Origin of the sequence: Nitrosomonas sp. (assembly GCF_021731985.1) — a bacterium.
In the GTDB taxonomy this organism is placed as follows: domain Bacteria; phylum Pseudomonadota; class Gammaproteobacteria; order Burkholderiales; family Nitrosomonadaceae; genus Nitrosomonas.
On record NZ_JAKFWH010000033.1, the window covers coordinates 1 to 57,671 of the forward strand.

Annotated in this window: 50 protein-coding genes and 1 tRNA gene; 16 read left to right on the forward strand and 35 right to left on the reverse strand. The window is 44.0% G+C overall.

Annotated features, from left to right (window positions below; translation table 11 throughout):
• Window positions 1-81 precede the first annotated feature (81 nt).
• Both QZ942_RS04155 and QZ942_RS04160 read right to left on the reverse strand, forming a co-directional pair.
• Window positions 82-657: a hypothetical protein gene (locus QZ942_RS04155; protein ID WP_292993432.1), complete on the reverse strand. Its 576-nt coding sequence runs from the start codon at window positions 655-657 to the stop codon at window positions 82-84.
• Window positions 658-691: 34 nt separating this feature from the next.
• Window positions 692-1,762, reverse strand: a complete 1,071-nt coding sequence (locus QZ942_RS04160) for an ATP-binding protein (protein WP_292993433.1) — start codon at window positions 1,760-1,762, stop codon at window positions 692-694.
• A 117-nt stretch (window positions 1,763-1,879) separates the two neighbouring features.
• Between QZ942_RS04160 and QZ942_RS04165 the strand changes: the two genes are divergently transcribed.
• From QZ942_RS04165 to QZ942_RS04185, 5 genes are all read left to right on the forward strand, one after another.
• Window positions 1,880-3,952 carry a carbon starvation CstA family protein gene (locus QZ942_RS04165; protein WP_292993434.1) on the forward strand — a complete coding sequence of 691 codons (2,073 nt, stop codon included), beginning with the start codon at window positions 1,880-1,882 and terminating at the stop codon, window positions 3,950-3,952.
• 18 nt (window positions 3,953-3,970) lie between these two features.
• Complete coding sequence (locus QZ942_RS04170) at window positions 3,971-4,171, forward strand: YbdD/YjiX family protein (RefSeq protein WP_292993435.1); 201 nt, start codon at window positions 3,971-3,973, stop codon at window positions 4,169-4,171.
• Between the two features lie 439 nt (window positions 4,172-4,610).
• Window positions 4,611-5,243 carry a DedA family protein gene (locus tag QZ942_RS04175; RefSeq protein WP_292993436.1) on the forward strand — a complete coding sequence of 211 codons (633 nt, stop codon included), beginning with the start codon at window positions 4,611-4,613 and terminating at the stop codon, window positions 5,241-5,243.
• 98 nt (window positions 5,244-5,341) lie between these two features.
• Complete coding sequence (locus QZ942_RS04180) at window positions 5,342-5,692, forward strand: hypothetical protein (RefSeq protein ID WP_292993437.1); 351 nt, start codon at window positions 5,342-5,344, stop codon at window positions 5,690-5,692.
• Between the two features lie 281 nt (window positions 5,693-5,973).
• Complete coding sequence (locus QZ942_RS04185; protein WP_292993438.1) at window positions 5,974-6,216, forward strand: hypothetical protein; 243 nt, start codon at window positions 5,974-5,976, stop codon at window positions 6,214-6,216.
• Window positions 6,217-6,349: 133 nt separating this feature from the next.
• Here the strand turns inward: QZ942_RS04185 and QZ942_RS04190 are convergent, their stop codons facing one another.
• The 8 genes from QZ942_RS04190 to QZ942_RS04225 form a co-directional block, all read right to left on the reverse strand.
• Window positions 6,350-6,898, reverse strand: a complete 549-nt coding sequence (locus QZ942_RS04190) for a phosphatidylglycerophosphatase A (protein ID WP_292993439.1) — start codon at window positions 6,896-6,898, stop codon at window positions 6,350-6,352.
• On the reverse strand, window positions 6,879-7,850 hold the full coding sequence (gene thiL / locus QZ942_RS04195) for a thiamine-phosphate kinase (protein WP_292993440.1): 972 nt from the start codon (window positions 7,848-7,850) through the stop codon (window positions 6,879-6,881). The genes QZ942_RS04190 and thiL overlap by 20 nt, the downstream gene beginning before the upstream one ends.
• Before the next feature lie 12 nt (window positions 7,851-7,862).
• Window positions 7,863-8,363 carry a transcription antitermination factor NusB gene (nusB, locus tag QZ942_RS04200; protein WP_292993441.1) on the reverse strand — a complete coding sequence of 167 codons (501 nt, stop codon included), beginning with the start codon at window positions 8,361-8,363 and terminating at the stop codon, window positions 7,863-7,865.
• A complete protein-coding gene (gene ribH / locus QZ942_RS04205) occupies window positions 8,360-8,842 on the reverse strand; it encodes a 6,7-dimethyl-8-ribityllumazine synthase (RefSeq protein WP_292993442.1) in 483 nt (160 codons plus the stop codon). Before ribH ends, nusB begins: the two co-directional genes overlap by 4 nt.
• Window positions 8,843-8,905: 63 nt before the next feature.
• Window positions 8,906-10,006 carry a bifunctional 3,4-dihydroxy-2-butanone-4-phosphate synthase/GTP cyclohydrolase II gene (gene ribBA / locus QZ942_RS04210; protein WP_292993443.1) on the reverse strand — a complete coding sequence of 367 codons (1,101 nt, stop codon included), beginning with the start codon at window positions 10,004-10,006 and terminating at the stop codon, window positions 8,906-8,908.
• A gap of 22 nt (window positions 10,007-10,028) precedes the next feature.
• Window positions 10,029-10,628, reverse strand: a complete 600-nt coding sequence (locus tag QZ942_RS04215) for a riboflavin synthase (RefSeq protein ID WP_292993444.1) — start codon at window positions 10,626-10,628, stop codon at window positions 10,029-10,031.
• 186 nt (window positions 10,629-10,814) lie between these two features.
• Window positions 10,815-10,891, reverse strand: a tRNA-Arg gene (locus QZ942_RS04220).
• Between the two features lie 140 nt (window positions 10,892-11,031).
• The gene (locus tag QZ942_RS04225; RefSeq protein WP_292993445.1) at window positions 11,032-12,324 is read right to left on the reverse strand and encodes an HlyC/CorC family transporter; all 1,293 of its coding nucleotides are present in this window, start codon (window positions 12,322-12,324) and stop codon (window positions 11,032-11,034) included.
• Between the two features lie 385 nt (window positions 12,325-12,709).
• On the opposite strand from QZ942_RS04225, the gene cphA (QZ942_RS04230) reads away from it, so the two are divergent.
• Together cphA (QZ942_RS04230) and cphA (QZ942_RS04235) are read left to right on the forward strand one after the other, a co-directional pair.
• Window positions 12,710-15,040, forward strand: coding sequence for a cyanophycin synthetase (cphA, locus tag QZ942_RS04230; RefSeq protein WP_292993446.1), 2,331 nt, complete (start codon window positions 12,710-12,712; stop codon window positions 15,038-15,040).
• Window positions 15,037-17,610 carry a cyanophycin synthetase gene (gene cphA, locus QZ942_RS04235; protein WP_292993447.1) on the forward strand — a complete coding sequence of 858 codons (2,574 nt, stop codon included), beginning with the start codon at window positions 15,037-15,039 and terminating at the stop codon, window positions 17,608-17,610. The genes cphA (QZ942_RS04230) and cphA (QZ942_RS04235) overlap by 4 nt, the downstream gene beginning before the upstream one ends.
• 43 nt (window positions 17,611-17,653) lie before the next feature.
• On the opposite strand, the gene zapD is transcribed toward cphA (QZ942_RS04235), so the two are convergent.
• The 5 genes from zapD to QZ942_RS04260 form a co-directional block, all read right to left on the reverse strand.
• On the reverse strand, window positions 17,654-18,409 hold the full coding sequence (gene zapD, locus QZ942_RS04240; protein WP_292993448.1) for a cell division protein ZapD: 756 nt from the start codon (window positions 18,407-18,409) through the stop codon (window positions 17,654-17,656).
• Window positions 18,410-18,510: 101 nt separating this feature from the next.
• Complete coding sequence (gene coaE, locus QZ942_RS04245; protein ID WP_292993449.1) at window positions 18,511-19,131, reverse strand: dephospho-CoA kinase; 621 nt, start codon at window positions 19,129-19,131, stop codon at window positions 18,511-18,513.
• Between the two features lie 3 nt (window positions 19,132-19,134).
• Window positions 19,135-19,995: an A24 family peptidase gene (locus QZ942_RS04250; RefSeq protein ID WP_292993450.1), complete on the reverse strand. Its 861-nt coding sequence runs from the start codon at window positions 19,993-19,995 to the stop codon at window positions 19,135-19,137.
• 38 nt (window positions 19,996-20,033) lie between these two features.
• The gene (locus QZ942_RS04255; protein ID WP_292993451.1) at window positions 20,034-21,257 is read right to left on the reverse strand and encodes a type II secretion system F family protein; all 1,224 of its coding nucleotides are present in this window, start codon (window positions 21,255-21,257) and stop codon (window positions 20,034-20,036) included.
• A gap of 145 nt (window positions 21,258-21,402) precedes the next feature.
• Complete coding sequence (locus QZ942_RS04260) at window positions 21,403-22,344, reverse strand: SDR family oxidoreductase (RefSeq protein WP_292993452.1); 942 nt, start codon at window positions 22,342-22,344, stop codon at window positions 21,403-21,405.
• Between the two features lie 49 nt (window positions 22,345-22,393).
• Between QZ942_RS04260 and QZ942_RS04265 the strand changes: the two genes are divergently transcribed.
• Window positions 22,394-23,449 carry a CDP-6-deoxy-delta-3,4-glucoseen reductase gene (locus QZ942_RS04265; RefSeq protein ID WP_292993453.1) on the forward strand — a complete coding sequence of 352 codons (1,056 nt, stop codon included), beginning with the start codon at window positions 22,394-22,396 and terminating at the stop codon, window positions 23,447-23,449.
• 5 nt (window positions 23,450-23,454) lie between these two features.
• On the opposite strand, the gene QZ942_RS04270 is transcribed toward QZ942_RS04265, so the two are convergent.
• From QZ942_RS04270 to hemC, 3 genes are all read right to left on the reverse strand, one after another.
• Window positions 23,455-24,630, reverse strand: coding sequence for a heme biosynthesis HemY N-terminal domain-containing protein (locus tag QZ942_RS04270; RefSeq protein WP_292993454.1), 1,176 nt, complete (start codon window positions 24,628-24,630; stop codon window positions 23,455-23,457).
• Between the two features lie 122 nt (window positions 24,631-24,752).
• Window positions 24,753-25,550, reverse strand: a complete 798-nt coding sequence (locus QZ942_RS04275; protein ID WP_292993455.1) for a uroporphyrinogen-III synthase — start codon at window positions 25,548-25,550, stop codon at window positions 24,753-24,755.
• Between the two features lie 2 nt (window positions 25,551-25,552).
• On the reverse strand, window positions 25,553-26,509 hold the full coding sequence (gene hemC, locus QZ942_RS04280) for a hydroxymethylbilane synthase (RefSeq protein WP_292993456.1): 957 nt from the start codon (window positions 26,507-26,509) through the stop codon (window positions 25,553-25,555).
• A 122-nt stretch (window positions 26,510-26,631) separates the two neighbouring features.
• Between hemC and ppc the strand changes: the two genes are divergently transcribed.
• From ppc to QZ942_RS04310, 6 genes are all read left to right on the forward strand, one after another.
• A complete protein-coding gene (gene ppc, locus QZ942_RS04285) occupies window positions 26,632-29,427 on the forward strand; it encodes a phosphoenolpyruvate carboxylase (RefSeq protein ID WP_292993457.1) in 2,796 nt (931 codons plus the stop codon).
• A 45-nt stretch (window positions 29,428-29,472) separates the two neighbouring features.
• Window positions 29,473-30,777 (forward strand): pitrilysin family protein, encoded by a 1,305-nt coding sequence (locus tag QZ942_RS04290; protein ID WP_292993458.1) that lies wholly within the window; start codon window positions 29,473-29,475, stop codon window positions 30,775-30,777.
• Between the two features lie 11 nt (window positions 30,778-30,788).
• Window positions 30,789-31,343: a 16S rRNA (guanine(966)-N(2))-methyltransferase RsmD gene (gene rsmD / locus QZ942_RS04295; protein WP_292993459.1), complete on the forward strand. Its 555-nt coding sequence runs from the start codon at window positions 30,789-30,791 to the stop codon at window positions 31,341-31,343.
• Window positions 31,336-31,815 (forward strand): pantetheine-phosphate adenylyltransferase, encoded by a 480-nt coding sequence (coaD, locus tag QZ942_RS04300; protein WP_292993460.1) that lies wholly within the window; start codon window positions 31,336-31,338, stop codon window positions 31,813-31,815. The genes rsmD and coaD overlap by 8 nt, the downstream gene beginning before the upstream one ends.
• 15 nt (window positions 31,816-31,830) lie before the next feature.
• Window positions 31,831-32,082, forward strand: coding sequence for a YfhL family 4Fe-4S dicluster ferredoxin (locus QZ942_RS04305; protein WP_292993461.1), 252 nt, complete (start codon window positions 31,831-31,833; stop codon window positions 32,080-32,082).
• 267 nt (window positions 32,083-32,349) lie between these two features.
• Window positions 32,350-33,192, forward strand: a complete 843-nt coding sequence (locus tag QZ942_RS04310; RefSeq protein WP_292993462.1) for an HDOD domain-containing protein — start codon at window positions 32,350-32,352, stop codon at window positions 33,190-33,192.
• A gap of 506 nt (window positions 33,193-33,698) precedes the next feature.
• Here QZ942_RS04310 and QZ942_RS04315 read toward each other — a convergent pair.
• The 6 genes from QZ942_RS04315 to ilvA all read right to left on the reverse strand — a co-directional run bounded on the left by QZ942_RS04315 (window position 33,699) and on the right by ilvA (window position 46,371).
• On the reverse strand, window positions 33,699-38,273 hold the full coding sequence (locus tag QZ942_RS04315; protein ID WP_292993463.1) for an Hpt domain-containing protein: 4,575 nt from the start codon (window positions 38,271-38,273) through the stop codon (window positions 33,699-33,701).
• 40 nt (window positions 38,274-38,313) lie between these two features.
• Window positions 38,314-40,422: a methyl-accepting chemotaxis protein gene (locus tag QZ942_RS04320; RefSeq protein WP_292993464.1), complete on the reverse strand. Its 2,109-nt coding sequence runs from the start codon at window positions 40,420-40,422 to the stop codon at window positions 38,314-38,316.
• Between the two features lie 300 nt (window positions 40,423-40,722).
• Window positions 40,723-41,898, reverse strand: coding sequence for a PEP-CTERM sorting domain-containing protein (locus QZ942_RS04325; protein WP_292993465.1), 1,176 nt, complete (start codon window positions 41,896-41,898; stop codon window positions 40,723-40,725).
• 83 nt (window positions 41,899-41,981) lie between these two features.
• Window positions 41,982-42,788: an FxDxF family PEP-CTERM protein gene (locus QZ942_RS04330; RefSeq protein ID WP_292993466.1), complete on the reverse strand. Its 807-nt coding sequence runs from the start codon at window positions 42,786-42,788 to the stop codon at window positions 41,982-41,984.
• 434 nt (window positions 42,789-43,222) lie between these two features.
• Window positions 43,223-44,122 (reverse strand): XrtB/PEP-CTERM-associated transcriptional regulator EpsA, encoded by a 900-nt coding sequence (gene epsA / locus QZ942_RS04335; RefSeq protein WP_292993467.1) that lies wholly within the window; start codon window positions 44,120-44,122, stop codon window positions 43,223-43,225.
• Window positions 44,123-44,859: 737 nt separating this feature from the next.
• Entirely contained in the window at window positions 44,860-46,371 is a 1,512-nt protein-coding gene (ilvA, locus tag QZ942_RS04340; protein WP_292993468.1) for a threonine ammonia-lyase, biosynthetic, read from the reverse strand.
• Between the two features lie 147 nt (window positions 46,372-46,518).
• On the opposite strand from ilvA, the gene QZ942_RS04345 reads away from it, so the two are divergent.
• Entirely contained in the window at window positions 46,519-46,716 is a 198-nt protein-coding gene (locus QZ942_RS04345; protein ID WP_292993469.1) for a hypothetical protein, read from the forward strand.
• A gap of 761 nt (window positions 46,717-47,477) precedes the next feature.
• Here QZ942_RS04345 and QZ942_RS04350 read toward each other — a convergent pair.
• Window positions 47,478-47,708 carry a hypothetical protein gene (locus tag QZ942_RS04350; protein ID WP_292993470.1) on the reverse strand — a complete coding sequence of 77 codons (231 nt, stop codon included), beginning with the start codon at window positions 47,706-47,708 and terminating at the stop codon, window positions 47,478-47,480.
• Window positions 47,709-48,189: 481 nt separating this feature from the next.
• On the opposite strand from QZ942_RS04350, the gene QZ942_RS04355 reads away from it, so the two are divergent.
• A complete protein-coding gene (locus tag QZ942_RS04355; RefSeq protein ID WP_292993471.1) occupies window positions 48,190-48,585 on the forward strand; it encodes a hypothetical protein in 396 nt (131 codons plus the stop codon).
• Between the two features lie 6 nt (window positions 48,586-48,591).
• Here QZ942_RS04355 and QZ942_RS04360 read toward each other — a convergent pair whose 3' ends face one another.
• The 10 genes from QZ942_RS04360 to QZ942_RS04405 form a co-directional block, all read right to left on the reverse strand.
• The gene (locus tag QZ942_RS04360) at window positions 48,592-49,029 is read right to left on the reverse strand and encodes a GNAT family N-acetyltransferase (protein WP_292993472.1); all 438 of its coding nucleotides are present in this window, start codon (window positions 49,027-49,029) and stop codon (window positions 48,592-48,594) included.
• 57 nt (window positions 49,030-49,086) lie between these two features.
• Complete coding sequence (locus QZ942_RS04365) at window positions 49,087-50,382, reverse strand: adenylosuccinate synthase (RefSeq protein WP_292993473.1); 1,296 nt, start codon at window positions 50,380-50,382, stop codon at window positions 49,087-49,089.
• A gap of 35 nt (window positions 50,383-50,417) precedes the next feature.
• Window positions 50,418-51,569 (reverse strand): ATP phosphoribosyltransferase regulatory subunit, encoded by a 1,152-nt coding sequence (locus QZ942_RS04370; protein WP_292993474.1) that lies wholly within the window; start codon window positions 51,567-51,569, stop codon window positions 50,418-50,420.
• A 44-nt stretch (window positions 51,570-51,613) separates the two neighbouring features.
• Window positions 51,614-51,799, reverse strand: a complete 186-nt coding sequence (locus tag QZ942_RS04375; protein WP_292993475.1) for a DUF2065 domain-containing protein — start codon at window positions 51,797-51,799, stop codon at window positions 51,614-51,616.
• Between the two features lie 244 nt (window positions 51,800-52,043).
• On the reverse strand, window positions 52,044-52,919 hold the full coding sequence (gene hflC / locus QZ942_RS04380; protein ID WP_292993476.1) for a protease modulator HflC: 876 nt from the start codon (window positions 52,917-52,919) through the stop codon (window positions 52,044-52,046).
• Entirely contained in the window at window positions 52,920-54,098 is a 1,179-nt protein-coding gene (hflK, locus tag QZ942_RS04385) for an FtsH protease activity modulator HflK (RefSeq protein WP_292993477.1), read from the reverse strand.
• 21 nt (window positions 54,099-54,119) lie between these two features.
• Window positions 54,120-55,307: a GTPase HflX gene (gene hflX, locus QZ942_RS04390; RefSeq protein ID WP_292993478.1), complete on the reverse strand. Its 1,188-nt coding sequence runs from the start codon at window positions 55,305-55,307 to the stop codon at window positions 54,120-54,122.
• Window positions 55,307-55,552, reverse strand: coding sequence for an RNA chaperone Hfq (hfq, locus tag QZ942_RS04395; protein ID WP_013964969.1), 246 nt, complete (start codon window positions 55,550-55,552; stop codon window positions 55,307-55,309). The genes hflX and hfq overlap by 1 nt, the downstream gene beginning before the upstream one ends.
• A 249-nt stretch (window positions 55,553-55,801) precedes the next feature.
• On the reverse strand, window positions 55,802-56,794 hold the full coding sequence (locus QZ942_RS04400) for a cytochrome-c peroxidase (RefSeq protein WP_292993479.1): 993 nt from the start codon (window positions 56,792-56,794) through the stop codon (window positions 55,802-55,804).
• Between the two features lie 177 nt (window positions 56,795-56,971).
• A complete protein-coding gene (locus QZ942_RS04405) occupies window positions 56,972-57,532 on the reverse strand; it encodes an RNA pyrophosphohydrolase (RefSeq protein WP_292993480.1) in 561 nt (186 codons plus the stop codon).
• Window positions 57,533-57,671 lie beyond the last annotated feature (139 nt).

The window sequence follows — 57,671 nt, forward strand, 5'->3', positions numbered from 1 at the left end:
ATGCAATCTCCTGACAAAAGTCAGAAGTTTGGCGCAAGTTGAAATCGATTACAGAAAAATATGTCATTTAGTAATGGTCGTTCAACGAGTTATCATGCGACAATTCTCGAATCTCCGGACACTACTGTGTATAATTCTGAAAAAGCTTCCAATCTTTTTTAATTGATCTCCTGAATGAAGAAAATTCCAGTCGTTTAAAAATTTCCATCGACTACTATGAATTTCTTTCCATTTGTAGACATCGCTTTCTAAAGTTCTTGCTGAGTTAAGATTTAGCTCGCTATCAATCCAATTCAGTAGATCTTTCCAATTTTCAGCTAACTTTGCATGGAAGAACTCAATCTCAATAATTCCATCTGGCTTAGGATTACTAGTAGTTCTGATTATTCTTGATAGTTTTTTAATCAGATCAGCATACTCACCAGATCTAACCGTGATGCTCCTAGGGATAATTTTTCCACTGGTTTTATCATAATGATGGATCATGCGAAGAAATAATTTTCTAGCCTTTTCTTTCGTATCCGTATCTTCCAGAGTGTTATAATTCGCTTTTGCCAAGGAATCTAATGCTTTATCTACACCCCCACTGTCGATATATTCACGCTTAGTAATTAATTTTAAACTATGATTTTTCTTTATATTCCATAGATTCTCCAAAGTAGCACCTAGCAGAACAAGATCATTCTTTTTATCACCTAATCTTTCCTACTACATATTCGTCAAATTCAACTTCTTCTTTGGAAGCTGGCTCTGTAATTAGCTTCTTTAAAATTTCTGGTTGTAAAGTTGGGATTTTTTTAACATCTTTTCCTATAATATTTTTGTAATCTTGATCATTGTTTCCATCTTTCTGGAAGAAAGACGAGTCGAAAGTTGCGATCAGCACTATTGAATCCGAATTTTCTTTCGGAAGGCTATTTTTTAATAGTGTTAGAAAATGAGTACGAACTTCTTGAGTACACTTGGTATAAAGTGAATCGAGTTGATCAGCAATTAATAGTATTCGCGTACCAGAATTTTTATTTTTAATATCCTGAAAATAATTTTTTAATTCCTTCTCATTTGCTTTAATGTCTAGAGATAATTGATCTATATCGTTGGGATTGGTAGTTATGGGATCGTTTATGTCTTTTTTTATTGCGACAAGACCTGCAGCGAGTTCCTGATAAGGATCCTCATTGAATTTAATGTAAATAAATTTCCAATTGCCTTCTTTAGCTAATCTGGGAACCAACCCAGCTAGTACTAACGATGATTTTCCACTTCCTGATTCACCTTCTAGTGTAATAAAATTAGACTCATGCTCATTAATCTTTACACAGATCGAGTCTACTGTATCGATAAAAATGCCACGGGTATTAAAAAGTTCTTCATCGTTGGGCTGGAATGTCTCTAGATGGTAGGGTTCTGATTTTTTATTGTTATTATTGCCCCATCTATAATTGTATATATGAATACGAGCAGGAGGAGGATTCTCCGGAGAGATTATGATTTTGATTCCGATAATCTTGTTAGCTACATCGTTTAACTCACTATCATTGAAGTCAATATCTGATTTCCTAAATGCTTCTATTAGCAATGCTATTAGATCTTTTTCATCCTTGGTTTCTCCGCCCTTAGCTTTCTTTTCAATATCCGAAAGTACATTTGGAAGATTTCCAGTAGTGTCTTTTTTGAATAAAAGCTTTTTCAACTTATCATAGAGGTCTTTCGTGGCAGCACTAGTAAGACCAGAAATTATTGCATTTATGATTAAATCCATGTGGTTATCCTAATTGTTGATAAAGAAAATAAAATTATTTCATGTAATCTTTTCATGTATTTTTATCGTAACCATTGATGATAAATAAACCGTCAAAACTATTCTATAAGGAATATTATGAGTCAACAAATTAGGGTTATAAGTTGGGTATTATTTTCCCTCACTGGAGCCTTCGCATTTGCCGTCATCGCACTGAATCAAGGCGAATCCATCGGTGCCATCTGGATTGTCATTGCAGCAGTCTGCGTTTATATCATTGCATATCGCTTTTACAGTCTGTTCATCGCGAATCGAGTGTTGAAATTAGATCCCGCGCGCATGACGCCGGCACATAAACTCAATGATGGCCTGGATCATGTGCCAACCCACAAGTATGTTTTATTTGGGCACCACTTTGCTGCGATTGCCGGGGCGGGGCCGTTGGTGGGGCCGATTCTGGCCGCTCAGATGGGGTATTTGCCGGGCATGTTGTGGTTGCTGGCTGGCGTGGTGTTTGCCGGGGCAGTGCAGGATTTTATTGTGTTGTTCGTGTCAACTCGTCGTGATGGCCGTTCGCTTGGCGATTTGATCAAATCCGAATTGGGGCATATTCCCGGCATGATCGCGATGTTTGGCGCATTTTTTATCATGCTGATCTTGCTTGCGGTGTTATCGCTGATTGTGGTCAAGGCGCTGGCCGAGTCACCGTGGGGTACGTTCACAGTCGCGGCAACGATTCCGATTGCGATGTTCATGGGGATTTATTCGCGTTATATCCGCCCTTGTGCGATTGGGGAAGTTTCGCTGATCGGTTTTGTGTTGTTGATGTTGTCGATTGTGGCCGGGCAGTATGTACAGGAAGATCCGGCTTGGGCGGCAATTTTTACGCTGACCGGCGAGCAGTTGACTTGGCTGCTGATTGGGTACGGCTTTATCGCTTCGGTGCTGCCAGTTTGGTTGTTACTGGCACCACGCGATTATTTGTCGACCTTTTTGAAGATTGGAACCATCGTCGGACTGGCGATCGGCGTGATCATCATTTCGCCCGAACTCAAAATGCCTGCGCTGACGCAATTTATTGACGGATCCGGACCGGTATGGTCAGGCAGTCTCTTCCCCTTTCTGTTTATCACCATCGCCTGCGGCGCGATTTCCGGTTTTCATTCGCTGATTGCTTCCGGTACCACGCCGAAAATGATTCAGAATGAAACCGATGCGCGCTTCATTGGTTACGGTGCCATGCTAATGGAATCGTTTGTTGCGATTATGGCGCTGGTGGCTGCATCCACGCTGGAACCCGGCATCTACTTTGCGATGAATAGTCCGGCGGCAATCATCGGCACGACGGCGGAATCGGCCGCGCAAACCATCTCGCAATGGGGTTTTTATGTCACGCCCGAGATGATTACCCAGACCGCGCATAATGTGGGCGAGCACAGCATCATTTCTCGAACCGGTGGCGCACCGACGCTGGCTGTTGGCATGGCACAGATTTTGTCGGAAGTTGTCGGCGGCACCGCGATGATGGCTTTTTGGTACCATTTCGCCATTTTATTTGAAGCACTGTTCATCCTGACGGCAGTGGATGCCGGAACTCGTGCCGGGCGTTTTATGCTGCAGGATTTGCTGGGTTCGTTCATCCCCACGATGAAACGCACCGATTCGTTGATTGCCAGCCTGATCGCCACTGGTATCTGCGTCGCTGGTTGGGGGTATTTTCTCTACCAGGGTGTGGTTGATCCATTAGGCGGCATCAATACGCTGTGGCCGTTGTTTGGCATTTCCAACCAGATGTTAGCGGGTATTGCGCTGATTTTGTGTACCTGTGTGCTGTTTAAAATGAAGCTTGATCGTTTTGCCTGGGTAACTATTATCCCTCTGACGTGGGTTTGCGTCTGCACACTTACCGCCGCGTGGCAAAAGATTTTTGATGCTAATCCGCGCATTGGTTTTCTGGCGCATGCCAATAAATACCGGGATGCCGTAGCGGATGGGATCGTGTTAGCACCCGCCAAATCAATCGAGCAAATGCAGCAGGTTATTTTCAATGATTATGTGAACGCATCACTGGCCAGTCTTTTCATGGCAGTGCTCATCAGCATGCTGTTTTTTGGAATTAAAACCGTGCTGCAAGCACGCGTTGTTCGTCACCCGACTACACAAGAAGCACCTTTTGAATTATTACCTGTCCACGCGACAATTGAAAAATAAGTACTGGAGAAATAAATCATGGTCAACAGAATGACGCAAGCAATGCGCCAGCTTTCACAAAGCTTACGGCTAATGGTTGGTGTTCCGGAATACGGCACGTATGTTGCTCACATGAGAAATGCACATCCTGATCGCCCTGTTATGTCTCATGAAGAATTTTTCCGCGAACGCCAGGAAGCGCGCTATGGCGGCAATGGAAAAATCACCCGTTGTTGTTAGAGAATTTCAAAATCTTTATGCCGTGAAATTTAGTTGCGTTTAAGAGCGGAGTTTTGGACATTGCACATGCTAAATCCGGCAACAGAAACGTGAACCAGCACGACCGATTTGCCTTACTGATGGAAACGGACGCTTGTCGACTGATTGCCGGCTTGATATCCGGTAGCTTATTGCGGCATTCTTATACAAGAAATTTCACGCACGTAACTTACGGGATATTTATTGTGTTTTAATTATCACAATAACTCTTTATAGCCTTTATAAAGTTCTCATTACGCTGTAAATTACAAATCTTTACGGAAACACATTACACAGATACCAGAAGATGGTCCTCTGTTCGGTCATCAATTAAATTGGCTTAAACTAAATTGCACGAATATGCATTGCCAACTAGATTGAGAGAAAATTTAATCTGCAGGATCTTCTTACTTTTATACGCATGTTTCTTATTGATTTTATTCTTCACATTGACAAGCATCTGCAGCAGCTTGCCTCAGAGTATGGGCTTTGGATTTATGGAATTCTTTTTCTGATCATATTCTGTGAAACCGGGCTTGTCGTGTTGCCCCTGTTGCCGGGAGATTCTCTATTATTTGCTGCAGGCTCGCTCGCATCGCTGGAAGATTCGCAACTCAATCCGCATGTCTTATTCGTAGGACTATGCGTTGCCGGAATTTTGGGGGATAGCGTGAATTATTGGATAGGAAAAAAGGCTGGCCCGAAGGTTTTTACTTCGCAGGAATCGCGCTTCTTCAAACGCGAATACCTCGACAAAACCCGTGATTTTTATCTCAAATATGGCGCCAAAACCATCATTATCGCGCGCTTTATTCCTATCATTCGCACCTTCGCACCGTTTGTCGCGGGCATTGGAACCATGCCTTATCGCACCTTTATTACTTATAACATCATCGGTGCTGTGCTATGGGTCGGGATATTTGTTTATGCTGGTTTCTATTTCGGACAGCTGCCAGTGGTCCAACAAAACTTCAAACTCATTATTTTGGCAATCATTATTCTATCGATAACGCCTCCCGTGATTGAATATCTTAAGCATCGCTATAAAAAATAGAAATGCATCTGAATTGACTTAATAAGCTTGCTCCGCGCGCCCTGCACCTATCCCCGCGGCAAGACCACGGGGAATTGCAAGTTAAAAGAGATAAAATAGTGGAAACTTCACATAGCCGTGTTCATGGTGCTTTCGCGTACTGGACCAGCATCTCCTATCGATATGCGCTCTGGGTACTGTTAGCGGCGCTACTGATCGCCGTAGCCAGCAGCATCTATATCTCGCGCAATCTGGGCATGAATAGTGCTCTAACTGCTTTGGTGGATTTTGCAAGTTTTAATGTTTTCATCGCATCAGGGCACTGCCAGCATGGGTATCCTGCTTACTGTGGGACTTGCTTTTACACTCATTTGTACGTTGATCATATTGCCTGCGTTGTTACGAACCCCGTCCGCGAAAGTCGCTTCCTAGGAAGAATCGCTTCTGAACAATGTTTAACAGGCCGTTGAAAAACTATCTGCATTGCCGCTGCTGTGTTAAAAACAGACTCAAAATGCTCATTTATTAAACATAAACTGCGCTTTTTCGCCTGTTTTTGCCTTGCATCGGCTTCCTCGAAAACGTTTTTCAACGGTCTGTTAATGCCTACCTTTGGGTGATGTGTTGTCGGCGGAGTAATCCACGAGCGGTCGAACTGGGACAATCACATCTTCACCACCGACCGGTTTATCGATACCTCGCGCAACATGCGCTTTTCCGATAACCGTACAGAAAATAAAAAATCAATCCGATGCCTGACCAGATTGGAAATACCAGCTTGGCATCTGCTGGCAGAAACAAAAATAGCGTGATGCAACCGGCCACGGCTAGTGGCCCAACCAGCCAGATTCCAGTCGCTTTGAAAGGCCGTTTGCGATGCTTATCTTTGATGCAAAGTATCATCACCGACAGTGCCACAATCATGAAAGCAAACAAGGTGCCGGAATTGGAAATTCCGCCAGCTTACCGACAGGGAGAAAAGAATCAGCGATAGTTGCCACCTGTCAACGCCAAATAGAAATGTCCGATTTTCTGCTGTAGCCAGAATGGCGTCTAGTGATTTTACGCGCCAGAAAATCCTAGGCTTTCCCTGGTAATGCAAATTGCAAATTCTGACTTTCCAATCACTAAAAATACCCTTCGGATAATACCCAGGCTTTCCATCCGGCCAAGCAAAGCAAGGTAAAAAACGCCGCCACCATATCATCAAACATAACACCAAAACCACCTTCCAGATTGCGATCGTAGTATCGAATAGGCTGGGGTTTGGCAATATCAAACAGACGAAACAAAATAAACGCGGCTAACTGCCATGCCCAACCAGCCGGTATAAAAAATAGAATCAAAAGAAATGCTACGGTTTCATCCCACACCATGCCGCCATGATCCGGATCACCCAAAGCCTTGCCGCTAAGACCGCATGCCCAGATGCCTACAATAAACATGATGTCTATCAATAGTAAAAGATAAACTGGGTTGAGATAATAATTAAGTAGCCAAAATAATGGAAACGCAACCAGTGTTCCCATCGTGCCGGGAGCGATGGGGCTTAATCCAACACCGCCTGTAAAGGCGATGAAATAGGCGGGATGACTGTAAATTAAAGCAAAATCCGGTTGAAATTGAGTAGACTGGTCACTCGACAAGTCATAAGCTTTAGGCACTGAAGTGGTCATATCCTTTGGTCTCCAATGTGATTACACTCCCCTTGGCATCTTTCACAATCAAACCCTCACCTGAGAAAATCTCACCAATGCGGGTAAGCGGAATAGCCAATCCAGCAGAAAGATTTTCAATTTTCTCGCGATTCATTGTCGGGGCTGTAAAGCACAGTTCATAATCATCTCCACCAGCCAATAAACAGCGCATTACCAGGGGTTGCTGCAAGTATTTTTTTATTACCGGTGAACAGGGGATATCGGTCATATTGATGGAGGCCGCCTTTTCAGAAGCGGTCAGGATATGTCCCAGATCCGCCATTAATCCATCGGATATATCAATAGCGCTATGCGCCAGACCGATCAAACGTTGTCCTAACTCGACCCTTGCGGTCGGCATCAGTAACGCAGGCAAACATTTCTCAATTTCATTGGGTTTTAGGACTATTTGCTGCAATTCATGATTAAGCGCCAAGGCAGCATCGCCTAATCGTCCGGAAATCCAAATATCATCATCCAATTTGGCGCCGCTGCGGCGCAATGCTTTGCCTACTTCAACTTCCCCTATGATTTGCACACCGATACTCAATGGCCCGGAAGTCGTGTCTCCACCGATTAACTCTACCTGATGGAAGTCGGCCAGTGCAAAAAAACCCGCACTAAATTCACTTAACCAGGCTTTATTAAGTTGCACCAAATTATCCGGCAACGTCAAGGCCAACAATGCCCAGCGAGGCTTTGCGCCCATTGCAGCCATATCCGAGAGATTAACTGCTAAGGATTTGTATCCTAGTTTGTAAGGATCAGTGTCTGCAAAGAAATGTTTACCACACACCAGAGTATCCGTTGAGATAGCTAATTCTGTATTGTCAGTGGCTTTAATCAGTGCAGCATCATCACCAATTCCCAGCACTGCTTGAGTTGCAGTTCGTTTGAAATAGCGGCGAATAATATCGAACTCTGAACACATGCCGTATTAATACTAAACTTGATTTCTTGACATTCTTGGTGCTGCTATCTCAACAGCGCGCAATTGAATGGCCAGTTTATCCAGCACGCCATTCACATATTTATACCCATCACTGCCACCATAAGTTCTGGCTAGCTCTATCGCTTCATTGATAATTGCGCGATAAGGAATCTCCAGATGATGCATTAACTCAAAAGTGCTCAATAATAAAATTGCAAATTCCACCGGACTTAATTCATGCAAAGGACGATCCAAACAGGGCTGGATACATTTTTCCAATCCCTCAACATCCTTGAGCACACCTTGCAGTAAGTTAGTGAAGTGTTTCTCATCAACATGCTTGAATTCTTCGGATTCCCGTAATTGTTGCTCAATAAAATTCGCCGTACCGCCAGCAACCCGCCACTGATAAATACCCTGCAACACAAACTCGCGTGCAATCCGGCGGCGGCTTTTATGTTTATCCGTCTTCGGGCTCGTGTTGGAATTTGCTTCGGTCAACGTGCTACTCATAAATCGATTTCATCAATTTTTATATGCAAATTAGCCATTTCCAGTGCAACCTGCGCGGATTCCATTCCTTTTTGACTCATTCTGGCAATCGCTTGATCATCATTATCCGTCGTCAAAATTCCATTGGCGACAGGAATTTCTGTTTCAATCTGCACCATGATTAAGCCGCGCGCAGATTCGTTAGCAACGACTTCAAAATGATAAGTATCTCCCCGAATTACCGCACCCAATGCAATCAAAGCATCAAACTGATCGGACAGAGCCATTCTTTTTAATGCCAGTGGAATTTCCAATGCTCCAGGCACGGTCACAAGCAGTATGTTCGAATCTTGCACACCATTTTTCTTAAGCTCTGCGGTACAGGCACTGAGTAAACCTTCCCCCACATCAATGTTAAAACGGCTCATGACAATGCCGATACGCAGTTCAGTTCCATCCAAATTCGGTTCAAATTCAAGAATATCGTCATAGTACGGCATATCTGACTCCTGTAAGTCTATTGATTAATCGTGATCAATTCTTGATCACTTAAGATTTAAATTTTATAGGTTGGGCGTATCCACGTAACTGGTTACTTCCAAACCGAATCCTGTCACACTGGGCATTTTTCTCGGTGCTGACATCAATCGCATTTTTCCTACGTTAAGATCTTTCAGTATTTGCGCGCCAATACCGTGATCACGAAGATCCGTCTTGATTGAGCCGGGAAAACGCGACTCCCTCAATTGAACGCGCTCAATCAATTTAGCTGGACTTTCTTTGCGATGTAGAAGAACGATAACACCTTGCCCCGCTTCGGCAATCAACTTCATGGCATCATGGATGCTCCAGGAATGCGTGTTATCATCAATATCCAGCAGATCAATGACCGACAACGGCTCATGCACGCGCACCAAGGTTTCAGTTGTTGGGTTTATTTCGCCCTTAACCAAAGCCAAGTGTGTTGTATTGGCTATTTCATCACGATAAGCTGTCAGCAGAAATTCTCCATGCAGCGTTTGAATTGCGCGCTCAGCAACACGCGTTACCAAGCTTTCAGTCTGGCTGCGATATTGAATCAAATCGGCTATCGCGCCAATTTTGAGTTGATGTTTATGTGCAAATTCTATGAGATCGGGTAATCTCGCCATGCTACCGTCTTCTTTCAATATCTCACAAATCACCGAGGCTGCTGTCAAACCGGCCATTCTGGCTAAATCACAACCGGCTTCAGTATGCCCCGCGCGAACCAGGACACCGCCTTTCTGGGCCATTAGCGGAAAAATATGCCCTGGTTGCACAATATCTTGTGGTTTGGCATCCGCTTGAACGGCGACTTGAATGGTACGTGCTCGGTCAGCGGCAGAAATACCTGTGGTTACACCGCTGGCTGCTTCTATGGAAAGCGTAAAATTGGTACCCAAGGGAGCACGGTTGGCTGACACCATCAAAGGCAAATCTAATTGGTGGCACCTTTCCTCAGTCAGCGTTAAACAAATCAATCCACGGCCGTGGGTAGCCATAAAATTGATAGCCTCCGGCGTCACAAAATCGGCAGCCAGAACCAGATCCCCTTCATTCTCGCGATCCTCTTCGTCAATAAGAATGACCATTTTACCCAATCTAAGATCGTCAATAATGTCTTGGATAGCACTGATTCTCATGTCTGTTTAACCCTGATTAACCTTAAATATTGAGTAGTCTTGCCACATATCGCGCCAGCATGTCTGTTTCCAGATTTACACGCATTCCCGGTGCAAGTTCTTGCAGCGTGGTTACCGCCAAGGTATGTGGAATGAGGTTAACAGAAAACTCATTACCCTCAATTTGATTAACTGTCAGGCTCACGCCATTGACGGTAATAGAACCTTTATGGGTAAGATATCGCAATATTGATTCTGGCGCTTGAATGACCAATACAAAACTCTCCCCGATAGGCTCAAATTTAACCACTGTTCCAGTCGCATCCACATGACCACTGACCAAATGTCCACCCAGCCGGTCAGATAAGCGCATGGCTTTCTCCAGATTAATGTGCATACCAACCTGATCCAGACCCTGTGTACAGCTGAGCGTTTCCTGCGAAACATCTACCGTAAACAGGTTGCCGGTTAACGTTGTGACCGTTAGACAAACACCACTCACAGCAATACTGTCACCCGCCATGACATCGCTCAGATCCATTTCCCCGGCGGAAATCTCTAGGGACAACCCGTTGTCGCTATGTCCCTGGATAGGGCGAATCTGTTTTATTTCACCTACTGCTTGTATGATTCCGGTAAACATCCCAATATGTTCTATAAGTTCAGATATGACACGAATGATAGGATATGCATCAACGAATTGATAGCAATGTGACGTGCAAACTACAAATTTCGTACTTTTGTAAGTATATACCTTGTAGTACTTCAAGTAATGAAAGTAACGTTGTGAGAATCAAGGCGATGCGTTGAAAAAAACGATATAACCTATTGGCGCGCCCAACACGATTCGAACGTGCGACCCCCGCCTTCGGAGGGCGGTACTCTATCCAGCTGAGCTATGGGCGCTTTGGTGAACAAACTGTTATGCCATTTACCGGCCGACAGGATAACTGCTTTTATAACTCTCGTCCAACTTGGATAATCCTTAATGCAATCATTTTGCAAACTTAACAATGTCCACAGCTCGTCTCTAGAAAATCTTAAAACTATTCGGGATTCTTCGCTTCTGTTTCTGCTGAAACAGGAAAAATTTTGACAGTTTTCACAACCCGGTTTTTTGTTTGAATGATTTCCATCGGATAACCCGCAATATTAAGTCCAGTTCCTGCTTCGGGAATATCCTCAAAATACTCCAATATCAAGCCGTTCAAAGTTTTTGGACCATCCAGTGGAAACTGAAAACCAAGTTTTCTATTTAAATCGCGCAACAAGGTGCTTCCCTCCACAATAATACTGCCATCTTCCTGCTTCAGAAAAGCGCTGGTTTGGGTCGGCGCTTGTGTCGTAAATTCTCCAATAATCTCTTCTATAATATCTTCCAGTGTAACCAGTCCCATCCACTCACCGTATTCATCAACCACCAAACCGACTCGTTTCTGGCTCTCTTGGAACAATTGTAATTGCGAAAATAATGATGTTCCAGAAGGAATAAAATAGGGAGCACGCATGACTTTCTCGAGTGTGGCGGCCGTTATTTTTCCTCCTTGCATTTGGTTTAGTACTTTGCGCACATGAACAATGCCGACAATGTTATCCATGCGTTCGCGGTATATCGGTAAACGAGTATGATGACAAGTCAATAATTGCGTATGGATAACATCGTCATCTGCATTTAAATCAATCGCTTCGATTTGACTACGTGGCACGATCACATCGTCAACCGTAATGGTTTCAAGATCAAATAAGTTCAGCAACATGCTTTGGTGCTTATGTTGTATGAAATGCCCGCCTTCTAACACCAGTGTTTTAAGTTCTTCCGTACTTATTTTCTGTTCAAGCTCGCCCTTTTTGGGTTTCAATCGAAACAGAATCAGCAGTCCACTGACAAACAAATTAACGAACCATACAATGGGATAACAAATGGTCAACAATGGGGTTAACACATAACTTGCCGCAAGAGCAATACGTTCCGGATAAGCTGCTGCGATAACTTTTGGCGTAATTTCACTAAATATCAGAATGGCAAAAGTAACGGCTATTGTTCCAATAAGTAATGCGAAGTCATCATGGGCAAAGAAAGTAGCAATGATGACAGCCACCAATGTTGCAGAAGCCGTGTTAAGTAAATTATTTCCCAGCAAAATAACACCCAGCAATCGATCCGTATTCTCAAGTAATTTAACCGTCAACCGGGCACCACGATGCCCTTGCTTAGCTAGGTGCCGCAAGCGATAACGATTAATCGCCATCATGCTGGTTTCAGACAAGGAAAAAAAGCCAGATAGAATCAACAAAAACACCAATGCAATCAGCATGATGTGCAGCGGAACGTCTTCCAAACAACACCTTTATTATGTAATAAAAATCATTAAAATCGATAAATAGTAGAAACTCTAAGCCATGCAGTTGTCTATTTTGGATTCAAACAAATGTTTGTCAACAAGAAAAGTTATTTGGCTAAACAATTGTTGTTTACATTTATAGCAATCATTTAATTGCTAACGATCCAACTGAGGGCAGTATGGCTAATTTTGCAGCAGCATTTGAATTCTGGTTATGAGTTCAACAACATTCCCACCTAACTCCGGTAACAAAACACAAAACGAAAATTAGGTTTATCAAAAACAAATTGAACAATCAATGTATTCGAAAATTGTTTGAGTTCTTGTAAACCTATTAATTTGAGCAGCGTTAATAACATCTCTTCTTTCTGATTCAAATTCTATGTCTGACTGCTCAAATCTAAATTGCAATAGCGCTAAAGATATCAAGTTTCTTGAAATCAAGCACTTGAATGGCCCAAATATTTGGACTTATTACCCCGCTCTCGAAGCAACGGTTGATATTGGCGAACTTGAAGATTTTCCTTCTGATACGATTCCAGGCTTTTATGAGCGGCTGTCAGAATGGCTTCCATCACTGATCGAACACCGTTGTAGCTATGAAGAACGTGGCGGTTTTTTACGCCGAGTAAAGGAAGGTACGTGGCCATGCCATATTCTCGAACATGTAACTCTGGAACTGCAAAATCTGGCTGGAATGCGTGGCGGTTTTGGCAGAGCCCGTGAAACCTCGGTACGTGGTGTATATAAGGTTGCATTAAGTGCCTGGCATGCAGAAATTACAAAAACTGCTTTGTATTCTGCGCGTGAATTAGTGCTGGCAGCTATGAACCTTCAGCAATCTCACAACCCATCGTATGATGTCGAAGGTACTATCAGACATCTTCGGGACTTGGTTGATTCACTCTGGCTTGGCCCTTCTACAGCTTGTATTGTGGATGCTGCTATCGCACGTAATATTCCAGCCACCCGGCTCCTCACTAAAGGAAATCTTGTGCAACTGGGATATGGTGCTCGTTCCCGGCACATCTGGACCGCTGAGACAGATCGTACACCGGCTATTGCAGAAAGCATTTCCCGTGACAAAGATTTGACAAAAACATTATTACAGTCTTGTGGCGTCCCTGTTCCAGAAGGACGCATCGTTGAGAGTGCTGAAGCTGCCTGGGAAGTAGCTAATGACATCGGTATGCCGGTAGTCATAAAGCCTTGTGATGGAAACCATGGGCGCGGCGTTTTTATTGAATTAAGCCGCCGGGAAGAAATTGAATCGGCTTATTACATGGCCTTAAAAGAAGGCACAGGTGTATTAGTTGAGCGCTATATTGCAGGCACTGAACATCGCTTGTTAATCGTTGGCGGACAGCTTATAGCCGCTACGCAAGGTGATTCGGTATCAGTAATTGGAGATGGTGCTTCGACTATAGTTGAATTAATCGAATCTCAAATCAATTCTGATCCTCGTCGTGGATCAACGGAAGATCATCCGCTTAATCTAATCCGCTTGGATAATGCAGCACAAATGGAGATTGCCCACCAGGGTTATCACAGTGACTCGATTGTACCAATCGGCACAAAAGTTTTGATTCAGCGTAACGGCAATCATGCATTTGATGTAACCGATCAAGTTCACCCAAGTACTGCATCCATTGCATCACTCGCTGCGCGTATCATCGGTCTGGATATTGCCGGCATTGATCTGGTAACTAGCGATATTTCACGCCCACTGAGCGAACAAAGCGGTGCGATTGTAGAGGTAAATGCCGGCCCAAGTCTGTTGATGCATATTAAACCGGCAGTGGGTACACCACGCCCTGTGGGGAAAGCAATAGTAGATCATTTATTTCCAAATCAAGATAACGGTCGTATCCCTATTGTGGGAATTACGGGTAGTTATGGTAAGACAACTGTCGCTTATCTTGTTGCCAGATTGCTTATTCTTTCAGGTAAACAAACTGGCTTAGCATGTAGCAATGGTCTTTATCAGGATTACAGACAAATTGATAAAAACAACAGCGCCAGTTGGACGGCAGCTAACCGTACACTGATGAATCCTACTATTGAAGCTGCGGTCCTTGAGAATGGCTTTGAGGCCATACTCAATGAGGGGCTGGTATACGATAGCTGTCAGGTTGGCGTCATCACTAATGCTGATCCAGCTAGTCATTTTGGCCGTTATGGAATCGAAACACTGAAACAAGTTTTTACTGTACTACGCACACAAGTTGATGTAGTGACACCGACTGCTGCAGCTATCGATGATGTCGAAGAAGGAGTGAAGCTACCTATCGGCACTGCAGTGCTCAATGCCAGGGAAGAAATGTTGGTTGAGATATCCGAATTGTGCCATGGTGAAGTAATTTTCTTCAGCATTAGCCCAGACTTGCCAGTAATTAATCAACATCGCATCAATGGAACAGGTCCCAAGCAAGGTAAACGTGCGGTGATAGTACGCAATAGCACAATCATGCTTGTTACCGGCTCTGATGAATTACCGCTGGTCAGGTTGATGGAGATACCCGCAGCAACAGGTAAACATAGCCCGCAAGAAATAGAAAATGTATTGGCAGCTATCGGAGCTGCATGGGCATTAGGTATTGAACCTGATCTTATACGTATCGGGATTGAAACTTTTGGTTTCAGTCAGGAAAAATTTAAGCCAGAAAATCAGAATTTCCCAATCGGATTACAAACTCAAGGAATCAAGTTATGAAAGTTTTGCGTACTCGAGCATTGCGCGGACCAAATTTATGGAGTCAGCACACCTCTATTGAAGCTACTATCGTTTGCAGTGGATCCGAAAATAAGATTGATGCCATCCCTGGTTTTGAAGCACGATTACGTGAGCGTTTTCCAGAGATTTCTTCACTTCAACCTGCGGGTCATCATGAAGCAGTTACGATAGCGCATGTACTTGAATTTGCTACACTCGGGTTACAAGTTCAAGCAGGTTGCCCGATAACGTTTAGCCGTACCGTTCTAACACCAGATGCCGATACCTATCGCGTCATAGTCGGTTACACTGAAGAGAAAGTTGGCAAACTTGCTTTTGAGCTGGCGCAAGCTTTGTGTTTTGCAGCCATTGAAGATACTGCGTTTGATGTAACCGATGCTATACATCGTTTACGTGAACTCAATGAAGATATACGTCTAGGGCCGAGCACGGGCGCTATTGTTCAAGCTGCTGTTGCGCGCGACATTCCATTTCGTCGCTTAACGGAAGGCAGCTTGGTCCAATTTGGGTGGGGTAGTAAGCAACGTCGTATTCAAGCTTCTGAAAGCGATATGACCAGCGCTGTTGCGGAAGCAATTGTACAGGATAAAGAATTGACCAAAACCTTGTTGCATGCAGCTGGTATACCTGTGCCTCTCGGTCGAGAGGTAACAAGCGTAGAAGATGCCTGGGTCGCAGCCTGCGAAATAGGTATCCCGGTAGTAATAAAACCCAAAGATAGTAATCAAGGTAAAGGCGTAACCGTTAATCTTGTTAGCGCAGAACAAGTAAAAACGGCTTATATGATCGCAGCCGAAATCAGTGATAATGTTCTGGTAGAACGTTATATTCCCGGACATGATTATCGCATGCTGGTTGTTGGTAATAAGCTGGTTGCTGCTGCACGCCGTGACCCGCCACAAGTGATTGGCGATGGCGTGCAAAGCATTTATGAATTGGTAGCGCAAATTAATCGTGATCCAATGCGTGGAGAAGGTCACGTTACTACATTGACTAAAATTCATCTTGATGAGATTTCTATAGCTCATCTGGCAGCACAGGGATTAACGGCTGAATCGATTCCGGTCAAAGGAATGCGAATTGTGTTACGCAACAATGCCAATTTATCGACAGGCGGTACAGCAACTGATGTGACCGATGATGTTCATCCTGAGTTGGCAGCGCGTGTGGTTGCTGCTGCAAAAGTAGTCGGATTGGATATTTGTGGTGTCGATGTTGTCTGCGACAATGTTATGAGTTCATTGGAAGAGCAAGGTGGCGGGGTCATCGAGATTAATGCAGCACCTGGTTTGCGGATGCACTTGCAACCTTCTTTTGGTAAAGGGCGTGCAGTGGGTGAAGCAATCATCGACTATATGTTTCCTCATGGACAGAATGCACGCATTCCGGTGATCTCAGTAACAGGAACCAACGGCAAAACAACGACAACGCGCCTGATTGCCAATATATTAGAAAAAGATAACAAATGTGTGGGTATTACGTCTACAGATGGCGTATATGTCGATGGGCAGTGTATCGATACCGGAGATTGTAGCGGTCCAAAAAGTGCGAGGAACATTCTTTCTCACCCAGATGTCGATGCAGCTGTCTTAGAAACTGCGCGAGGTGGATTATTGCGCGAAGGCTTGGGGATTGATCACTGCCACGTTGCTGTAGTGACCAATATTGGTATGGGTGATCATCTTGGTATGGCATATGTCAACACTGCGGAAGAACTGGCAGCGGTTAAACGCATCGTTGTCCAGAATGTAACTCCAAGCACCGGTTTTGCTGTGCTAAATGCCGCCGATCCACTCGTCGCCAGCATGGCTGATCATTGTCCTGGCTCAGTTATCTTCTTTGCGCGAGATAGTCACCATCCGGTGCTAGCAATGCACCATGCCCAGCATAAGCGTGTAATCTATGTAAAAGATGGCTGTATTGTCGCTGCGGGTGGGGGTGATGAATACCGGATACCTCTGAATGAAATTCCATTGACAAAAAATGGCAGCATCAACTTTCAAATAGAAAATGTGATGGCTGCTGTTGGGGCCGGTTGGGCACTTGGATTAGATTGGGCTGTTATTCATGCCGGCGTAGCTGGTTTTGTAAGTAATATACAGACCGCGCCGGGACGCTTTAATCTTTTCAATTATCGCAATGCTACCTTGATCGCTGATTATGGACACAATCCTGATGCAATACAGGCACTTGTAAGCGCGATAGATAATATTCCGTCCAAGAGACGCTCAGTAGTCATTAGTGCCGCTGGGGATCGGCGTGATGAAGACATCCGCCAGCAAACAAGAATTCTTGGTGATGCATTTGATGAAGTAGTGCTTTATCAAGATCAATGTCAGCGCGGCCGTGCGGATGGAGAAGTACTGACATTATTGCGAGAAGGTTTAGGCAATGCCAGGCGTACTCAAAAAATAAGTGAAATAGTTGGAGAGGCAATCGCAATTGATGCAGCGCTATCCAATTTACAGGATGGTGAATTATGTCTTATTTTGGTTGATCAAGTAGAACAATCACTTGGGCAAATAAATAATCGTATTGCATTAGGCTGATTGTTGATTGCTAAGTCATCTTTCTGGATGACTTAGCTCTTGACTAAAGATTACAGAAGGTGAGTTCAAATTTAACATCCCCTTCGTAAACTTTGTTTCTTTGGCCTGATTGCGTGGGGATGAAACGAATATTCAGAGCATATTTGTTAGCACTGATTTCAGGCACACAAGGCAGTTGGTCACTTAAGTTTAATCTCAGCATATGTGCCGAATATTCCGAGCCAGTTTGCTGGAAAATACCTTGATTTGCGACAACTTGAAAAGTTTTTCCACTCTTTCTCAGTAGGTGAAGCACAATCCCAAATGCATTGCGTATGGATTGAAATGGTGTTAGCCATTCGTCAAAGTCACTATGCCGGTGAACCGGGTCTAAATTCAACCAATAATGATAAGATGGCAAATCAAACACACAACAACCACCCGGTATCCCAATACGCTGCTTGATTGTCATTAGCCATTCGTTCTCTCGTAAATGCTCTCCGACTTTTCCGGGGAAATCCAGCATTTCCCGGAAAGTGGTTTTAATACCATTAAGCACATTATCGAGTGCTACCTCAGAAACATCCGGATTTCTGCGTAACATCTCAAGTATCTGCTTTTGTCGCTCAAGCTCTTGTAATAAATCTGATTTAATATCTGCGCGACTGGTAATTTCAAGGACTTCAAATAACGCGATCAGCGAAGCATGATGCTCAGTGGCGGTATCTTTAGTTGAGAAGAAATCAATTTTATTAAATAAATCCTCAAGTCGCAGAAGAGTACGGATACGTTCATTGAGCGGGTGTTCGTAACAAATCACAATAGCTATGCATCCACAAGAAAGATTAGAGATATTAAAATCTTGCCTTAAATTAGATTATTTCACAAAAAAATAAAATTTCCCAAATAATTTCTTAACAGCTAAATCCCAGTATCCAGTTTATTCTCTGAAAGAGTGAGATATTTATGATGCAGCTGAATTACCTGTGCTTTCAGGTAATTAATATCCTGATCGTTGATGATAACATCATCGGCTTTTTGTAAGCGCGCTTTTCGCGAGGTCTGTGCTGCCATAATTGCTCTTACCTGCTGTTCAGACAAATTGCTACGCGCCATGGTTCTTAAAATTTGCTGCTGCTCCTCACAATCGACAATCAGAATACGTTGAATAATATTGTCATAATCATTCGTTTCAAATAACAAGGGAATGACGATTATGATGTAGGAAGACTTGGTTTCTGCAATTTTCTGAATAGTTTCTTTAAGAATGAGGGGGTGTAGAATCTTTTCGAGCTTGAACCGTGAATCATTATCCGAAAAAATCAGGTTACGCATTTTTTCCCTATCCAAAGAACCATCTACTGCAATCATACTATCTTGGAATGCATTGCGAATTGAGTTAATGGCTAAGCCATGAGGCTGGGTTAAGTTTCGAGCAATTACATCGGTGTCCACAACGTCAATACCTAAATCTAAGAAAAATTGACTGGCACTCGATTTTCCACAACCAATCCCTCCAGTCAATCCAACGACAAAGGCCATAAATCAGAATAAACCATGATAAGCATAATTCAGTTTTTCTCCCCAAAATAGAGCAATAAATGCCCCACCAACCAGATAAGGACCGAATGGAATGGGAGTACTCTTTTTGAGTCTAGCAGTTAACACTAATCCAATACCAACAGTTGCGCCCACCAGTGATGAGGAAAGCATGACCAGCGGAAGCATATTCCATCCCAACCACGCGCCAATAGCAGATAACAACTTAAAATCACCATAACCCATACCTTCTTTACCCGTGGAAAGTTTAAAGCACCAGTAAATTGACCACAAAGAAAGATAGCCTGCTACAGCGCCAATAATTGCAGATTGAATATCAGTAAAACCATTGTTCATATTGATCAGTAAGCCCATCCATAATAATGGTATGGTTATATCATCCGGCAGTAGTTGCGTATTCAAATCAATGACTGCAAGTGCAATGAGCGCCCACACAAAAATCAATACCGCAATAGTTATCAAACCGTAACCATAATACCAGGCAACAAAACCGCTCATAAGCGCCGTTACTGTTTCTACAATAGGATAACGCAGTGAAATATGTGCATGGCATTGAGAACAACGACCTAGTAAAACAAGATAGCTAACAATTGGAATATTTTCCCATACGGTTATTTTATGTCCGCAATGAGTACATACCGAACGAGGGGTAATCAGGTTAAATGTAGGCAACGCTTTGCCCGCTTCACCATGCAGCTCTGCACACTGCTGCAGCCAATTTCTTTTCATCATTTCAGGCAGACGGTATATCACGACGTTCAGAAAGCTGCCGATCATTAACCCGATTATCGCGACAAATGAAATAAAAAAAGCCGGCGTATCTTGCAGCATGGATAGTAATGGCATGGTTATTATGTAATAGAATTGGATTCCGGGAGTCGCGTTTAATTAACAACCATACCCATTTTGAAGATAGGCAAATACATCGCAACGACCATACCGCCAATTAGTGTTCCCAATACAACCATGATGATCGGCTCCATCAAACTTGACAGCGCGGCAACCGCATCATCTACTTCTGCTTCGTAGAAGTCAGCGATTTTACTTAACATGGAATCAAGCGAACCGGCCTCTTCACCAATGGCGACCATTTGAATCACCATGTTCGGAAATACATTGGTGCCAGCCATGGAAGAGGTCAAACTATTGCCTGTACTGACTTCAATTTGTATGTTCTTGGTGGCTTCGAAATAAATATGATTCCCTGCCGCACCGGCGACCGAATCCAATGATTCTACCAGAGGCACACCTGCGGCAAACATAGTTGAAAGTGTACGTGACCAGCGTGCAATCGTAGCTTTACGGATTACTTCTCCGAAGATAGGTAACTTAAGCGCAAAACGATCCATAACATGTTGCATTGAGATTGAACGCTTCCAAGTATATAAAAAAGCATAAATTCCACCGCCCAGAATACCGAGAATGGCCCACCAATATGCAACGAAGAAATTTGAAATGGTCATTACAAAAAGCGTTGGGGCGGGCAATTCAGCACCGAATCCTTCAAATAGATCTTTAAAAGCCGGGATTACAAAAATCATGATTACTGCAGTAATAACAAAAGCAACTACGATAATCGAAATAGGGTAAAAAAGTGCAGATTTAATTTTCCCCTTAATGGCTTGAATTTTTTCTTTGTAGGTTGCCAAACGATCCAGAATATGATCTAGAATACCGGCAGCTTCTCCTGCTCCCACAAGATTACAATATAGTTCATCGAAGTAAAGCGGGTATTTACGAAATGCATCTGTCAAATTACTACCAGTTTCTACGTCGGCTTTAATATCCAAAAGTAATTTACTCAAGGCTCGGTTGCTGTGACCTCTGCCCACTATATCGAAGGCTTGTAATAGCGGCACACCAGATTTCATCATAGTAGCCAACTGACGTGTAAATAACGTTATATCTTTGTCAGTAATTTTGCCACCGGATTGAGTTTTCTTTATTTTTGTGACTTTGATACCCTGGCGGCGTAATGTAGAAGTAACAATAACTGTTCCAGCAGCGCGCATTTCACCTTTTATCTGTTTACCAGCCCTGTCCTTACCTTCCCACGAGTAATTAATTTCTTTTAGCTTATTCTCTGTGTGCGCTGTCACAGTTGCCATAATTAGCTCCTCAAAAACTTAGAGTATTCATGAAAATATATACTAGAAAAACATTGCAAAGACTCAAATTCCGCTATTGTCATTAACAACAAAGCTCAAAAGATAATTCTGAGCTTGTGCGGAACTAACGGCATAGTTTGGTGTATTACTTAGCGCTAATTTTCACAGCATTGGGTTCTATCTTAGATGTCATTGGCTCTTCCGTATGAACAGCTTTAATGCCATCAAAAATTGTTGGGTACAACAAGTTGACATGCAATTCTTTTTTCATTCTTAGATTATTAAGCCGCCTGGATTCTTTCATGAAAGATAGCATCGTAGGCGATATCTGTTCTTGGGCTTGATTGCGGGTGATACGAGGGGGACGTGGCAAAGCAAAATGATCTGCGACTAAATCAAAATATTCTCCCATTTTCAGATGCGAGTCATCGCAGGTATGATAGATTCTATTTGGCTTTGCATGTTGCAAGGCAGCACAAATTATTCTAGCGAGATCATCCGCATGAATATGATTGGTATAACTATCTTCAGTATCCAATAATGCCGGATGACCTTCTCGCAAACGTGTTAGTGGCAATCTGTTTGCTGCATAAATACCCGGTACCCTTAAAATGGAAACGGGAATATGATTACGCTTTCCCCAATTACGTATTTGTCTTTCAGCATCGATGCGTCGTATTGCTCGACCATTTTCCGGATGAACTGGGTATGTCTCGTCTATTAGTGTCCCATGGCAATCGCCATAAACCCCGCTGGTACTGATATAGATGAATCGTTGTGGTAAAATCCCTGCTTGCCGTTCTGTTCGTCTGGTTAATGCGGACAGTAGATGTGCGGTTCTGCGATCGTATAATCCTTGATTGGGCGGAGGAGCCAAGTGTAGAACTAACTGTGCAATCCCAGCGAGTTTCTCGAGACTTCTCGGAAGATCAAGATTTCCGTAAATTGGGATAATGCCATGTAACCGTAAATGGCCAGCGCTATCTAAATTACGATATAAACCGAGCATTCGGTAATGTGTTTGTAAAAGTGGTGCTACCCGTAAGGCAATATCACCACAACCAACAATTAACAGTGTTTTTTTCATATTAGCTATTTGTTTCTGATTATTATATTTTTTATTTGTCTGCCACTCAATGTCGTATCAAATCATTATTAAACCTAGCGAGCATGCTCTAAAAGTAGAATCTGGAGAAACTATTCTTGAAGCAGCCCTCCGTGAAGGCTTCTCGCTGCCTTATGGCTGTCGTAATGGTTCCTGTGGGATTTGCAAAGGAAAAATCATACAAGGCAAAGTAGACTATGGCCACCACAGTGAAGAAACATTGACTGAAGAAGAGAAGCAAGCCGGTAAAGCATTGTTTTGTTGCGCTTCTCCACTGACCGATCTGGTTATTGAATGTCATGAAATCGGCGCCACTAAGAATATTGAAATTAAAACATTACCGTGCCGTGTGCATAATCTTGAGCTTGTCGCTCCTGATGTGATGATTATTTCTCTAAAACTTCCTACTAATCAGCGGCTGCAGTTTTTAGCAGGGCAATATATCGATATCCTGCCCAAAGATGGAAAGCGACGGAGTTTTTCTTTGGCGAATGCACCGCATGATGATGAATTTTTGCAATTACATGCACGTAACTATCCTGGAGGCGCATTTACTGAACATGTTTTTACGCACATGAAAGCCAAAGATATGCTTCGCTTCACAGGGCCTTTAGGCTCATTCTTTTTACGCGACACACCCGAGAATACTTCCATTATCTTTCTGGCGAGCGGCACAGGATTTGCGCCAATCAAAAGTATTCTTGAACACATTTTTCATCAAGAGAACAGTCGAAACAATAAAATAAAAATGACACTCTACTGGGGTGCTCGTAAAAGAGCTGATTTGTATTTAGCGGATTTAGCAGATAAGTGGCAACAACAACACAAAAATTTCACTTTTGTCCCCGTGCTGTCTGAACCCTTACCAACCGACAACTGGGAAGGGAGAATCGGTTTGGTACATGAAGCGGTCGTGCAAGACTTTCGCAGTTTGGAAAAACATCGGGTATATGCCTGTGGCGCTCCAGCTATGGTAAAAGCTGCTTACCACGACTTTACCAATCTTCGCGATTTGCCAAAAGATGCTTTTTTCTCCGATGTATTCACGCCCTCAACCAGCAACCCCCAAGTTGTACAAGAATCTTAGCCGCTTTAATTGATCTGATTGAGTGTTAATTCAAGCCCCTTATTATAATGATTCATAGCTAATTCATGTTTGCCTAATTTCTCATTCAGTTGCGCTAAAGCAAAATGCGCTTTATGCCCAGACTCAACAGATAAGCTGGCTTCTAAATAATTTTGTGCTTTACCCCAAAGTTCGCAGTGCGTACAAAGTTTACCGAGTGTCAATAACAATTGCGCGTTATTAGGCTGTGATTTCAGCCAAACTTCAGCACACTCAATTTGCCTGTTAACGTGATAATCCAGACACTCTGCATAGAGTTCAATTAATTCGTTATCCCATGTAATGGGAACATTCTGTTCAATGATCCGATTTGCAATCGTGCAGCTTCCTTGTGAGATATAGGCACGCGCGGCAGCAACAGAAAGCTTACTATCCATTTTCTCCATGGGTGATATGTGCTGCCAGTACTGATTTAGTGATGGCAAGTCCGAAGCTTTACTTCTAATATTTTCTATTTGTGCGTCGTGTTTTAATTCTTTTATCAGCGTTTTATTGGCTGACTGACGTTTTGCCAGTACTTCAGCTAACTCAATGACTGCATCCCAATTTCCGGCTTGTTTTTGCGCTTCCAGTTCCAGTTGTAAAACGACAGTCGATTGTAAGCCGCCATCCGAGTACAAAGATCGTAATGTTTTGAGCGCTTCTTCGTAATGCCCATCATGCAGTAGAAATTCAGTTTTAGTGGCAAGGCATAACGACTTTTCATCGGGCGCTTTTTGGAGCGCCGTGTTCAGATACTGATCTCGCGCTGTGATTTCATCAAGCTTATTTGCTGAACGAGCTGCAATGACAGCGCAAATTGCTTGAGCCGTCGATGAATCAGCTAACTTTAATGCTATAGCTGTATTTCTTTGTGCTTTAACAAAATCGCCCTCATAGTAAGCTTTTAATCCAGAAAGTAACATCTCGTCTGTTTTTTTATGGCGATGCCGCCGACTGAACCCTAATATTCCCAGAATAATCCGGACTAGAATGTAGAAAACAAAAAATGCTGCGATTACTCCAATTATAAAGTGATCAAGTGATAGCTCTATTTGATAGGGTGGCATCTCCAACAGAGCACGCCCCGTCACGTTTTTTGCAGCAAGTGTAACAGCTACAGCAGCAGCAAACAGTGCCAATAGCCAGAGTATCAGTTTCATATTTTCTCCTCATTGCAGTAGAGCGATCATTGTTAATGTGAACCACAAATTACATAAACACCAGCCATGATAAGTACAAGTGATGTTATAAACGCTTTTAGCTTTATTTCGAGTGCTTTCTCTTATAAATTGTACTGTTTCCCGGTTACCTGAAAGTACGCTTGCAGGCTTTCCAGCAAACCTTCATCTCCAGCAGATGTCGCTTTTACGATTTTTCCCAACCCCAATTCTTTTGCTGTCCGGGCAATACGTTCATGAACTGTAAAAACCGGGGTCGATTTCAGTAATTGTTGGCCAAGCTTGCCTATTATGTCAAATAAATTATGTAATCCTTCGCTGCTAGTGATAATCACGGCGTGAATCTCGCCTTGCGACCAAGCTGTTATTAATGACGTTGTATCAATATTCGGCTTCCTGCGGTGATAGCATTCTGCGTACTCGAGGAATGCGCCACGCTGTATGAGTGTGTCTCTCAGTAATTCCCTGCCGCCGTTACCACGAAAAATGACAACTCGTTTGCCAGCCATGTTTTGCAATTGCTCCTGCTGCAGTAATGCTTCACTATCAAAATGCTCAACTGGAACGAGTACTTCGTTGATGCCATAATGCTTTAAAGCATCTGCACTACCTTTACCGACGGCGGCAAATCTCAAATGGGAAGGCAATATACGTTGCTTGCTAATTAATTGCATGGCTTTGTTGACAGCATTGGGACTGACGAATATTGCCCAATCGAATTCATCTAAACGGCCAATCAAATCTATCAAAGGATTTAAATCTTTTACATCCGTTATTTCCAGTACCGGAAGTAAAATTGGATTTCCGCCAATAGCGCGAATACCTTCTGCAAGAAAAACAGATTGCTGTATTGGACGAGTAACCAGAACATTAATGCCGTCTAATTGTTTGTTTGTAGGCAACGCTATTTCCAACCATCTGCTGGGACCAAGGCTGCTAATATTTCATCAGCACCTTCGCCGACTAGTTTTTTAGCCAGCTGCTGCCCCATTGCGATACCAGTTTCCGGCTTGCCATTTAATGCGCCGCTGATAATGCGTTTACCATCAGGTTGTGCAACGAAGCCACGTAACTCGAGTGTACCATTGATAATTTCTGCAAATGCTCCCAATGGCACCTGACAACTGCCTCCCAATACACGGCTTAAAGCCCGTTCTGCTTCCACACAAAAAGCAGTTGCCTGGTGATTCAAAGGTTGCATTAGCTCAATCAAATCCGTGCGATCAGCCCGGCATTCGATACCCAAAGCACCTTGCCCTACCGCAGGCAAGCTTTGTTCAGGATTCAGCAGTGCAGTGATGCGACCGGATAATCCAAGCCGTTTTAAACCAGCTGCAGCGAGAATGATTGCAGCATACTGCCCTTCATCGAGTTTACGTAACCGGGTTTGCACATTGCCACGCAATGGATGTACTTGAAGATGAGGAAATTGTGCGCGCAGTTGACTTTCTCGCCGCAGGCTTGAGGTACCAACAATGCTGCCTTCTGGCAGCACATCCAGATTAGCATATTGATTGGAAACAAAGGCATCGCGTGGATCTTCCCGCTCAGTGATAGCAGCAAGCTTGAATCCCTCAGGCACATTCATGGGCATATCTTTCATCGAATGCACCGCGATATCCGCACGTCCATCTTCTAAGGCTTGCTCTAGTTCCTTAATGAACAGACCCTTCCCGCCTATTTTTGATAATGATTGGTCCAGTATCTGGTCGCCAAGCGTTGTCATGCCGAGTATGCTGATTTCAGTTTGCGGGTATAATTCGCCTAAACATTTCTGAATAAACTTAGCTTGCCACATTGCAAGTAGGCTTTCTCGTGATGCAATGACGATTTTCTGGGGAGATAAAAATGAATTGGGCATTAATAGTATAAAATGAAAAAATTACAAAAAATTCTTAATAATAGTCATTTTAGCATGGTCGACACTAACTTGGCTTATCGCAAGAGCATGTCGGATTCATTTTTAAGTGAGCGTGTGATGCGATGAGTGCAACTGATTCAGAGAATAGTGTTGCTAACACTAAATTAGTGAATGATAAAGACTTACCATTGCGGGAAGATATTCGTTTCCTAGGACGTATGCTGGGCGATACGTTACGTGAGCAAGATGGAGATAGTGCTTTTGAGCTGGTCGAGAATATACGCCAGACTGCAATTCGTTTTCATCGGGACCAAGATCTAAAGGCGAGAGATGAGCTCGATGCAATACTCAACCAGTTGAGTGATAAAGACTCATTGCCCGTCGTCCGTGCATTTAGTTATTTCTCATTACTTTCTAATATTGCTGAGGATGTTCATCACAACCGGCGCCGGCGCGCGCATCTTCGCGCGGGATCTCTGCCACAGGCTGGAAGTGTGGCATTAGCACTGGAACGCGTATTGGAAAGCAGGAAAGATATTACAGTCTTAGCGGACTTTTTTAACAAAGCAATGATATCCCCGGTTTTGACAGCGCATCCAACAGAAGTCCAGCGAAGAAGTATCCTGGATTGCCAATTAACCATTGAGCGTTTGCTGAAAGAACGTGCGCGGACTGAACTCACGCCCAATGAATTGCGCCACAATGAGGAAGGCTTGCGCGCTACCATTCAGATATTGTGGCAGACCCGCATGTTACGTCCCACCCGCTTGTCTGTGTATGATGAAATTGAAAATGGCTTGGCGTATTACAGCTACACCTTTTTGACAGAGATCCCCTACATCTATGCCAAAATTGAAGACCTGCTCGAACGCCGCTTGGGTAAAGATGCTCCCTATGTCACATCGTTCTTGCGCATCGGTAGTTGGATTGGTGGTGACCGTGATGGCAATCCGTTTGTCACGCATGATGTCATGTTGCGGGCGGTGGAACGTCAATCGTCGGTGGCATTGGATTTTTATATTGATGCCGTGCAGAAAATCGGCCGTTCTATGAGTCTGACCGAGCAATTAGTGCAAGTCAGCGATGAAGTTAAACAACTGGCCGCTACCGCGCCGGATATTCCTAATCGGTCTGACGAACCGTACCGGCGGATTTTCCTCAGTATCGCCGCGCGCTTGGTTGCAACCGCGTATCAATTAGGCCATCAAGTCACACAATACACGCCGACCGAAACCAGAGCGCCTTATGCCAGTAGCACTGAATTTTTGCACGACCTCAATGCCATCATCCACTCGCTCAAACAGCATAAATCATCTTGGATAGCGCGTGGTGCATTACGTAATCTCAGCCGTGCCGTGGATGTATTTGGTTTCCATTTAGCACCGCTGGATATGCGCCAGCATAGCAAGATCCATGAACAGGTCGTCAGCGAATTATTCGAGCACGATACAGGGCGGAAAGGCTATGCGCAGCTGAGTGAAAAAGATCGTACGGAGTGGCTGCTTAAAGAAATTAGTCAACCACGTTCGATACTGGCCTCGTACACTGATTTTTCCGAGCTGGCGCAATCCGAACTGCGAATTTTGCAATGCGCCGCCGAAATTCATCGCCGTTTTGGACGTGCAGCGATGTCGAATTACATCATTTCGATGACCACCGATATCATTAATGTGCTGGAAGTGGCATTTTTGTTACAGCAAGTCGGCCTATTGCAAGCCGGCGAAAACCCGCAACTTCATCTCAATATTATCCCACTATTTGAAACAATCTCGGATTTGCGTAGCTGTAGCGTTATTATGGATCAGTTATTTTCACTGCCCTATTATCGCAAATTGCTGAGTTCGCGTGCCAACGTACAAGAAGTCATGCTAGGTTACTCTGATAGCAACAAGGACGGGGGGTTTATCACGTCGAATTGGGAGATTTATAAAGCTGAAATTGAACTCACCAAAGTTTTTGCCAAGCACAAAGTTGAGTTACGCTTGTTTCACGGCCGTGGCGGCACGGTGGGCCGGGGTGGCGGACCGAGTTATCAAAGTATCCTGGCTCAGCCGCCAGGAAGTGTTAATGGTCAAATACGCGTAACCGAGCAAGGCGAGGTGATCAGCAGTAAATATGCCGAACCTGAAATTGGGCGGCGGAACCTTGAAACATTGGCGGCGGCGACGATGGAAGCAACGCTGCTGAGTCATGATTCAATCGGCACGAATTCGGATCGTTATTATTCGGCTATGGAGAAATTGGCATCCGTGTCTTTTGTAGCTTACCGTGACTTGGTGTATGAAACTCCCGGATTTAAGCAATTCTTTCTGGAATCAACGCCGATTCGCGAAATGGCGGGGCTGCATATTGGCAGCAGGCCGCCGTCACGTAAGAATTCCGATGCGATTGAAGATTTGCGTGCAATTCCTTGGGTATTTAGCTGGAGTTTGAGTCGGATGATGCTGCCGGGATGGTACGGATTTGGTCACGCAGTAGAAGCTTTTGTCAATCATGAAGATCAGGATGGGCAGGGATTGGCATTATTGCAGGAGATGTATCGGGAATGGCCCTTTATGCAAACATTATTGTCGAACATGGACATGGTGTTGGCTAAGACAGATATGGGTATCGCATCCCGCTATGCGGAATTAGTCGAGGATGTGGCGTTGCGTGAGCAGATTTTTGGGCGTATCAAAGACGAATGGACAAGAAGTCAAAAATGGTTGTTTGCCGTGACCGGCCATACTGAGTTACTGCAAGACAATCCAACGCTAGCACGAAGTATCCGCAACAGAACCCCTTATATTGATCCACTCAACCATTTACAGGTGGAACTGCTGCGCCGTTACCGGTCCGGTGAAGATAGTGAAGAAGTTAGGCGTTCCATCCACCTTACGATTAATGGTGTGACCGCCGGGTTGCGCAATAGTGGTTAATAGGCAGGTCTTATTACTGAAATGCTTGAGCTGTAGGAGGCTTTCGTGCAAATAAAGCGAATCATATGTATCGTGTTGTTCAGTTTTTATTCTCAATGGGTATTGGCTTCACTGCCGATCCAGTACTGGCAGGCAGCCTCCGGGGCAAGAGTTTATTTTGTTGAAAATCACGATTTGCCCATGCTGGATATCAATGTGGAGTTTGCTGCGGGTAGTGCCATGGATACAATCAGTAAATCAGGCTGCGCCAATCTGGTACAGCATTTGCTTAGTCTTGGCGCGGGCGGTCTATCTGAAGACCAAATTGCCACAGCGTTGGCCGATGTTGGCGCGCAACTAAAAAATAATTTCGACCGCGATCGTGCGGGATTAGCTTTGCGTACTTTGAGCAGTGAGCGGGAGCGCAAGCAAGCACTTGATGTATTTGCACGCATTATTCAGTCCCCGGAATTCTCTCAGGAAATATTGTTGCGTGAAAAGGCAAGAATAGTTTCGAGCATTAAAGAATCGAGCACCAAGCCAGACTACATTGGCGAGCGTGAATTGATGAAAATGCTCTATAGCAGTCACCCTTACGGATTCAATGAGCAGGGAGAAATTGATACGCTGAATAGGTTGCAGCGGGACGATTTGCTTACTTTCTATCGCTCTTATTATGTTACCGGGAACGCAGTAATAACAATCATTGGCGATGTGACTCGGCTTGAAGCTGCAGCAATTGCGGAACAATTAACTGGTAATCTATCTTCCAGTGGACAGAAAAATGAAATACCGGCAGTATCAATACCCGTCGCAGGAATAAAAAGAATTCCGCACCCGGCAACACAAAGCCACATCCAATTGGCCTTTCCGGGCTTGCGTCGAAGTGATCCGGATTATTTTCCCCTATTAGTCGGAAATCATATCCTGGGCGGCGGAGGGTTCATTTCACGTCTGATGGAAGAAGTTCGTCAGCAACGCGGTTTGGCTTATAGCGTTTACAGCTTCTTTTCTCCCTATAAAGAACAAGGGCCTTTTCAAATAGGTTTGCAGACAAAAAAGGAACAGTCGGAAGAGGCGCTGGCATTAACGCAGAAAGTGCTTAAAGATTTTGTTGCAAGTGGTCCAACAGAGGAAGAATTGCTGGCTGCCAAACAAAATATTATCGGCGGTTTCCCGCTTCGCATAGATAGTAATAGCAAAATATTGAGCTATCTTTCCATGATCGGCTTTTATAATTTACCACTGACTTATTTAACGGATTATCTGGTAGCTGTTGAAGCAGTAACAACCGAGCAAATCCGGCAAGCATTCCAGCGACGAATTCAACCGGACGGCATGGTTACTGTTGTCGTGGGAGCAATTGAGTAAACGCTTGGCCCATGGCTTTAGTTAGAGGAAAAGTCCGTATCATTGGTGGTCAGTGGCGCAGCCGTTTGCTGACTTTTCCAGCAAATCCGGATTTAAGACCCACCTCCGATAGAATACGTGAAACCGTATTTAATTGGCTGGGACAGGATTTAACCGGCATGAGTTGTCTTGATTTGTTTGCTGGAAGTGGTGCATTGGGTTTTGAAGCTGCGTCTCGCGGCGCATCACAAGTGGTTATGGTCGATGCAGATACTAAAATTTATAATGCATTGCATGAAAATAAGGAAAAATTGCAAGCTACGCAAGTCGAACTGAAAATAATGAACGCGTTAAATTTTTTGAATTCTGATGTGCGGAAATTTGATGTTATTTTTCTTGATCCGCCTTATCGTCTTGAACTGTTATCAAAATTGTTGCCGCTACTGCCATCACATCTGGGAAAAGGCGGGCTGGTTTACACTGAAACTAAAGGCGCTTGGATCGCGGATAAACCATGGCGTGTAAAACGTAGCGCAAAAGCTGGCACCGTATCCTATCAGCTTCTGGAGTTAGAATTGAATGGATAAAGTGATCTATCCTGGTACGTTTGACCCAATAACGCGCGGGCACGAAGATCTCGTCCGGCGTGCTTCGCGTTTGTTTGATCAAGTCATCGTAGCGATAGCCGTAAGCAGCAGTAAGAAACCATTTTTTACTTTGGAAGAAAGAGTAGAAATGGCACACGAAGTATTGTCAGACTGTCCGAATGTCAAAATTATGGCATTTTCTGGTTTATTGATGAATTTCTTGCAGCAACAAAACACGCGAATAATTTTGCGCGGTTTGCGTGCCGCTTCAGACTTTGAATATGAGTTCCAGATGGCAGGGATGAATCGTAGTATGTATCCCGATGTGGAAACTTTATTCATGACGCCATCAGAACAATATATGTTTATTTCAGCAACCATTGTGCGTGAGATTGCCTCATTGGGTGGGAATGCGGATGCATTTGTACACCCGCTGGTAGCAAAAAAACTACGCGGAAAAATAAAAAAATAGTAGCGAGAGAATTCAATGGCATTAATTATTACTGACGAATGTATTAACTGTGATGTTTGCGAACCCGAATGCCCTAATGGTGCCATTTCTCAGGGTGAAGAAATTTACATGATAGCTGCGAGCTTATGCACAGAATGTGTTGGGCACTACAATGAGCCGCAATGTATCGAAGTATGTCCTGTCGATTGTATTATTACCAATCCAGATAGGATTGAAAGCAAAGAACAACTACAAGCTAAATATCAGTCGCTTATCTCTGGAAAATAACCTATATCCGGCGGAATAAGCAGGAACCGCACCACGCTTCTACACGAAATCAGACCGTTTTCTCCGCTTAATCGTCAACGCATTACTGCGCATATTGGTTTAATCTTCGCATGAGCATTTTGGTTTTGCTTACGAAGCGTTCGTTCCGATGGAATCTGAGCACAAGCTAGAAAATAGTTATTCCATCGCCAAAATCAGATGTTCCCACCGCACTATCCAATTAAATTAAGACCAGCGCTAATTGATATTTTCTTGACTGAGACTCAAATGGATCCTCGCACAATAGCCACGAATGTTCGCTCAATTTTCTCCTTACCGGATGTTGTGGTTCGCATAAACGATTTAATTGATTCAGGGGAAGCGTCTAATTATGAATTGGAGCAGGTGATTTCAAGTGATCCGGCATTAACAGCAAAATTATTGAAGTTCGCGAACAGCACTTACTTTGGTTTTTCTGGCAAAGTAGAAACTATTTTAAAAGCAATCTCCATAATTGGGCATAAAGAACTGCGTAATCTAGTCTTAGCATCATCAGTGACGTCTACATTTAAAGGTATCTCATCTGATCTGGTCGACATGGATACATTTTGGAATCACAGTATCACTTGTGGTGTAACTGCGCGTTTACTCGCCTCGAGTGTTGATAGTAGAGAACGTTTCTTCATCGCTGGATTGTTGCATGGTGTTGGGAGACTAATCCTCTTCAGCCAGTACCCGGAAGAATCTGCAAAAGTATTGAGTTGTATGAACCAAGGTGAAGACGCTGTAATCCATGCAGAGCGTAAGATTTTTGGTTTTACTCACGCGCAATTAGGCGCTGAGCTTCTGAATCAATGGAAATTACCCCCTAATATCTGGAAAATAGTTGAACACCAATTCGATCCCATGAAGGATGCAGAATATGAATATGATGCCAGCACGCTGTGCGCAGCTATCAATATTGCTAACTATATTCAGCCCTGTACTAATCAGAAAATAAATCACGAAGAAACAATACCTGACCGTGCACTCAAAACATGGAGCTACCTTGGCTTGTCAGTTGAAATTATTGAATCAGTGATGACAGTGGCTAAATTACAAGTTATAGAAGTATTCAATGCCATACGGTAGGCATCAAGAAATCACGCAACAGGCATATTATCGATGCGTATTATTGTCTTCGCACATTGCTGAGTAAATAGAGCCTGCTAAAAAAGTATAAATAGATGATTTAATTTAATGATATTAAATATTTTTGTAAAATAGTGCGCGTAAATATTTGAACTAACACCAAAAACCGTGCACTATGATTCGTTACATCAACCAAAAAACCGCCCTTCGAAGGATTTGATACACTGCCGGGCATGATTCTTGATCCCACTAATCGCTGGGTAAAACTGAGGAATCTTGCTGCCAAAATGGCATTGTGGGTGACAAAAAGGAGCATGCTCAGAGAAATTCGGTTTGCGCGTGCCTGCCAATTCATCTCAAACCGGAATCTTTACTTGGCAGCGCACAACTGATCGCTGAATTTCTGAGTAAGCTCTATTTATCCTCAGGCCAGCGAAGGACTCTAACTTAATTCGTATTGCTTACCCCGGCTCCCCGGTGATTAAGGGGGCGTCCATACCATCTTCTTATTTTCTTATCAACTCAGACAAATGATTGAGCAATTCTTCCTCTTTATAAGGCTTACCAAGAAATATATTAACCCCCAGATCCTGGGCAATTTTCCGGTGTTTTTCCGCGGTTCGTGAGGAAATGATGATCATTGGGATAAGAGCCGTTTCCGGGTTCGCGCGTACCCATTCAATCAATTCAAAACCATTCATTTTAGGCATTTCCAGATCGATCAGCATGACATCCGGAATACTGTCCTGAAGGATTTCAATTGCTTCCTTGCCATTCTTAGCAATCAACACATCACAACCTTCACGTTCCAGCAGGCGGCAGGTCACTTTGCGCACCGTCAATGAATCATCCACCACCATGATGGCGGGTGCCTTGATGGGTTTCTTCTTAGCGAAAGCCGTTAATTCGGCTAGCGGTGTACTGAGCACTTTCTGAACATCGTTACGCTGTATCAGTTTCACCGGATTCAGGATCAAAATAACTTCGCCATCGCCGGTAATCGTAGCGCCTTCAACACCGGGCGCATGTGCAAGCTGTGAACCGATGTTCTTGACCACTACTTCGGTGTTACCGATCAGATCATCAACATGCACGGCAAGATATTGTGTGCCGCTGCGCAGGAATAATACTTGGCTATGCTTGGTGATTTCAGGAATATGATCTGCTTGACTCAATAAATGCGACAGATGGGAAAACAAGTATTTTTTCCCATTAAACTCGATCTGCCGATCCTGATAGATCGTTTTAAGCGTATCGGGATCGAATTCCCGGTTTTGTTCGACAATAAAAGCAGGGATCGCATAGATTTGTTTCCCGGCGCGGACCATGAATGTTTGTGCAACGGATAGTGTGAGCGGCAAATAAATCGTGAACGTTGTTCCCTGGTTGGGAGCAGATTGGACGCTGATGCGGCCACCGAGCATCGAAATCTCATTTTTGACGATATCCAGGCCGATTCCGCGACCGGCAATTCCGGTGATGGCGTCAGTTGTCGATAAGCCTTGGATGAAGATCAACGACATCACTTTGTCATCATCCAATATTTCATTTTCCTGCATCAAGCCAAGCTGTTGTGCTTCTTCACGAATGCGCGGCAAATTCAGACCGCGGCCATCGTCACTCAGCGTGATAATCACTTCGTTGCCTTCTTGGCGCACGTGGATAGTAACTTGCCCTGTTTCAGGCTTGCCTGCTTGTTGCCTTAATAGTGGTTCTTCGATGCCGTGGGCTATCGCATTACGCAACAAATGTTCCAGAGGGGGATTAATCTTCTCTAATACACTGCGATCAATTTCAACTTCCGCACCCTGAATTTCCAGGTTGGCTTTCTTACCCACATCTTCCGCCACTTGCCGGGCGATACGATAATAGCGTTCGGCATAATTACCAAAAGGTATCGTGCGGATTTGCAGCAAGGATTGCTGGAGCTGGCGGTTAATCACGGATTGCTGCACGACCGCTTCTTCAGCGACCGTTTGTGTTGCCCGCAAGCTTTTTTGCACGGTAATAATGTCATCGACACTTTCTGCCATCAGCCGCGTCAGTTCCTGGAAGCGGGAGAATCGATCAAATTCGAGCGGATCAAACGCAGGCTCGCTTTCATGCCGCTGTGCAAGGTGCGATTGCATTTGCGTTTCCGCCTGAATCTCCACTTCGCGCAACTGGTCGTGCAAGCGGTGCGTACTTTCAGTCAGATCCTGTAGCGATTGTTTAAAATTGTTGAGTTGTGCTTCAATTTTGGAGCGCAAAATGCTGGCTTCTCCGGAATCATTAATCAGGCGATCAATCAACTCGGAGTTAATACGCAAAATGGTTTTTGACTGAAGCAATTCGGTTTTTTCGGGCATAACACCTATGGGTTCAATCCTCTCTGTAACTGCATCCGCAGCGGCCTGATTTTCCAGGAGTGGCAGCACCTCAATACGTTGAAGCTGTTCAATCTTACCGCTGATGGCATCAAATTCACTTTCGAGCTGGTCCAGCGCGGCGTCGGAAATATTGCGCGAAAGAAAAGCTGCTTCCACATGACTTTCCATCGCATGGATCAATTCACCAAGCTGCAACGCTCCCGTCATGCGGGCACTGCCTTTCAAGGTATGCAACAATCGCAGTAGCGCATGATGAATATCTTCGTCTTGCGGCAGCATGCGCCAGGCGCGCAATTTACCGCCCATTTGCGGAATAATGCCTTGCGTTTCTTCAAGAAACACCGGAAGCAGCTCAAGATTGATCTGATCAACTGCTTCGGCGGCAAACGGCACAGGCTGTACCGGCTTAGTTTTTGTTCCGCTTGATGAGGAATCCGGGAATACGGCTGGCTCTTCCGTTTCGGCTTCAAACGAGGCATCTATGTCAACAAGACTGTTAGCCTTTGCTGCGGGTTCCACCTGTGCCTCGATGGCTTTTTCACTGGTTAATAGTGCTTTTGCTAAAAGCAACAATTCACCGGCATCAACCGCTGTTGCGCCCTGTTCGCGCAGATTCCTGCACCACTCGCCATAGGCCTGATGCGTGCGCGTGATTAACCTTACTAATGGATCGGAAACCGATCTTTTTTCAGTCAGCCAATGACTCAGAACTTGTTCCAAGCGCCAGGCCACTTCACTCATCTTCTCCAGCTTGACCATGCGGCCACTGCCTTTGAGTGTATGGAATCCACGCTGCAAAGCAGTGAGAGACTCACGATCGGCTGCATCGATCCGGCACTTCTGCAATTCACTGGCTATACTGGCCAGCACTTCATCCGCTTCTTCCAGGAAAATAGCGAGCAATTCCAAATCGACACTGGTACTTGCCGCTTTAACGGCTGTTTTATCCGGCTTTGCCACGACGGTAGGTACCGAAGCAGCCGTTTGCGCCGGTAACGGTGTGCTTGCGGCAATCGATGCGACCTGGAATAACTTGATCGCTTCCTCGACAATCTGGTGACTCTCTGGTTGCCCGCTTCTGAGCGCTTCAATATAGAAACCCAGACTGCTTAATCCATCTACCAGCAGGATCTGCTCGGTCTCAACAATTTCATAACCCGGTTTTAACAGTTTCTCGACCAGGTTCAGGCAAAGATGCAGCAAAGTGTGCGCACGTTCCAAATCCAGCATGACCAAAGCGCCGAAGATTTGCTTGAATAAGCTAGGCAGCATGGACAATTCTGCACTTTTGGCAGGTTCAAAAAAGAATTTATCCAGAATGGTCTCGATTTGCCCCAGATTGGTCAGAATTTCCTGTGCAACCTGCGCCAATAATTCCTTTTCCTGTGATTTACTTTCTAACACAGTTAACGCCGGCGCATGCGGCAGCGTACTGACATTGCCTGCGGTAATGCCGCGCAGACGGGTGGCAATTACATCGATCTGCTGCGATAAATCCGGCGGTAACTTGTTAAAGTCATCGATAATACTTTCAACCAGTAACAAAGCAGTCGCCATTTCCATCGCCAGCTCTTCACTGGCATCCTGAGGCTGATCATGCAAAAAAGTAACGGTACTATTAATGGCATCGATTAATTTCATTAGCGGCGCGCATTGGGTTTGCTGCGCTTGATGGTTGAGCCAATCCATGTATTCAAGCAACGAGGCCAGACTTTCTTGATGTCCTGCACAAAATTCACGCCAGATGTCATTCGCCTCCATCAACGTGCTACGTAGCCTATCCAAAATGGGACGCAAAGTTTCCGACTGTTCAAAAGTCAGCGTATCCTGATCTGCCGACAGTCCGGGCCAGGTATAACTGTTCTTGATATCGCTGATGCGCTGACTGGCTGATTCGCTGTGGGCAATGTGGTACAGCAGTTCACGCATTAATGGTGCAGTACTACCCAGTGTTCCAGCGGCAAGATGGCGTATGGTTTGTTCAATCTTCCCGCACAGGCGGCGCACCGGAAGATCGATTTGATCGCTTTCCAGATACAATAAATCCTCGAGAAAACCCGCGGCTGCCCACCAAAATGCGCGCCCTTCAATAGTTCCCGGAAATTCTTCGAGCTGATTGACTGCCACGGCCATTTTCTGCAAACCGTCTTTATTCGATGGATCACGCAACCACTTAAGCAGTCCGGCCTGATACTCGGCGCCCAATTGTTTGGCTAAGGATTTAGCCGTTAAAGCATCAATATGCGTTGATTCCGCCTTTAATGCCGGATTAGCCGTTAACCGCGGAAAAAATAAATCGCTCTCGGGCGCATTTTCAAAACCATACACTTGCATCAACCCGCGATACGCTGGAAACAGACGTAGCGGATTTTCTTCCACACCTTCAATCAGCTCATTCAGGTAATAAAGCAATGCCTGGGTGGATTGTTTCAGCGCATCGAAAATCGGCGGACTGGGTTCAATCTTCTTGCTGATGAGCGCTGCAACCAATTGCTCCATCTTTTCAGTGACGATGGTGATGCTCGTCAGATTCAGCATCTCCAGCAAGCCGTCCAATTGATGAATATAATTCCGGCAATCTCTGATTAGCTTGTCATTGCCAGGATGCTTGCTATAAACATCCAGATTCTGGTCAATCAAAGCGAATACTTGATAGATTCCGTCCTTGATTCCGATAATCGAGGCAATATTAAGTTTGGGTTGTGCGCTCATTTTTAATACCATCTATTCCATTTTGAAATCGAAATCAACATTACACCTTGAAATTGGATACCGATGCTTTCAGCTCAGATGCAAAACCGGTAATCTGTTTGATTGATCCCGTGGTTTTCAACGTCCCCTCAGTATTCTGCCGGGTAATATGCAGAATCTCTTCCATATTGGCAACCACCTTATGTGCCGCCCGTGTTTGGGTATTGGTGACGTCAAAAATATTGGTTACCAGTTGGGCAAGCTGTTTTGAAACTTCTTCTATTTCTTCCAGAGCCCGTCCAGCCGCATCGGAGCGTTTTGCACCTTTTGCCACGCCGAGCGTGCTTCTCTCCATCGCTGCGATGGCATCTTGTGTGTCACCTTGAATCGTGACGATCAATTCACTGATTTGTTTGCTGGCTTCTGCTGAGCGCTCAGCCAAACGTTGCACTTCTTGCGCAATCACGGTAAAACCATGTCCGGCTTCACCTGCGGCAGTTGCCTGCAGTGCTGCATTTAAAGCCAGTACATTCGTTTGATCGGTGATATCAGTGATCAATGCGACAATTTCACCGATTTCCTGTGAACTTTCTCCCAGGCGTTTGATCCGTTTGGAAGTATCCTGAATATATGCGCGGATTTCATTCATTCCGGCAATGGATTCACGCACCGCCGAGGTACCTTTTTCCGCAGTGGACAACGATTGTTTGGCGACTTTTGCGGATTCTGTCGCCATATCGGATATCTTGCTGATGGATTCCGTCATGCCGATCACTGCCAGGGTGGTTTGTTCAATTTTTGCCGTTTGCTGTTGTGCCGCTGTTAATAATCCCGACGAAACATATTGCGCCTGATTAGACGATTTAACAACCAGCGCGCTGGCCTGATTGACCTGTTCCACCAGTGTGTGCAATTCTTCAATCGTGCAATTAATGGCATCGGCAATCGCACCGGTCATATGGTTCGTGATATCCGTGCGGATGGTCAGGTCGCCATCGGCGATTCTTTTCATATCGTCCAAAAGTGTCACGATTGCCTTTTGCGCTTTCTCAACTTCATTTCTGCTTGCCAAATCTTGATAATGCGCATTCCGGCGTACTGACTGAACAAAAAATATGAGTGCAAGCACTGCGCATGCGCCAAATGTATAATTCAGCGCGTTAAATAAAGAGACAATATGCCGATTTTGTTCTTGAATTTCACTACTCAGCGCTCGCGTCATATCCAGCATGGCTGCGCTGTTGTTCGCAACTTCATCCATAGCCAACTGGGTAGTAAAAGTTACCGGCATTTCTTGTTGAATCACTCGAAGGTGATCTTCAAACCTTCTCAGCAATGAATAAACATGTGACAACAAATCCTGAATAGTCTCATCCCTGTTTGACGCCGCCCCAAGTCCATTATTCCCTTGACTTAAAATTTGGGTAATCGCTGAAATTTGTGCGTGATCCTGAGCAAGCTGCGCGGTGATTTCTGGCATCGAGAATTCGCTGGAAAGAAGCGTTCTAACATTTTTTGCTACGGTACGCGCATGCATTTTTATGGATTCCATCGTCCGTATTTCTTGCGGCAGGTTGCCGATTTCTGCCATACGGCCGATTAATTCTTCGATGCGTCTGGTCAATTGACTCTGCGTAATCTGGATTGTTTTGATGCTGCTGTTTAGCTTAATCGAAGATTCTTTATGGTTCAAAATCAGGGCAACCTTTTTAGCCTCAATCTGCCAGTTTTGCTGATAGGCATTCAGGATTAATGCGAGCGATTGATCTGCGGCTGGAACGATCTTGTCTTGGTTATAGATCCCGCCCTGAGATAGCAGCGCAATATACTGATTTAGCTGAGCTTGACTATCCTGTAACTCGGCAAATGCATTCGCATTACCCATGTGCGCCTGCTGTGCGGCTTTTGACAAACGTAAATGCTGCATCTCCAATTGCGCAACCAATTCCGGTTGAATCGTATGCTGCCTGGCTTGATTGACGCTGATAGCCAGTGTGATCAACAGCAGCACAGTAAAAACCATCAAGATGCCGCCCATTATCCAGCTAGTGTTTAAAATGGAAGCACTCTTAGGAATACTTTTCTTTGCCGGTAAGGTAATAACCGGCAGCTTCTTTCCTATGGCAACCATTCTGGTTGTTAAGCCAAATTTAGATAAATTATCTTCCATTGTTTTCTCCAGCATTGATACGGGCTTGTCTGGATATTCAGTTTTTTTGATGACAGACGACACCAGACACGATTGTTGTCAGGTGATAGCTTAATCGCTGAAACGTGGGGTCAAAAACAGGATAAGACCTGTGAAACAAGGTCTTTTAGGAATTTATGAATTTATTGTATTTTATGTCAGCAAATTCAAGAACAAAGCAATCGCAGGGTAAAGCGAATAGCGACCTACTCGCGACGCTTTAAGTTAGAACGGATGTACTCATCCGTTCTTTGCAAGAAGCAAATAGAAAACAGTAGCGCCTTATCCGTGGCGCTCGCCAGCCATCTTGCGCCGACGAACCATAGCACCCATCAAGCTCAAGCCTGCCAACAACATGGCGTAAGTCTCTGGCTCGGGAACGGGAGACAGTAAGAAAGCGTGTCCGTCGGTAATACCCAAAAGATTATTGACCGCTGTTCCCACAATCGCACCATGATCATTGATGCCAGCCGCTTCCTTCAGCACCCAGCCAGCGCTTGCCAATGCAGGATCGAGAAAACTATTTAAGTCTATCAGGGTAGTACCATCCCAGAACATTGCATGCTGGGAACCATCAGCCAATTCGCTCCAGCCTACAACTTGTCCAAAGTTGTTGAGAGCAAGTGCCGAGCTATTTGTACCGCCTAGGGTACCCAGATCGGTCAAGGCAGCGCCATCCCAAAATGTAGCATGCTGAGCGAGATCACCCGTGAGATAACTCCAGCCGGCAATTTGCCCGATTTGGTTTATCGCCAATGCATTGCTGTCAATACCGCCGAGGGTACCAAGATCGGTAACCGAACCGTTGTTGATATCCCACAATGTCGCATGGCTGGCGGTATCGCCGGTTGTAAAGCTATTACCCACAGCGAGTCCGGCGTTGTTGATTCCCAATGCCTCGCCGGTTTGCCCGCCAAGCGTATCCAATACCGTAGGTGTCGTACTGTTGTCCCAGAGTAGCGGTTTGTAGGAACTGTTATCAGCAGCCACCGCAGCTCCGATGATTTGCCCGAGATCGTTAATTCCTTGCCCTACGCTCCAGAATTCGTCCTTGCGTCCCGCTAGGTCATCAAGATCGGTTCGAACGCCCGCGGCGTTCCAGGTTGAAGAAAAAAACCAGAATCCCCGGTCAGCGTAGCCGCCAGTAACCGCTCCTGAATCGTTAATGCTCCAGCCGCGACTGTTCATGCCGTAGGTTTCGTTGGTGGTCATGGTGGTACCATGCCAAATCGTAAGAATTTCCCCGTCATCCCTGGTAGAGGTCCCGCGGCTGTTACCTCCGGTGATTTGTCCAGCGTTATTAATGGCGAGCGCGCTTGACCAGGGCCCGCCTGCGGTGCCAAGATCATGGAAGACATAACTGGTCGCATTGGCCTGGCTCGCAGCTAGAAACAGAATACTCGCCACGGCGAAACCAGCAAATTTTACGTTGGAATACTTAATAGTTTTAGATTTCATATCTTTCTCTGTATAAAGTTAGAATGGATGTACTCATCCGTTCTTTGTAATAAATAAGCAAATAGGAAAAGATGGGCAGCAGCTTAACCGTTAAGCGGGTCAGCTTCTTTGCGACGGCGGGCCATCACACCCATCAAACCAAGACCCGCCAGCAACATGGCATAAGTCTCTGGCTCTGGAATCGCAGAAATTACCGTGATGGTGCCGCTCATACCATAAGTCTTCAGTGCTGCGAATTGGTTGGCATAATCACTTCCACCGACAAAAGCAGTGTAATTACCCGCCATTAGGTGAAAACTTTGCATAACCATATTGTCAAGCAAGTTGTCCCCCCCGGGAATGACACCTGTGCCATAGTCTTGAAAGCCATCATAAGCGTGACCAATGTAGGTGAAGACGCTTGGTGCAACTTCATCAAGCGGTGCTTCGTTAGTGATTCGCCAGTCGCTCAATGCTCTGAATGAACCTTCAGTGAAGGCGCCTCCGCTATCTATGTTACGAAGAGTTGTTGAAGAGGCCGAGTAGTCGTGATCCGCGCCGCCCGGAGTAGTAAACGGATCGTGCACATGCCCCCTATGGAGCGAAAATCCCGGAGTGAGTCCGTTGCGTCCACCGGACGCAACCGCTTGTTCGAATGAAAGCTGAATTTCGGCGTCATTGGTTAGTGTGAATTGATAGGCGACCACTCTATGCGTATCGCTCCAATCGTTATCGGTACCGTCGATCCAGCCGTAATTACCCGAAACACTGGCCGTGAGAGTAGCCGTTGCTCCCGGTGTTCCATCAAACGTGCCTAGAGTCTTCGGAAAGAAGTGGGCCATAGCCGGCGCTGAGGCTAACCCAGCGCCCAAACCGGCAAAAATCAATGCATATTTAAGTGAATGTTTCATAAGTTTTCTATCCTTTTATAACCTATGTTTAAGATAAAGCTCACCTTGTTCAGGCAAGATTACGATGATGTACTTAGAATGAATGAATCCCATCCATCAATAGCATGCGTGAATCCATCTATTCTTCACAATAGTCCGAAATGACTATTGACAATGAACCCATTCCCGGCTGGGTAAAAGGGATATGCACAGGGTTAAAGTACAACCTATTGGAATTTAATAAGGCACATCAAACCATGAGTGGATAATCCTAGAATCCATACATGGACAAAGTGGAATATGTGATTAAGGGTGTGCTGAGACCAGGCATAATGATATGCAAATGGCTATCCGTTCCAAGAAGCTACAAGTATCCTTTAATTCGCTGCGTTAACGGCTTCACCGAATGGACGAAATCGTCAATCATGGAAGAATTCTTTGGAATCTGCTATTTTTTATCCTTTCAAGCGGTCAACCACGATTTCTAGGCTTGACCGGTAAGCCGACGAAATATTGATTGGATTCGCGCGCAGCGGGGCGGTAGAAGGTGAAAGCAAGGGCGGATTAGCGATGATCGGGGTTGGACCAACCTTGGCGATGGCTTGTACCCGATTGAAGACATTAAGTTTCTTGAAAATACTCTGCAAATGGTTTCTTACCGTGCAAGCACTGATTCCAAGAATGGATGCGATTTCAGAATTTGTTTTGCCCATCCTGACCCAGTCCATTATTTCGGCTTCGCGCCTACTCAATCCATAATTTTTCCTGCTTTGCAGCAAATTTTCCGAGGGGAACATAGTCTGATGCTGACAAGCCCAGGGCTTGATCCGGCGCAAAGCGTTATCAAGATACGGCAGCAGGCTCTCCATAACACCCAGCGTAGTGTCGTCGAAACTATCCTTCGAATTAAATATGATGTAAAGACAGTCCTGACCCATGCGCTCGTCACTGGCTCCGTGTACGAGCAAAGATCGCATGCCGCAGAATATTTCGCCAGTAGTGCAAGGCGGCGTGTAATCATCGGACTGGGAATCGTGTGCATCCAGGCTTTGCCGGTAAGGCACTTTGCCCAGCGCAATCCACAAGCTATAAAGCTCCTGTTGCAACGTTAACAATTTTTCCGAATGTAAAAATCCGGTTCTGATTCCTGGCAATGCGGAAACAACGTCGTATTCAACCTGGTTCTCGGCAGTACCAATCCAAACCGCGAGCATGATCTTATGCGGTAGATAGTGTTGCACTTCTCCCTGCAGCCACTTCAACAGATCGCAATGACTGCGAACGGCCATCCCCTCTCGGATGATTCTGAAGTAAAGCTCTAAACTCCCATCAAATGTCGAGGGTAAAAAATTCATGTAAAGCAGCCTGCCAGTACAGTATTTTTATCAATTCAAAGTCGTCCGAAACAATTGTTTGATGGGCGATTGAGCGCAATCGCTCGCAGCACAGCATAGGCCTCTGATATCGGATCAGGATTATCGCTATTCCGGCCGCGAATTAAGACCGAACCAATATTTAGACTGTGTGAAAGAAAGTTTTCCATATGCGATCTCCGCTCACAAATGAAATTGCGTGCGCTAATAAGCAAAAAAATGCAGATAATGTTCACGGTAAACCACGAAAAGTGAAGAAGACTGGGAACTTATTTACGACTATCCTTTCAATCGCTCCCCGGCATTGTTATGCGAATACATCAATGGCGTCAATGCGGCAAATTGTCACAGACTATCTATAGGAATAATGGATTTTGTCCACTTAGCAATGAACCGTTCGCGATCTGGTTACGTAGTTCCGGTGGTATGACGATTAATATTTCGGTAGATGTAGATCGAGCAGATCCGCGAGGCAGATGGTTGTAACGAATAGTCGAAACATAATTCTAAAAAACGCAATTACTGTTCAAACGGACATTTGATAGCCAAATTCCAGTCAATTCTTCCCTGACCGGCTGTTTAACCCATTGAACAAATCCGTTACGAGGTGAATTGTATGATTCTTGTGATGCACGGCAGCATTGCAATTCCATGACATGGAATAACGCACTTATCAGCTAAAGCCTAATGTAATCCAATCAGCATTAAGTTTGGTTGGATTACCCAAGAAATAACTTATAGGCGGGATTCTTCGTCTCATCCCAATAGTGATAACCCAGTTGATTCAGGAATGCTTTGAAGTCAGATCTTTCTTCCGGAGGAACCTGGATTCCGATCAGCACGCGGCCATAGTCGGCGCCATGATTGCGGTAATGAAACAAGCTGATATTCCAATTATGGCTCAAGTTGTTAAGGAAATTCATCAACGCGCCGGGACGATCAGGAAATTCAAAACGGTAGAGAATTTCGTTTTTAACGTCATGCGCGTGTCCGCCGACCAAATGACGAATATGCAGCTTGGCCATTTCGTTGTTGCTCATGTCTTCGGTAGCCAAGCCGCTTTGTTTTAATTCGCTGATCAGTTTCTGGGTTTCCTCCTGATTGCGCACCGATACGCCGACAAAAACATGCGCCACTTTCGGATCGGCATAACGGTAGTTAAATTCGGTGATGCTTTTGGCGCCCAATAAATTACAGAACTTTTTGAAACTGCCGGGTTTTTCCGGAATCGTCACGGTCAACACAGCTTCACGCCGCTCACCGATTTCTGCGCGTTCTGAGATATGCCGCAGCCGGTCAAAATTCATATTGGCACCGGATGCAATCGCAACCAACGTTTTATGCAGGATTTTTTCACGTGCGACGTACGCTTTGATGCCCGCAACGGAAAGCGCGCCGGAAGGTTCCAGTATCGTTCGCGTATCTTCAAATACATCCTTGACTGCAGCGCAAATGGCGTCGGTATCGACCAGAATCACTTCGTCGACCAGTTCGCGGCATAAGCGGAAGGTTTCCTTGCCCACATGCCGCACCGCCACGCCGTCCGCAAATAAACCCACTTGCGCCAATTTGACCCGGCGGCCGCTTTGTAATGAACGGTACATCGCATCCGAATCGACCGGCTCGACGCCGATGATTTTGATTTTCGGATACAGCCGTTTCACATAAGCCGCTATGCCGGAAATCAACCCGCCTCCGCCAATCGGCACAAAAATCGCGTGAATATTCCCGGTATGCTGCCGCAAGATTTCCATGCCGACTGTTCCCTGCCCGGCAATCACGTCCGGGTCATCGTAGGGATGAACAAACGTGGCTTGCTCTACTTTCGCCAGTTTTATCGCGTGCTCGTAAGCATCGTTATAGGAATCGCCATGCAAGGCAACTGTCGCGCCCAGCGCCATCACCGCATTTACCTTGATTTGCGGCGTCGTCACCGGCATCACGATGGTCGCGCTACAGCTCAACCGCTTGGCAGCTAATGCCACACCTTGCGCATGATTACCGGCAGAGGCCGCAATCACACCGCGATTGCGCACCGCAGGCGATAACTTGATCATCTTGTTATATGCACCGCGCAGCTTGAAAGAAAAAACCTGCTGCAAATCTTCCCGCTTTAATAACACCTGATTATGGATGCGCCCGGATAAATTGGCAGCAAGCTCCAACGGACTCTCGATCGCCACATCATAAACCTGCGCGGTCAGTATTCTTTCTAGGTAATTGTTTTTCATAAAGGAAGGCGGGTAAATCCAGGTAAACTTTTAATCTGGGACTTGGAAAAGGATTTTATCACGATCAGGAGGGTGTAAGTTTTGTTGCCATTATGAAATTTCTGGAAAATAGTTACTAAAAATCTAAGCTTATTTAGGAATTCACATATGTACCCACAGCATCATAAAATCAGATCCATTACAGCAACCATCATGGTCATTATTCTAAGTGGTTGTCTCTCTACCAGCCAGGTTTTAGAAATGGGGCGAGATACTTACTCCGTAACCGCAACTGCTGATGGATATCGCCTTGCATCACAGGCGAGAGAAAGTGCCTTTCAAGCGGGAACAGAAAAATGCACATGACTTGGCAAACGCTTTATGATCACTAATGAATCAACCGCTCGCGCGCGTATGGGAATTGACACCACAGTAACCGTGACATTTCGTTGTTTGAATGAGAACGATCCTGAATATTTAAGACCAAATGTTAGGGAAACTCTGAATAACTGTCCTTTCGAGCGCAGAGAGAAATCTATCGCGTTGATTTACAAAGATTCCTCGCTTTGTTCGGAATGACAAACATGAGTTATTCAGAGTTTCCTTAGATAAACACCCGATGTCGTAATCGAAGACCAAAGAAAGAAAGCAATAATTGAACATGATACTTCACTTGCTGTTCCTATGGATCAATTGAAGATTCGAACTGCTCATCCACTGAACGCCAACATTAATCGTCACCAAAGTTATGCCAGAATTTGATACTGAAAAGTTTCTCAACACACCAATTTACGCATTTGACTTCCAATTCATGATATGTGAAGGATTTCCTCGAGTTCGCGGAGAATAACATTGATTTGCAATACCAACGTGAGTTACAAGAGATCGCGCAGCGAAAAGACTGGGATCAATTTCCGCCAGATTATTGTGAACGTGAACATTTAGAAGGGGGAATCAATCATCGTTTTCGTGTGAGTCTGCCCCTGCGTATACGCTATGGCGCATTGTTGGCATTTATAACATCAGTTGAATGGTCAGTGAAATTACTTAGCATGAATGCTCTTTCTCTCGTTCCCGAGAAACGAGGCAATCCGAATCACACTGTAATGGTTTTTTCGAAGCATCCATTAATTCTTTTTCATGAGACTTGGTGGTTTACAATAAAAACTTGATGGAAACTCCGCATTACGCTGCTTATTTCTAATGACATCTCCCCCTTCATTCACACATATCATAATAGCTTTATCCAAAATTGGGAAATACTCATTAGATCCCGGCTGTGCCGAAGTTGGTGGCACTTTTTCTTTTATCCTCGCACATAGATCATGCTCACCTGGCTTTGTCGGATTATCTTGCATGGCAGGCAATGGACAAAGGCTACAAGGATCTCCCGAACACAAACATCCCTTACAACTTGCAAGCACTGACGTTGCGAACATAATCAGCGACAAGCTACAAATAAAAATTACACTTACCTTCAGCACTAGCGACCCTGGCGACATATACATTCTAATTCCTTTTATTAGTATCAAATACTGTTTTACAGTTAGCAATGAACAAGAATTCACACTTTTTGTGTATACTGATTTTACAATATCTCAAGATGCAATAGAGCAGTAAGAGAAACATTGTGTTAGTTTCTTACGTCGGTAGTTTGATGAGACTCTATGAACTTATCCATTCTTATATCAGTAATCAGGTTTTATTGAAAAATCTTGGCGCAGAACTTAATAGCGTCACATTGCAGAGATGCATCGGTTCACTGAATCATATGTTTCATAGAATTCTTAATTTGCTCTTTCCTTGCTATATGAATACACCATAGAAACTTATGAATTAATGACTGAAAGGGTAATTATGAAGATTAATTCCAATTTTAAAAAAAATAATTTCACCATTTTATTTACTAGAACTTGTCTCATTCTTTTTCTGAACGTTTTGGTTCTGCCTCTTGTGCACGCAGAAAATATTTCGAATCTTCAAAAAAATGCCAGTATTGCCTATGACAAAATGATGCAAGCCAAGCAATCAGCGGATACTTTAAATAAGGATGCTGTTTTTGCAGAAAAGACATTGGCCGCAATTAAGCAGAAATTAGCCACAGCCGAGCAAGAGGCTGAAACTGCCAGAAAAAAATCAGAACAGGCTAGGATCTCAATGGAACAGGCAATCAATCAATGGAAACAAGCTTCAGATGCGTTAGCTAATGAATGGGGGAAAACTGATAGAAAATAAACAGGGCTAATTCGACTTCAAGAAAAGTATCATTTTGACATGAAGAATACCGGCTTCCAAAAATTCTTCCCCAGAAACCTTGAATCCAAATTTTTCGTAGAATTTAACTGCGCTCGCTTGTGCATTGAGCATTACTTTTTGTTTATGCCGGTTTCTTAATTCTTCCAGCATCTTTTGCAGCATGGCACTGCCATATCCTTTACCCCGCCATTCCTTTAATACTGCCATACGTCCAATATGACCATCCGGCAATAATCTTGCAGTCCCCACGGGTTGTCCATCAGAATTGCTTGCTAACACATGTGTACTAATTGCATCGAACTCATCCCATTCTAAAGATTCCGGAACTTGCTGTTCATGAATAAAAACTTCAGTTCGGATAGCACGCAAAGTGAGTACTTCATCTTCCCAGCTCACAATATGTACCGGATGAGAGTAGCGCATGATTTACTTCTTGCAGTTGGTTAGGTTGGTTACTGCACATTGAGTGACCAATGTTCATCATTTGAAAGGATGGCGCAACAGGATAGTATCTTCTCTATCAGGTCCTGTAGAAATCATATCGATGGGTATTTCACAAACTTCTTCCAAACGTTTCAGATAATCCTGTGCGGCTTTTGGCAGTTGATCAAACTCTTTAATTCCGGCTGTATTTTCTGACCATCCGGGTATTTCCTCGTAGATCGGTTCACAACAATCCAGATCATCAGCACCAATCGGCAATATATTGCTATTATTACCATCGCTCAGTTTATACCCTACCCCAAGATTAAGAATTTCTACACCGTCTAAGACATCTAATTTAGTAATACATAGCCCTGTGACTCCGTTTATTTGAATCGAGCGCTTTAGTGCAACCGCATCAAACCAACCACAGCGGCGAGGACGCCCTGTTGTCGAACCGAATTCATGTCCACGTGTGGCAAGATGCTTGCCTACTTCGTCGTCCAGTTCAGTCGGAAATGGCCCAGAACCAACACGTGTTGTGTATGCTTTGGTAATACCCAGCACATAATGCAACATTTGCGGTCCAACTCCACTGCCAGGACCTGCCGCGCCAGCCACACAATTACTAGACGTGACAAATGGGTATGTGCCATGATCAATATCCAATAACGCACCCTGTGCGCCTTCGAATAACAGATTATCCCCCGCTTTGTGCGCATTAAATAAAAGCTGGGGAACATCAGCCACCATCGGTTTAATCCGCTCAGCTTGTACCAGTGCATCATCCATGGTTTTTTGAAAATCTACGACAGGCATATGAAAATAATTTTTCAACACAAAATTGTGATAATCCAACATCTCACCTAACTTCGCAGCAAAGCGATCACGGTGGAATAAATCTTGCAAACGAATTGCGCGTCGCGCGACTTTATCTTCGTAAGCTGGACCGATACCACGTCCTGTGGTGCCAATCTTCCCTACGCCTCTAGCAGTCTCACGCGCATTATCTAATGCGACGTGACAGGGCAAAATTAACGGACAAGCTGCACTAATCCGCAAGCGCCCACTGACATTGACACCATTATGCTCAAGCATATCAATTTCATTGAGCAGCGCTTCCGGAGAAATCACCACTCCATTTCCAATATAACAAACAACACGGTCGCGCAGTATGCCGGATGGGATCAGATGTAATACGGTTTTTTTATTTCCTATGACCAAGGTATGACCCGCATTATGGCCGCCTTGAAAGCGTACAACGCCTTGCGCATGATCTGTTAGCCAGTCAACCACCTTGCCTTTTCCTTCATCACCCCATTGCGTACCAATGACTACTACATTTTTAGTCATATCACTAATCTCTAAAAAACTTTTCTTCTAAAATATTAAATTTCCTCAACGATCCATTGCCCATTATGAAATACTAATTGCCTATCGCAATCCAAGGATTCGTTCTCTTGTCCCGGTAAATCCATCACAACGATTTGCCCTGAGCTGCGCAGTTGCTCGATCATATTTTCCAGTTCTTTATTTTTTTTCTGGAAAGGCGCGCGTATTCCGCTGGGATATGTTTGAGGTTTCACCAATCTGGACAGCTCTCTGAGATCCATGCTAAAACCAGTAGCTGGCCGTGCCCGCCCGAAAGCTTTCCCTATTTCGTCATAACGTCCACCTAAAGCAATAGCGTTTGAGCAGCCATTCGCATACGCAGCAAAGACCATTCCGGTATGATAGTGATATCCACGCAAATCCGCCAAATCAAACGCAATCTCATCGACAATTGGTTTCAATTCTTCTTCCACTATACTCAATTCATTCAATGCAGTTCTAATCTCCGGATAATCCGGCAATCGTTTAATAGCATCTACCAAAATATTCTTATCACCATAAAGCTGAGGCAATAACATCAATGCGTCACGCGTATTTTTTTGTAACTTTATACACAATTCCTGTAAAGTCGAAACATCTTTCGCTTGCAAAACCGCAAACAATTCGGTTTCAAGTTCTCGCGATATACACGCACCTTTAATTAGACCCCGGAAAACTGCCACATGACCGAGATCCAGATGAATTTTACTAACACCTGCGACAGACAAGCATTGCAACATGATCCGTTGAACCTCTAGATCACTTTCCAACCCTGAGTGGCCATAAAGTTCCGCACCTACTTGCAATGGCTCTCGAGTTTGGGTTATCCCAGATGGCACGGTATGCAATACGCTATTGGCATAGCATAGACGTGTTATGCCTTCAGAATTCAACAAATGTGCATCAATTCTCGCAACTTGCGGAGTCATGTCGGCACGTAGGCCCATCATGCGCCCACTAAGCTGATCTATCACTTTGAACATATGCAAATCCATGTCGCTGCCACTGCCGGACAGCAACGATTCCACATACTCTAACAAAGGCGGCATTACCTGCTGGTATCCGTGTACCAGCAACAAATCAATGATCTGACGACGCATTACTTCGATATGCAATGCTTCTACAGGTAATATATCCTCGACATATTCTGGAAGTAGCCAATTTTGCATGTTTATGATCGACAAATTGTCAACGAGAAGAATAGAAAATAATGTTAACTTACGATAAGTAGCAACATTAGTCCAACCAACATTGAAGTCAGACCAATAAAACGTATCTGATGATCATTAATTTCAATCATTTTTCTAAATGCTTCTCTCCAAGTCTGGGGAGATAAAAATGGCAGCATCCCTTCTAGAATTAACATCAAGGCAATCGCAATCAGAAAATTTTCCCACATATTAATACAGCTCCTGCTAAATCAGGCATTCATTACGTTTTCTAAAATAGAAGAAAAAATTAAGAGGTTCTGTTGTAATCGAGTATAAAAATATCCACGATTTCCAGAACCTCTTCATAAGTTACTATATGAAAAAATTACATATATTCACTAAGTAAGAAAACCATAGACTAAAACTTATTCTTCAATAAGCAAAATCTTAGTGGAATCTTCGGGCCTATCGCCAATCGATCAATCCCTCATTTTATTTACTAACAGCAGGATTTTTCAAATACTTGAAGAAATCGGAGGTAGGTTCAAGAATCAACATATCTCCTTTATTTTTGAAAGATTGTTTATAGGCATCAACGCTACGCCAAAAAGCATAGAATTCGGCGTCTTTCTGAAAAGCGTTTGAATAGGTTGCGGCTGCCTGACTATCACCATCACCCATCGTTTTCTGAGCTTCGCGATATGCTTCCGCCATTATGACTTCACGTTGTCTGTCGGCATCAGCACGAATCTTCTCTGATTCAGCAGCACCAGTGGAACGTAATTCATTGGCAACCCTTTTACGTTCCGCTTCCATGCGTCTATATACCGATTCACTGACTTCCTGAGGCAAATCCACTCGTTTCAAACGCACATCAACAACTTCTACTCCAATCGAACGAGCATCGCTATCAGCTTTCTGACGCATAATTTCCATAATAACATCACGCTCACCCGAAACAACATCATGAACTGTACGATTACCAAATTCATCACGTAAACTGGCATTAATAGTTTGCGCTAAACGTGTTTGCGCTAAACTTTCATCACCACGTACGCTGATATAGTATTGTTTCACGTCTACAATACGCCATTTCACAAACAAATCTACCAAAACGTTCTTTTTCTCCGAAGTAATAAAACGTTCAGGTTCTTCTGTGTTCATCGTCAAAATGCGTTTCTCAAAAAGACGTACATTTTGTGCGATAGGAATCTTAAAATAAAGACCAGGTTCCGTTTTAACATCAATCACTTCCCCTAGTTGAAACAAAATAGCTTGTTGCCGCTGATCTACAATATAGATTGCAGAACTTCCCAGAAAAAACACTGCAATGATGATACCTGAAAACACTGATGTAAAATTTTTCATCTATCTTATCTCCCGTTCGCGGCTACGAAAAGACTCTCGTGCCCGCATTCCACTATCTGGCGCTGCCTCCTGCACCATTGGCTGCGCAGTTACTGGTGAAACTGACGTTGATCCGCTCATATTTATTAGCTTATCCAACGGCAAATACAAGAGATTATTACCATTCTTTTGATCAACGAGAATCTTACTAGTATTGGAGAGTACCTGTTGCATCATGTCTAGATACAAACGTTCGCGCGTCACTTTTGGCGCTTTACTATATTCCACAAGAATTTGTTCAAAACGACTGGCGTCACCCTCGGCACTTACAATCACTCGTTGTTTATATCCCTCAGATTCTTGAATCAATCGAGCAGCATTACCAACAGCTCTTGGAATCACATCATTGGCATAAGCCTGTCCCTCATTCTTTTGCCGTTCTCTGTCTTGCCCTGCTTTTACTGCATCATCAAATGCAGCCTGAACCTGCTCTGGCGGTTGCGCATTTTGCATAGTCACTTTGCTGATAGAGATACCTATCGCATAACGATCTAGAATCTTCTGCATCAGTTGAGTCGCATTGGCTGCAACTTGCTCACGCCCTTCATAAAGGACATAGTCCATTTTACTCTTACCAATCACTTGTCTGATCGCAGTCTCAGCTGCTTGTAGAACTGCTTCTTCAGGATTTCTATTTTCAAACAGAAAGCTTTCTGGATTATTCAATATATATTGCACCGCAAACTGAATGTCTATGATGTTCTCATCATCTGTCAACATCAATGACTCCCGGAGCACCTTGCTTCTCACATTGTTACGGTAACCAATTTCAACTGTACGAACCTGACTGACATTCACTATTTCTACTTTCTCGACAGGATAAGGTAAATGCCAACGCAAGCCTGCCGGTGTCGTGTCAGTATATTGACCAAAACGCAATACAACACCTCGATGGCCTTCATCCACAATATAAAAACCGCTTGCCAGCCACACCACCACGAGCAAGCCGAGAATCAATGCGATACTCCCGCCACTCTGTTGCTTGGGGCCTTGAGTATTTGAACCCTCATCACCTCCACCACCTTTTTTTTGCCCGAAAATATTATTGATCTTTTTATTAACATTGCGCAGCACATCATCCAAATCTGGTGGACCGGAATCGCCTTTATTTTTTCCCCATTGTGGATCATTTAATCCCATATTAATTCCTGTTTTGTTCGTTCAAAAAAGTTCTTGTACCGTAGCACAACCTCCAATTACTTTCTTAATATCTGTAGATTGCTCATACATTTTCTTGGAGTTTTCCACAAGTGCTTCTGTCAACGCTAATCTTACAAACTCTATCCCATCGCCTGTTTTTGCACTTAAACGAATGCGTGATATTCTACCATACTCATCGCGTGCGCAACCTTTGCCGCCCACCGCCAAGTCTGTTAGGTCAATCTTGTTTAAGATTAAAACTTGAGGAATTGTATCAGCATCGATTTCTTTTAATATCTTATTAACTTCTTCGATCTGTTCATCACGATTCGGACTGCTGGCATCTATTACGTGAAGCAGTATATCGGCCTGAACAGTCTCTTCAAGCGTTGCACGAAAAGCTGCCACTAGCATATGCGGCAATTCGCGAATAAATCCTACGGTATCCGAAATTACTACTGAACCGCTTTCAGCGAGAAACAGTTTTCGTGTTGTCGTGTCCAATGTGGCAAACAGCTGATCGGCAGCATATGATTGCGCACGTGTTAATTTATTAAATAGAGTCGATTTTCCTGCATTAGTATAACCAACTATAGATACCGAAAGTACATTTGTACGCCGTCTTGATCGTCTTTGGACGTTACGTTGACGCTGCAAGGCTGAAAGCTTTTCTTTAAGTAATTTAACTCGCTTTTTAATTAATCGTCGATCTGTTTCCAGTTGAGTTTCGCCAGGACCACGCAACCCAATACCGCCTTTTTGTCTCTCAAGATGCGTCCATCCACGCACAAGGCGTGTTGCAAGATGTTCTAACTGGGCCAATTCTACTTGTAACTTTCCTTCATGACTCTTAGCACGCTGAGAAAAAATATCGAGAATCAAACAAGTGCGATCGACGACATTACAATTTAAGCGTAAGGACAAATTACGTTGCTGAGCTGGCGATAAATCATGGTTAAATATTACCAGCGAAGCATTGTTCTGCGATAATAGCTGCGCTATTTCATCGATCTTTCCGCTTCCAATATAAGTTGTAGGATCAGGACGAGAACGTTTTCCTTCCACAACCGCCATAACCTGAATCTTAGCACTGATAGCCAACTGCTCTAACTCTTGCAAGCTATCTTTATGCGTAGCACTACCAAAGTCAAGACCAACTAGTATTGCTGGATTAATAGCTTTTATTCTATCCAAACCTGATTCAGGCATCAGGTATCACGAGCTTCCATTGTTTCAATAGGAATAGTAACAGCTCTTGCGGGCACTACTGTAGAGATCGCGTGCTTGTATACCATTTGCGTAACTGAGTTTTTCAACAGTACTACATATTGATCAAATGAATCAATTTGTCCTTGCAATTTAATACCATTTACTAAATATATCGATACCGGAATATGCTCTTTGCGCAATATGTTTAGAAATGGATCTTGCAGTAACTGTCCCTTGTTACCCATAGGTAACTCCCTATTCTAATTATTAGTTATTGGAATAAATAGTGACTCTACTTTATTTTTATATGTAAATCTATAACAGATTTCACTAATCAGTAGAACCACAAAATTAAATCAATCATTGTTTGTCATAATGATCGCCACATTGCAAGCATCCAGGTTATGTTCATAACATCTGGATGCTTGATTTGTCTTCCATACTTCAAGAAAAATTCAACAAAATTGCTTCCGATTTTTTAAATTCTAGAGAAATTAAAACGGTACGGATCTTGGTGTACTATTGTTGGAAGGTGGAAGAATCGGCATTCTGATATCAGGTTGCTCACCAGTTAATGTTTTTAGAAAAGCAACAATACTATCAACTTCCTTCTTGTTAAAATCACGATCTAATTGCACTTTACCCATAGTCTTTACGGCATCTTCCAATGTTGCAGCCGCTCCATCATGAAAGTAGGGGTAAGTTAATTCAATATTTCGCAATGTTGGTACTTTAAAAACATTCAAGTCAGTATCTTTTCCAGTAACCGCTTTTCTTCCTTCTGCTTTACTTGCTGTTTTATAAGGGTGATGTACACCAAACTTCTGGTAAAGCGCACCACCTACAGCTGGTCCATTATGGCAACCCGAGCAACCACTACTCTTAAATAACTCATACCCTTCCAGCTCCTGCTGATTCAGTGATTTTTTGTCACCTTCCAGCCATTTATCAAAACGTGATCCTGGTGTAACCAATGTTTCTTCAAAAGCAGCTATCGCAGTGGTTACTCGATCGATATCAACCTGATCAGAACCAAATGCTTTTTGAAAATAACCGCGGTACTGAGGAATTGATTGCAACACTTCGACAGCCACTTTATGCGTTGAAGCCATTTCACCTGGATTTGCGATAGGCCCTCCCGCTTGTTCTTTTAAATCCTTAGCACGTCCATCCCAGAACTGAGCTAAATTCATGCTAGCATTTAATACAGTAGGAGCATTAATTGGGCCTTCTTGCCACTTATGACCAATAGAGGTCGGTATATTATCTGTTCCACCCATGCTTAAGTTATGGCAAGAATTACAGGAAATAAATCCGGATTTCGATAAGCGTGGATCAAAAAATAACATTTTACCCAGTTCAACCATATCAGCATTTGTTACTTTAGCAGCTTTAATGGGTTGGATAGGTTCATTGGCTGAAACATTAATCGAAGTGACAAGAGCGCCCATCGATAACAGTGACGCAACCAGTGTACGTATCTTCATCGGTTTCTCCCTAAATAGATATAATAAAACGGCTGTAATGGCGCAGCCGATTACGCCTGATGAAACACCCACAAATGGGAATCTTTAAAAAACAAAGTGAAGCAATTCTACCCCGTTTCTTAAAATTTACTGGGAATAACTCAAATAACCCTTAATAAATACTTTATATCAAACGGACTATTCATTCACTTCCAGATGATTAATTAGAATCTCTCTTGTTTCACTGGCTAAATTATTTTTATCATAACCAGCGCTTTGACAAGGATCAGCTTTTAACAATCGTGATAATTCTGTCAATGCTTGTTTGTAAACCTTGCGTTTAAACTCTACAACCGAATCTAGTTCGACCCAATATTGATTCCAGCGCCAAGCGTCAAATTCTGGATGCGCACTTCCGCGTAACGAAACATCACTATCGCGCCCTATCAAACGCAACAAATACCAAATTTGCTTTTGGCCTTTGTAGTTTCCGCGCCATTCACGCCTAATCCAGCGATCAGGTACCTCATATCTCAGCCAATCGCGCGTTCGCCCAACAATTTCAACGTGATTTGGATGCAACCCTATTTCTTCAGTTAATTCCCGATACATGGCTTGCTCAGGACTTTCTCCCGACTTAATACCACCTTGTGGAAATTGCCAAGAATTTTGTCTTATGCGCTTACCCCAAAATACTTCATTCTTTGAATTCAGCAGGATAATACCAACATTGGGGCGATATCCGTTACGGTCAATCATGTGAATTACTCATTTGACCCATCAAATGGGTAGATTTTTTCATACTTTACTATAGATTGAAAGTGCCTATAAAACAAAAACTCCATACCTTAGAGAGATTCTATCTATTTAAGTTGATAATCTATCCATAACGATAGAC

Bases quoted from the DNA above. Each gene is read 5' to 3' on its own strand.
- QZ942_RS04160 (WP_292993433.1), bottom strand. From the start codon at position 1,762: ATGGATTTAATCATAAATGCAATAATTTCTGGTCTTACTAGTGCTGCC.
- QZ942_RS04165 (WP_292993434.1), top strand. From the start codon at position 1,880: ATGAGTCAACAAATTAGGGTTATAAGTTGGGTATTATTTTCCCTCACT.
- QZ942_RS04170 (WP_292993435.1), top strand. From the start codon at position 3,971: ATGGTCAACAGAATGACGCAAGCAATGCGCCAGCTTTCACAAAGCTTA.
- QZ942_RS04175 (WP_292993436.1), top strand. From the start codon at position 4,611: ATGTTTCTTATTGATTTTATTCTTCACATTGACAAGCATCTGCAGCAG.
- QZ942_RS04185 (WP_292993438.1), top strand. From the start codon at position 5,974: ATGCCTGACCAGATTGGAAATACCAGCTTGGCATCTGCTGGCAGAAAC.
- QZ942_RS04190 (WP_292993439.1), bottom strand. From the start codon at position 6,898: ATGACCACTTCAGTGCCTAAAGCTTATGACTTGTCGAGTGACCAGTCT.
- thiL (WP_292993440.1), bottom strand. From the start codon at position 7,850: ATGTGTTCAGAGTTCGATATTATTCGCCGCTATTTCAAACGAACTGCA.
- nusB (WP_292993441.1), bottom strand. From the start codon at position 8,363: ATGAGTAGCACGTTGACCGAAGCAAATTCCAACACGAGCCCGAAGACG.
- ribH (WP_292993442.1), bottom strand. From the start codon at position 8,842: ATGCCGTACTATGACGATATTCTTGAATTTGAACCGAATTTGGATGGA.
- ribBA (WP_292993443.1), bottom strand. From the start codon at position 10,006: ATGAGAATCAGTGCTATCCAAGACATTATTGACGATCTTAGATTGGGT.
- QZ942_RS04215 (WP_292993444.1), bottom strand. From the start codon at position 10,628: ATGTTTACCGGAATCATACAAGCAGTAGGTGAAATAAAACAGATTCGC.
- cphA (WP_292993446.1), top strand. From the start codon at position 12,710: ATGTCTGACTGCTCAAATCTAAATTGCAATAGCGCTAAAGATATCAAG.
- cphA (WP_292993447.1), top strand. From the start codon at position 15,037: ATGAAAGTTTTGCGTACTCGAGCATTGCGCGGACCAAATTTATGGAGT.
- coaE (WP_292993449.1), bottom strand. From the start codon at position 19,131: ATGGCCTTTGTCGTTGGATTGACTGGAGGGATTGGTTGTGGAAAATCG.
- QZ942_RS04250 (WP_292993450.1), bottom strand. From the start codon at position 19,995: ATGCCATTACTATCCATGCTGCAAGATACGCCGGCTTTTTTTATTTCA.
- QZ942_RS04255 (WP_292993451.1), bottom strand. From the start codon at position 21,257: ATGGCAACTGTGACAGCGCACACAGAGAATAAGCTAAAAGAAATTAAT.
- QZ942_RS04260 (WP_292993452.1), bottom strand. From the start codon at position 22,344: ATGAAAAAAACACTGTTAATTGTTGGTTGTGGTGATATTGCCTTACGG.
- QZ942_RS04265 (WP_292993453.1), top strand. From the start codon at position 22,394: ATGTCGTATCAAATCATTATTAAACCTAGCGAGCATGCTCTAAAAGTA.
- QZ942_RS04270 (WP_292993454.1), bottom strand. From the start codon at position 24,630: ATGAAACTGATACTCTGGCTATTGGCACTGTTTGCTGCTGCTGTAGCT.
- hemC (WP_292993456.1), bottom strand. From the start codon at position 26,509: ATGCCCAATTCATTTTTATCTCCCCAGAAAATCGTCATTGCATCACGA.
- ppc (WP_292993457.1), top strand. From the start codon at position 26,632: ATGAGTGCAACTGATTCAGAGAATAGTGTTGCTAACACTAAATTAGTG.
- rsmD (WP_292993459.1), top strand. From the start codon at position 30,789: ATGGCTTTAGTTAGAGGAAAAGTCCGTATCATTGGTGGTCAGTGGCGC.
- coaD (WP_292993460.1), top strand. From the start codon at position 31,336: ATGGATAAAGTGATCTATCCTGGTACGTTTGACCCAATAACGCGCGGG.
- QZ942_RS04305 (WP_292993461.1), top strand. From the start codon at position 31,831: ATGGCATTAATTATTACTGACGAATGTATTAACTGTGATGTTTGCGAA.
- QZ942_RS04310 (WP_292993462.1), top strand. From the start codon at position 32,350: ATGGATCCTCGCACAATAGCCACGAATGTTCGCTCAATTTTCTCCTTA.
- QZ942_RS04315 (WP_292993463.1), bottom strand. From the start codon at position 38,273: ATGAGCGCACAACCCAAACTTAATATTGCCTCGATTATCGGAATCAAG.
- QZ942_RS04320 (WP_292993464.1), bottom strand. From the start codon at position 40,422: ATGGAAGATAATTTATCTAAATTTGGCTTAACAACCAGAATGGTTGCC.
- QZ942_RS04325 (WP_292993465.1), bottom strand. From the start codon at position 41,898: ATGAAATCTAAAACTATTAAGTATTCCAACGTAAAATTTGCTGGTTTC.
- QZ942_RS04330 (WP_292993466.1), bottom strand. From the start codon at position 42,788: ATGAAACATTCACTTAAATATGCATTGATTTTTGCCGGTTTGGGCGCT.
- epsA (WP_292993467.1), bottom strand. From the start codon at position 44,122: ATGAATTTTTTACCCTCGACATTTGATGGGAGTTTAGAGCTTTACTTC.
- ilvA (WP_292993468.1), bottom strand. From the start codon at position 46,371: ATGAAAAACAATTACCTAGAAAGAATACTGACCGCGCAGGTTTATGAT.
- QZ942_RS04345 (WP_292993469.1), top strand. From the start codon at position 46,519: ATGTACCCACAGCATCATAAAATCAGATCCATTACAGCAACCATCATG.
- QZ942_RS04350 (WP_292993470.1), bottom strand. From the start codon at position 47,708: ATGCAAGATAATCCGACAAAGCCAGGTGAGCATGATCTATGTGCGAGG.
- QZ942_RS04355 (WP_292993471.1), top strand. From the start codon at position 48,190: ATGACTGAAAGGGTAATTATGAAGATTAATTCCAATTTTAAAAAAAAT.
- QZ942_RS04360 (WP_292993472.1), bottom strand. From the start codon at position 49,029: ATGCGCTACTCTCATCCGGTACATATTGTGAGCTGGGAAGATGAAGTA.
- QZ942_RS04365 (WP_292993473.1), bottom strand. From the start codon at position 50,382: ATGACTAAAAATGTAGTAGTCATTGGTACGCAATGGGGTGATGAAGGA.
- QZ942_RS04370 (WP_292993474.1), bottom strand. From the start codon at position 51,569: ATGCAAAATTGGCTACTTCCAGAATATGTCGAGGATATATTACCTGTA.
- QZ942_RS04375 (WP_292993475.1), bottom strand. From the start codon at position 51,799: ATGTGGGAAAATTTTCTGATTGCGATTGCCTTGATGTTAATTCTAGAA.
- hflC (WP_292993476.1), bottom strand. From the start codon at position 52,919: ATGAAAAATTTTACATCAGTGTTTTCAGGTATCATCATTGCAGTGTTT.
- hflK (WP_292993477.1), bottom strand. From the start codon at position 54,098: ATGGGATTAAATGATCCACAATGGGGAAAAAATAAAGGCGATTCCGGT.
- hflX (WP_292993478.1), bottom strand. From the start codon at position 55,307: ATGCCTGAATCAGGTTTGGATAGAATAAAAGCTATTAATCCAGCAATA.
- hfq (WP_013964969.1), bottom strand. From the start codon at position 55,552: ATGGGTAACAAGGGACAGTTACTGCAAGATCCATTTCTAAACATATTG.
- QZ942_RS04400 (WP_292993479.1), bottom strand. From the start codon at position 56,794: ATGAAGATACGTACACTGGTTGCGTCACTGTTATCGATGGGCGCTCTT.
- QZ942_RS04405 (WP_292993480.1), bottom strand. From the start codon at position 57,532: ATGATTGACCGTAACGGATATCGCCCCAATGTTGGTATTATCCTGCTG.